The sequence below is a fragment of the Sorangium sp. So ce367 genome, assembly GCF_051520455.1.
Lineage (GTDB): Bacteria > Myxococcota_A > Polyangia > Polyangiales > Polyangiaceae > Sorangium > Sorangium cellulosum_B.
In genome coordinates, this window is the sequence record NZ_CP150334.1 from 6000858 (window position 1) to 6058528 (window position 57671).

Genomic DNA, 57671 nt, shown 5'->3' on the forward strand with positions numbered 1-57671 from the left:
CGGGGCCTGCTCGGTCGGCATCTGGGTGAGCTGCGAGACGATCCTGCTCGCCCGGTCGGACAAGGACAACAAGGCGTTCGTCACGAGCCTCTACGCCGTCTCGATGGCGCTCGGCTACGTCCTCGGGCCGCTCTGCGCGCCGCACATCGTCGCGCTCTCCTCGATGCCCGCGGCGTTCCTCCTCTCGTGCGTGATCTCGCTGATGTCGGCCGTCCTCGTGCTCGCGCGCCTCGATCGCGACCTGCCGGGCATGTCCGAGGCCCACGGGAAGGCCGGCGCGGCGAGCGGGGCGGAGCCCTCGGCGTCCTCCGCCTCGATCCTCTGGCGCATCAAGACCGCGTGCTTCGCGACCTTCGCCTACGGCTATTTCCAGGCGTCGGTCGTGCTGTTCCTCCCGCTCTACCTGATGGCTTCCAAGGGGGTCACGCGCGACCAGACGATCCAGATCCCCGCCTACTTCGCGGTCGGCATGCTCCTCTTCACCAACGTCTTTGGCCGGATCGGCGACCGCCGCGGCCACCTGCTGCTCATGCGCGCGCTCGGCACGATCGGCACGCTGATGATCCTCGGCTTCGTGTACCTCGATCGTTACGACGCGATGTGCGTGGCCGTGTTCGTCGCGGGGGCGACGCTCGCGTCGATATCGCCGCTCAGCCTGGCGCTCCAGGGCGTCGTCACCGCGCCGCGGGACTACAGCCGCGCGAACTCGCTCTACAACGTCTTCTATGCCGCCGGGATGCTCCTCGGCCCGCCAGCGTCGAGCGCCATTTACCAGGCCGCGGGCGGCATCGCGATGATCTACCACCTCGCGGCGCTGTGGGCCGCGTTCGTCGTGTTCACCGTCGTCTTCGCGGGCGACGACCCGGCCGCGCGGCGCAGCGCCGGAGAGCGCGTCAGCGTCCCGGTCTGGAATGAATGAGCGCTGTCTCCACGGCGGGGTTCATCGCGGCGCTCAACGTCGAAACCTGCCAAATCGCCTCATTATTGGCGTTTTAGCGAGAAAAAAAAATTGAACAGGGAGGCGGGGAGACGGGGAGATCAATCGGATTTTACTCTCCGTCTCTCCGTCTCCCCGCCTCCCTGTGAATTTCTCCGGAAATTCGAACGACCGATCGCGGATCCTCGGGTTCAGAGATCGCAGCCGCACGACCGCCGGACGATCAGCTCTGTCGGCAGCTCGATCCGCCGCTCGGCCTTGCCCGTCTGGATGAGGTCCACGAGCACCTGCACCGCGCGGTAGCCCACCCCGTCCGTGGGCGCGCGCACCGTCGTGAGCGCGGGCTCGAGGTGTCGCGCCGACGGCGCGTCGTCGAAGCCGACGACGGAGACCTCCACGGGCACGCGCTTGCCCGCGGCGCGCAGCGCCTCCATCGCGCCGGCCGCCGCGTGGTCGCACCACGCGAAGATGGCGTCGAGGTCGGCCCCCTCGCGCACCCACGCGAGCGTCGCGGCCCGCGCCTCCCGCGCGTCGAAGCCGCGGCGCATCAGGCGCGGATCGACGGCGATGCCGTGCTCGGCCAGCGCCTCCCGGTACCCCTCCGCGCGCGTCGTCGAGTCCTCGCTCTCGGGGACGCCGTGGAGGAAGGCGATCCGGCGCCGGGCGTGCGCCTCGATCAGGTGCCCCACGATGGCGCGCGCGCCGGAGGCGTTCTTGATGATCACGCTGGGCAGCGGGGCGTCCGCGGGCGACGACTGGTACATGAGCACCGCCGGGCACTTCTGGTGGATCAGCTGCCGGAGATCGGCCTCGTGGACGTAGTGGCCGAAGATCAGCACCCCGTCCGTGTTGTGCCGCCCGACGAGGCGCCGCGCCGGCGCCTCCGGCCTCACGGAGAGCAGCACGTCGTAGCCCGCCTCGGCCGCCGAGGCGGCGATGGCCCGCACGAGGCTGGAGATGAACTCGGTGCTGATGTTCGGCAGGAGCAGGCCGAGGACACCCGTCTTCCCCTGCGCGAGGCTCCTGGCGGCGGTGTTCGGCACGTAGCCGAGCTCGTCGATCACCGCCAGCACGCGCTCCCGGGTCTCCGCGCTGTACTTGCCCCTGCCGTTCACCACGCGGCTGACGGTCGCGGGCGAGACGCGAGCGCGCTTGGCGACCTCCTCGATCCGGATCTGCGGCCGCGGCCCCGGCTGGATCGTGAACGGTGGCGACAAGGCGGGGCACCTCCCGGGGCCGGGGACTCCGGCCGGGGCGCGGCGGCGCCCCGGCCCGACGCGGCGTCAGTACAGCACGCGGGTGCGGATGCTCGTCTCCAGCGCCCCGATGCGCCGGCTCACCTCGGCGGACACGTCCTGCGACAGGTCCATGATGAGGTAACCGATGTTGGCGTCGGTCGACAGGACCTGGCTGTCGATGTTGGCGTTCACGTCCGACACGATGCGGTTCACGTCGCGGAGCACGCCGGGCACGTTGCGGTGGACGTTGAGGATGCGGTGCGTGGCCTTGAGCGGCGGCAGCTCGACGTTCGGGAAGTTCACCGCGCTCGTCGTCGCCCCGGTGGTCACGAGCTGCGTCAGCGCGCGCGACACCTCGCGGCCGATCGCCTCCTGCGCCTCCTCGGTCGAGCCGCCGATGTGCGGCGTCAGGATCACGTTCGGGAGCTTCTGCAGCTCGGTCAGGAAGCCGTCAGAGTTCGACTCCGGCTCCTCCGGGTAGACGTCGATCGCCGCGCCCGCGAGGTGGCCGCTCTTCAGCGCCTCGGCCAGCGCCGGGATCACGACGACCGAGCCGCGGCTCGCGTTGAGCAGGTACGCGCCCTTGCGCATGTGCGCGAGCTCGGCGGCGCCGATCATGTTGTGCGTCTCCGGCGTGGCCGGCACGTGGAGCGAGACGAAATCCGACTCGGCGAGCAGCGCCTGCAGCGTCGGCAGCGCGCGGTTGTTGCCCATCGGGAGCTTCTGGGCGATGTCGTAGTAGACCACGCGCATCCCCATCGCCTCGGCGAGCACGCCGAGCTGCTGGCCGATGTGGCCGTAGCCGATGAGGCCGATGGTCTTGCCGCGGATCTCGTAGCAGGCCTTCGAGACCTTCTTCCATGTGCCCGCGTGCACCTCGCGCGACCTGTCCCCGAGCTGCCGGGCCAGCATGATGGACTCGCCGATGATCATCTCGGCGACGCTGCGCGTGTTGCTGAACGGCGCGTTGAACACCGGCACCCCGCGCCGGTTCGCCGCGTCGAGGTCGACCTGGTTCGTGCCGATGCAGAAGCACCCGATGGAGAGCAGCTTGTCCGCCTTCTCCAGCACGCGCGCGGTGACGTGCGTCTTGCTCCGGATGCCGAGCATGTCCACGCCCGCGAGCGCGGCGATGAGCTCGTCTTCCTTCAGCGCGGAGCTCCGCGTCTCGATCTCGAACGATCGCGACCGGAACAGCTCGTGCGCGCTCTGGTGGATGTTCTCGAGCAGGAGCACCTTGACGGGCTCCTTCGCGACAGGGGGGGTCGTCTGAAATTTCGTTGCTGAGGGCGTCATGGGCTTCATCCGTCAGGGCCACCTCTACCGCAACTTCGCCCTTTTGCATCCCAGGATCCGCTCCGGCGCCGACGCGCGCCGATGCCGGAGCGCGACCGTCCTGCGCATCGGTTCCGCGCGCGGTTCCGCGCATTCATTGCGCGCGGCAGACTGCCGCGCCGCCGCGCAGGCCGACGGCGCGCCGCAGGGGAGACGCCTTGCCGATCGCAAGCTAGATTGCGCCGCATGCGCCACCGCAGCCACGCTCGACTCCCTGCCGTCCTCGTCGTCGCCGCGCTCGCCGCCTCCGTCGGATGTAAGGGGAAGCCCGGCCCCAGCGGCCCGTCGCCCGACGCGACCAAGGTCCCCGACGCGCCGGCGACGTCGGCGACGATCGACACGACGCCGCCGCCCGTCCCGCCCTCGAAGGGCGCGCTCATCGAGGACGAGCGCAACTCGATCGCCGTGTTCCGCGACGTCGCGCCCTCGACGGTGTTCGTGACGCAGCAGCGGCTCGTGGTGGACCGCTTCTGGGGTACCGCCGTCGAGGTGCCCGCGGGCTCGGGCTCCGGCTTCGTCTGGGACGCCGACGGGCACATCGTCACGAACTACCACGTCGTGGCCGGCGCGCAGTCGCTCGTCGTGCGGCTCCAGGGGGAGAAGACGTTCCCGGCGAAGCTCGTCGGCGTCGAGCCGCGCAAGGACATCGCGGTCATCAAGATCGACGCCCCCAAGGACATGCTGAAGCCGATCCAGGTCGCGCCCCTGCGCGAGCCGCTCGAGGTCGGGCAGAAGGCGATCGCGATCGGCAACCCGTTCGGCCTCGATCACACGCTGACGACCGGCATCATCAGCGCGCTCGGGCGCCAGGTCCAGGGCGTGGGCGAGGTGACCATCCGCGACATGATCCAGACGGACGCCGCGATCAACCCCGGCAACTCCGGCGGCCCGCTGCTCGACTCGAGCGGGCACCTCATCGGGATGAACACGATGATCTTCTCGAAGAGCGGCAGCTCCGCCGGCATCGGCTTCGCCGTGCCGTCGACGACGATCGCGCGGATCGTCCCGCAGATCATCCGGACCGGGAAGGCCGAGCAGGTCGGCCTCGGTATCCAGCTCGATCAGTCCCGCCGCCTCGAGCGTCGCAACGGCATCCGCGGCCTCATCATCATGACCGTCGTCCCGGGCGGCCCCGCCGACAAGGCGGGCATGCGCGGCCTCTCCGAGGGCGACCGCGGGATCGTCCTGGGCGACGTGATCGTGGGGATCGACGGCACGCCCGTCACGGACTACGACGGGCTGTACCAGGCGCTCGACGGCAAGAAGCCGGGCGACAAGGTGAAGGTCGACGTGCTCCGCGGCCCCAACGGAGAGAAGGCCACCATCGAGGTCGCGGTCGAGCTCCTCGGCTGACCCGCCCCGTCTCCGCCCCGATAGTTCCAGGCGTCGGCGGAGCTCGCCCACTGCGAGCGAGCTCCTCTCTCAGGCGATGATCGTATCGACGAGCCCGCCTTCGAGGCTCTCGTCGCCGAAGTTATCGAGCGGGCCGCCCTGGCCGTTCGTGCAGCCGACGGCCGCGCCGATCGTGTTGAGCAGCTTGTTGTTGGTGACCCGCTGGTCGATGAACTGGCCGGTCTTCAGGTAACCCGCGGCGCCGCCGGCGAGGATGTACGGGACCCTCGAGTAGGAGTGGTACTTGTCGGCATTGTCGTTGAGCCACACGGCCACGCCGCGGTCGAGGAGCGTCCCCGAGCCGAGATCGTAGGACGAGAGCCTGTCGAGCAGGTGCTTGAAGATCCGCGCGTGGATCCGGTCGATCTGGTGGTGCAGCTCCTGCGCGCCCTCGATCGGCGGGCCGACTTCGCCGTCGCCGTCGATGCGGTGAGAGATCTTGTGGTAGCTCTTCTGCCGCACGCCGTGGATCGTGTACTCGGTCCCGTCGTTGCCGTCGCCGACCTGCAGGGTCGCCGCGCGCGTCGCGCCGCACGCCATCGCGAGCGCGATGATGTCCATCTGCATGCGGGCGACGGTCTCCACGTTCTCGGATCTGCCGACGTCCGGGGAGATCGCCTCCATCTCCGCGACCCGCTCCGGCGGGAGCGCGCAGGCGAGCCCGACCTCGAGGTCGCGGATGCTGTCGAAGTGGAGCTGCAGCCGCTCGCGGTCGCCCTGGCTGAGGTCCGTCCGGCGCATCAGCGCCTGCATCTGCTCCCGGACCAGGTCGTTCACGCTGGCGCGGCGCGCGGCCAGCGCCTTCGCGGCCGCTGCGTCCACCTCGGCGAGCCCGAAGAGCTTCTGGTACGCCTTGTACGGGTCGCGCTCGGCGGCGCGCAGCTGCTTCGGCCCGCGGTACGAGAGCACCTCGTTGATGTAACCGGACTTCCTGCCTGCGTAGAGCGTCAGCGGCTCGACGCCCGCCGGGTTGAGCTCGGTCGCGATGCGGTTGTCGATCGACTCGCCCATCGCCAGCGACTCGTTGCCCGCCGGGTCCTCCGACACCTGCGCGGCCGTCAGGCACTGGTTGCCGCCGCCGGAGTGGCCGCAGCCGTTGCCCGGGAACGCGAAGCGGACGCCGCGCACCAGGATCAGCTGGCTCGCGTAGTCCTTGAGCTCGCTGACCGCCCGATCGGCGTCCGCGGCCATCGACTCCGCGGTCAGCGGGCCCGGCGCGCTGGGCCAGAACATCTCCGGCTCATCGCCGACCTGCTGCGCGACGCCGTTGGCCTGGCGCATGAAGATCGCGAAGGGCGGCGCGTCCCCCTCGCCGGCCGCGGCGCGGCGCGGCGCGAACGTCTCCAGGAACGGGAGCGCCACCGTGACGCCGAACAGGCCTCGAAGCACACGTCGTCGGGTGATCATGGCGCCTCCGCGGGAACGCGAGCGAGGAAGGGAGTGGAGGAGACGATCCGGACGATGAGCTCCTTGGTCGAGGCGCCGCCGCGCGACGCCTCGCCGAGCTCCTCGACGAGCGCCCGGTCCTCCGCGCGCGCGCCGCGGCCGTGGGTGAACTCGAGCCAGCGCTCCGCGTAGCACCCGTGCGCCTCGCTGCTCTCGGCGAGGAGCTGGCTGAACTCGACCGCATCCGCGTAGCTCCTCGGCTGGCCGCCGAGCGTGTAGACGTCCGCGGAGTTGACGGGCGCGCCGTTGTCGGTCGCGCGGAACTTGCCGATCGCGTCGTAGTGCTCGAAGGCGAACCCGGCGGGGTTGATGAGCAGCCCGTGGCACGACGCGCCGCACGTCCCCTTGCCCGTGTGCGCCTCGACGCGCTCGCGGTTGGTCGCGAGCTCGCCCGGCGGCAGCGAGGTCGCGTCGTCGGGCGGCGGCGGCAGCGTGGCGCAGAGGATCCTGAGGTTCACGAAGACGCCGCGGTGGATCGAGTCCGGCTGCCGCGCCGTCGCCTTGGCCGCGAGGAAGCCGAGGCGCGTGAGCAGCCCCGAGCGCTCCCCCTCGTCGAGCTCCACGCGCTTGAACTCGTCCGAGAAGTCACCCTCGACGCCGTAGACCGCGGCGAGGTGATCGTTCACGAACGCGGTGCGCGCGGTGAGCAGGTCGGTGAGCCCGCCCTCCTCGTCGAAGACGACGTGATCCACGAAGAGCTCCGCCTCGCGCTGCATGTCGTCGCCCATCTCGGGCACGAACTCGGGGTAGAGCGCCTGATCCTTGTTGAGGTCGTGGTACTGCTCGTAGTCGTAGAGCTGCCGGTGGAACGCGCCGACAACCTCGCGGGCGCGCGGGTCGTCGAGCATCCCCCCGGCGTAGGCGCGGACGGCCTCGCGGGTCGAGAGCTCGCCCGCCTTCGCCGCCTCGAGGAGCGCGTCGGAGGGCATCGTGTTCCACAGGGTATAGGCGAGCCTGGTCGCGATCTCGTGTCCGCCGAGCGGGATGAGCCCGCCCTCCGCCGGCCCGGCGCCGATCTCGACGCGGTAGATGAAATGGGGGGACTGCAGAAACGCCTCGAGCGCCGCGCGGACGCCCGCGGCGAACGGGTCTTCGCCCTCGAAGAGCTCCTCGCCGCGGTGGAACAGCGCGACGTACGCGTCCCGCTCCTCGTCCGTGAGCGGGCGCCGGAACGCCCGCTCGCCGAACCGCTCGACGAACGCCTGCGCCCGCGCTTCCGGCCCGTCCGGCAGATCCGCCAGCGCGATCCGACCGAGCTTGCCCTGGTCGGCGGTCACCATCGCCGCGAGCTCCTCGGCGGCGCGCTGGTAATCGCCCCAGAGGCCCGGCGTCACAAGGAGCGCAGCCTCGTTGTTGTCGAACACGCCGCCGAGCGGGTCGCTCGTGAACGACGCCGAGAGGCCGGGCCGGTCGTCGAGGTGCAGGAGGTCGCGCACCGTGTTCTCCCACTGCGCGTGGGTCAGCCGCGGAAACATGCTGCGCTCGGCGACCTCGGGCCCAGTCGGCGCACCGGGGATGACGCCACCCCCGTCGCCCTCCCGCGGATCACCCACGGCGCCCGTACACCCCGAGATCAGGAGCGCGGCCACGCTCAGCTGCGCGCCGAGCAGCCGCCGCCACCGCGGGAAGGCGGTCAATCGACAAGCCAGTGAGATCATCGAGCTCTCCTGATGAGCAGATCGATTGTGTACGCAGGAGACTCACCTCGTCCGCCACCGCGACGAGGTGGTCAATCGACAAGCCAGTGAGGTCGCCGACCTCTCCTGAAGAAAGGCTCCGAACAAATCCGGACTGCACCAGGCAGCCGACGGCGGGCGCAGCGTCGGATGCCACGAGGCGCCCTGCTGAAGCAGGGCGACGCGGAGCAACGACGCGACGCGCCGACCATCGGCTGCCTGGCGACAAGAGGTTTCGTTCGCTCTAAGCCAAGCAGCGAGATCCAGTTATGTAGGAAATACACTTTACTAACAACCCAAAAAAAATTTGGTCCATGGGCAGGTGCGCGACGATCGCCCTGGAGCAGACAAATCCAACAGCACCCAAAACTCTCCTTGCTCGGTGTGTGTGATCTCCCATGCATGCCGGCCATGGCAGGAGATCTCGATGGCTGGCCAATCCTGCCGAGGCGGTGCGGTGTCGCCGCCGGGAAGTTCGCTGTTGCTGCCGAGCTGCGCCTTCAGCAAGCATCATCCTCGATGCGCCCCTCTCGCCTCCGCCGCTGCTACGCCTGGTCTGCGCTGGCGCTCGCGTCGCTCGTCTCGCTCGCCGCGTGCGAGCGACGGGCAGCCCCGCCCGGGGGCGGCGCTGCGGGCACCGGGCAGCAGGCGCCTCCCGCCGCGCCAGCCGCGAGCGCGGCGGTCCCCGCCGCCGCGGTCGAGTACCTCGAAGAGATCACGGGCGGCGCGGACCGGAGCGAGGCGCTCCCCCTCGTCGTCGCGATTCATGGGCTCGGCGACAGGCCCGAGTCGTTCACGGGCCTGCTGTCGGGCGCCGACGTCAAGGTGCGCCTCATCGTGCCGCGCGGGCTCACGCCGTACGGCGGCGGCTACTCGTGGTTTCCGCTCCAGCAGGCGCTCGCGAGCGATGAGGTGGGACAGGGCATCTTGCGCGCGGCCGCCGCGCTCGCGGCGACCATCGAGCGGGTCGCCGCCGAGCGACCGACGCGGGGAAAGGCCATCGTGACCGGCTTCTCCCAGGGCGGCGCGCTCACGTTTGCGCTCGCCCTTCACCACCCGCGCGTGGTCGGCGCCGCCTTCCCCATGGGCGGCTGGGTCCCGTCGGCGGTGCTGCCCGGCGCAGGCGCGGCGGCTCCAGCGCTCGTCGCGCTGCACGGCGACGACGACCGGCGCGTCCCGATCGGCCCGACGCGCGACGCGCTCGCGGCGCTCGAGGGGCGCGGCGTCAAGGCGAGGCTGGTGAGCTACCCAGGCGTCGGCCACACGGTGAGCGGCGAGATGCGGCGCGACCTCCTGCAGCTCATCCGCGACGCCGCCGCCGAGATGCGCTGACGGCCGTCCGGGCATAGCCACGGGCCTCGCCCTCACCCGCCCGGACGCGCTGTTGGACCAAGCCGCTTCGCGGCAGCTCCTGTGCCGGCCGCGAGCGAGCGCGATGCTGACGAGGTGCAGGAGCTCGGCGTGAGGCTCAAGAAGATGCTGCGGGCCCTGCGCCGTTAAGCATTCCGGATACCGAGCCGCGGTTTCCTGCCGCGGCTCGGATCCTTGTCTTCGCTGCGGTTGTCACGGCAGTCATTGCTGCCGCAGCGCGGCTTTTGCCAGTATTTATTGCGAAAAAAGAGCCCGGCGCCGCGCAGGACTGGCCGCCCGCCGCCTCATTCCCTGCCCACCCTGCCGTTCGCGACGCCCCTGCCCGGGCGCCGCGTCCACCAGGAGGGCAGCGATGGGACAGCTCCGCGATCGAATGGCCGAAGACCTGAAGCTGCGGCGATACAAGCCGTCGACGTGCGACAATTACCTCCGCTGCGCACGGGCCTTCGTAGCCTATCACCGCAAGCCGCCGCAGCAGATGGGTCTCGACGAGGTGCGCGCGTTTTTGCTCTATCTCGCCGAGCAGCGAAAGATCGCGGAGGCGACGCAGCACCAGTACGTGGCGGCGATCAAGTTCCTCTACGCCACCACGCTCGGGCGTCCGGAGGTCGCTGTCGCGATCCCCTGGCCGAAGGTACCCCAGAAGCTGCCGCCGGTCCTCAGCGGCACCGAGGTCGAGGCGCTGCTCAACGCGATCGGCTCGGTCAAGCAGCGCACGATCGTACTGACGGCGTACGGCGCCGGTCTGCGGATCGATGAGGTCTGCTCGCTGCGGGTCGAGGACATCGACAGCAAGCGCAACCTCATCCACGTCCGCAATGGAAAGCATGGGCGTGATCGGTACGTGATGCTCAGCGCCCCCGTGCTGACCGCGCTGCGCATCTACTGGCGGGCGGAGAGACCCGCTGGACCGGAGCTGTTCCCGGGTCGCAAGCAGGGCTCGGTCATCTCGCACGAGGCGGTGCGCAACGCGCTGCGCGAGGCGGCGAGGCGCTGCAAGCTGCACAAGCGCGTCACCCCGCACGTGCTGCGGCACAGCTTCGCTACCCACCTGCTCGAGCTCGGCACCGACATCCGCGTCATCCAGGCCCTGCTCGGCCATCGCTCCATCCGCACCACCGTCCGCTACGTCCGCGTCAGCCAGGCTCACGTCGGTCGCACCCGCAGCCCGGTCGAGGTGCTCGGCACCCAGGAGGCCAAGAAGAAGCTCGGCTGAGGTCGCGTGCACCCGCATCCCCCGGCGCCGCGGCCCACGGCGACGGGTAGGCCTCGGCTCGAGGTCGCGGATATCGTCCGCGCCCACGGCGAGGCCTACCTGCGCGCCCACGCCGTCTCCACCGCCCAGCGCAAGGTCCTGCGCGACATCGCTGCGTGCAGGACCGCGGTGCTGGGCGGCCATGTCGACGTGTGCACGAGCTGCGGCCACGAGCAGCCCTCGTACAACTCCTGCCGCAACCGCCACTGTCCCAAGTGCCAGAGCCTCAGCCAGGCCAGGTGGATCGCCGAGCGGCAGCAGCGCATCCTGCCGACGCACTACTTCCACGTCGTCTTCACGCTCCCGGCCGAGCTGCGCCCGCTGGCGCTCGTCAACCAGCAGAGGGTCTTCGATCTGCTCTTCCAGTGCGGCTCGCGGACCCTGCTCACGCTCGGCCGCGATCCCAAACGGCTCGGCGCCGACCTCGGTGTCACCGCCGTGCTGCACACCTGGAGCCGCAATCTCAGCTTCCATCCGCACCTGCACTGCATCGTCACCGGCGGCGGCCTCTCGCCCGACGGCTCGCGCTGGATCGAGGGGCGGCGCGGCTACCTCTTCCCTGTGCAGGTCCTCGGCAAGCTCTTCCGCGGCAAGTTGCTCGCCGCGCTTCGGCAGGCCTATGACGCCGGAGAGCTCGACCTGACCGGCGGGGCCGCCGCGCTGGCCAACCCCGCTGCCTTCGCTGCGCTGCTCGACGCGCTCTACCGCAAGCCCTGGGTGGTCTACGCCAAGCCGCCCTTCGCTGGGCCCGAGCAGGTCTTTGCCTACCTCGGTCGCTATACCCACCGTGTCGGGCTGTCCAATCACCGGCTGCGGTGGATGGATGAGCGCGGCGTGTGCTTCCGGACCCGCGGAGACAAGACCGTGACGCTCTCCGCAGACGAGTTTCTGCGTCGCTTCCTGATGCACGTGCTGCCACATCGCTTCGTGAAGATCCGACACTTCGGCCTGATGGCCGCGTGTCACGCCACCACCACGCTCGAGGTGGCACGCACGAGGATCCTGGCGGCGCGAGACGCAGGGCAGTGCGCTGTCGGGGGAGATGAGCACCGGGAAGGCAGCTCTTACGAGAACGAGCCCTCTGCGCGCCACGTCGTCAAGGTCGACTGGTGCACGCTGCTCGCCGAGCTCACGGGGATCGACCTGTCCATCTGTCCTCGCTGCGGTCAGGCTGCGATGGCTCGCCGCCCGCTGCCGTCGTGCGTCGTCGGCTCTTCCGCCGCCCCTCCGGACACGTCATGAGCATCGCTGGCCTGGGCAGAAGCGACAGCACCACCTCCGTTGCGCGGCGGTCAGGCATCGATCCGCCTTCTGCGCCGTCCACCTCGGCGGCGTGCGTGCTGCTGGGCCTCCATCGGCGCCGCGCTCTGCCTCGGCACGTCTGCGCCCAACGTCGTGGCGGCGGGATGCACCACGCGTGCGAGCCCCGCCGCGCCCGCCTTCTGCGGCCTTCTCGGGCAGGATCTCCATAGGCCTCGCGACCGCCTCGCCCGGCCGCGAACCGGCCCGGTCCAACCCGACGTTTGCGGGACTGCGCCGGGACCTCGCCGCCGCTGCTGCTCAGGCGCAGTCCCGCAAACGCCTATTCATTTCCAGGGGCTCTACACGGCGCGCGCGACCTACCCTACGTTGTGGGCCCGAATGAAACCGGATCCTTCCGATCGCTTCGCGCGGTGGCTCAGCCACCCTCGCTTCTTCACGGCTGTCTTGCTCCTCGCGCTCGCCCTGGCGCTGCCCACGGTGGCGATCGCCTTCTATGCCGATGACTACATCCTGTTCTGCTACCTCGCGAAGCTGATCCCTGGCTCGCCTCCCTGGTACGATCTCTACAACTTCTTCCCCGGCGTCCCGGAGGAGACACGGGCTGCCGTCTCCATCTCCGGGCTGCCGTGGTGGACCGATCCGGAGCTCAGGATCCACCTTGTCCGCCCCCTGGCGAGCGCGCTGTTCACGCTGGAGCGCGCGGTCTTCGGCGACACCCCGCTCGGGTACCACCTTGTCTCGATCGGGCTCTACGTCGCCCTGGTCGCCGCCGTCGGCAGGCTGTTCCTGCGGGTGCTCCCGGGCGCGACCGCGGCGCTCGCCACGCTGATCTTCGCGATCAGCGGGAACCACGTTCACCCGGTCGGGTGGATCGCGTGCCAGCACATGCTGCTCGCGGCGCTCCCGGTGGTGCTGGGGCTCCTGGCGTACCTCCGTTACCGCGAGGAAGGGTGGCGGCCCGGGCTGTACCTCGGCCCGCTCGGGCTCGGGATCGGGCTCCTGGGCGGCGAGGCGGCGCTCGGCGGGGCGGCGTACTGGATCGCCTATCAGCTCGCCGGTCCCGTACCGCCGGGCCGCGCAGATGGCCTTCGCGCCCGGGTGTCCAGCGTGCTCCCGGTGCTCGGCCTCCTCGGGTACTTCGCCGCGTACAAGGCGCTCCGCGGCGGCGCCGCGCACACCGGCGGGTATATCGACCCGCTCAACAGCCCCCTCGCCTTCGTGGCCGCCGCGGCGGAGCGGCTGCCCATCCTGATCGGCGGCGCCCTCGTGGCCGTGCCCGCGGATCTCTCCGTCCCGCTCCCCAAGCTCCCCTTCATCGCGGTCGGGCTCGCGGCGGCCGCGGGCGTCGCCCTCCTTTACCGCGCTTGCCTCCCTGCGGTCCCCGAGCGCGAGCGGGCCGCCTTGCGCTGGCTCGTCCCCGGGGCGCTCCTCGCGTTCTTCACGAGCCTCGGGGGCTTCCCCGGGTCGCGCCTGCTGCTGATGCCGGGCCTCGGGATCGCGCCGCTCCTCGCCGTCGTCGTCCTGCGCGGGCTGCGTCGCGCTCCCTCGCCCGGGGCCGCGTCCTGGCCCCGCCGCGCCGGCGCCGGGTTCCTCGCCGCCGTGCACCTCGGGATCGCGCCGCTCCTGTTCCTCGCCGCCACGTCGTCGAGCATCGATATCGCGCGCAAGCTCGAGGACATCGCCCGCACCGCGGAGATCGAGGCGCCGCCCCGCAAGCGGGTCTTCATCGCGGCCGCCTCGGATCCGATGGCGTCCTTGTACCCTCAGGCGATCCGCGCCCTGGAGTCGCCCGATTCGTTCTCCTGCTGGTCGATCCTCTCGATGAACAAGGGCACGCACCGCCTCACGCGCACAGGCCCGTCCTCGTTCTCCCTGGGGCGCATCGACGGGACGATGCTGACCGGCGCGTTCGAGACCCTCTACCGCGCGCCGTCCTCCCCGATCGCCGCGGGCTACGAGGTCGGCCAGTGCGGCGCCACGATCCGGGTCGCCGAGGTCGCGGACGGGAGGCCCGTGCGGCTCGAGGTCGACCTGGGTGCGCCGCTCGAGGATCCGGGGCTCGTCATCCTGGCGTGGCGCGACGGGAGGCTCCGCCGCGTCCCGCCGCCCGCTGTCGGCGAGGCGGTGGAGTTCCCCTGGTCGCCGGGCCCGATCGGGTTCTTCTGATCTCTTCCGGGAAAACAGCGGTTTCCGCCCCCCCTCTCCACCAAGCAGAGCCGCAGCAGAGCGGCGGTCACCCGCACAGGAGACGGGCCCAGATCGGCGTTTTCGGCGCGCAAGCGCACTCCGGTGCGCTGAGCACCGAAAACGCCGAGGTGGGCCCGTATCCGAAGCGGGTGACCGTCGCTCTAGAGGGATATTGGGAGGGGCGCGCCTTCGCGACCGACGTAGGCCACGGTCACGAGCTCGCCTTCCCGTGGGTCGTTGACAGGCAGGGTGAAGAATCCACCTCTCCAGAGCGCCTCCTGCGGGTTCATGAAGGTGCTCCGGACGAACTGCTCGTATTGCTCGAAGTCCTGGTGCACCGTCTCGACACGGCACATCGAGCTCCGGCACTCGATCGAGCGGAGCGACGAGGTGTCCGGGAGCGCCGCGCTCAGCTTCTCCCGGGCCGCCTCGCGCGCCTCGGCGCTCCACCGAGCGTCGGTCCCCTGCTGCGTGAACGTGTCCTCCAGGCGCTCGCGCACCGCGGCGAGCGCGGCCGCGCGCCGCTCGACCGTCGGGGCGCTCTCGTTCTCCTCGCCCGGGGGCTCCGGCGCGGGTGCCGCGGGCGCTTCCGCCGGCGGAGCCGCGGGGGCCGGCGCGGCGGCCTCGATCCGCCGCTCAGGGCGGGGCGCGGCGCCGGCGAGGGCCGGGCCGCTCTTCGTCGCCTCGATGGCGCGCGAGAGCGCGCCCATGTCCTCGCGCATGCGCGCCAGCTCCGCCTCGTCCCGCCGCCTGTCGACGGCGAGCGCCGCGACGCCGCCGGCCGCCGCGAGCGCGATAAGAACCTGCCAGATCCTCTTCATGACTCCCTCCGTCGAATGGCGAGCCGGGCCGGAGCCGTGAGAGCGCGCGCAGCGCTCCCACGGCGGCCGCGGACCCTCTCAGTAAACGAGCTGGACCACCTGCGCGCCCGGACCGACCGCGCAGGCGGCGAACGGCGAGGTGTCGGGATAATAAGGGGTGTCCGGCAGCTTGATATTCTCGTACCACCCGGTCGTCGTGAGGTCGACCCCGCCGCCGGACCAGCCGCCCCCCGTGGCCTTGTCGAAGACGAACGTGGCGCAGTTCATCGTGGTGGTCCAAGTCGGCTTCTTCGCGGTCACGGTGACCCTCGCCCAGTTGTTGAAGGGGCCGGGATCCATCACGAGGGGGAGGATGATGACCGAGTTGCCGCAGCGCTGCCCGCCGACGAAGCCGTCGTTGATGAGGCTCCCGTAGCTCTCGTTGAAGCAGCTGGCCTCGGCGGCGTCCCTGGCGCGGCCGATGAATGCGGCGGTGTTCCTGGCCGAGGCGTCCGGCGCCACGCCGACCGTGGCGAGAGCGGAGGCGACGGCGAGCATCGAGAGCTTGACGATGGGCTTCATGGGATTCTCCATTCGGGCGCTTGTTGGTGGACGCGCTGCCGGCGATGCGCCCCATCACCGCGCGTTCGAGGTGTTGTCGTCCATGGCCCGTTGACCGTGGACCGTTGTCTACGGACCGCTGGTCCGCTGACATGTCACCGTTGAGCATCGAGCATGCCAGCCGCGTCCCGCGCGGATCGCCCGGTCGCGGAGCGCGGTTGTCGCGCGCCAGTCGCACTCCCCTGCGCCGGCGTGGCCTGGGCGGCGACAGCGCCGCCGCGCGGGGGGCGACGGCGCCGTGGTATCGTCGCGCCATGGCGAGCGGACCCCCGAAGAGAGCAGCCCAGAGCGGCGGCGATACGCTGACCCACCCGGGCGCCCGCCCGGACGACAGCGCGGGCATGGTCCGCCGGTTCCGCGTCGAGCTCGTGGAGGGCCCGGCCAAGGGTGCTGTCTGGGACTCCTCCGCCGATCGGTGCTCGATCGGGTCGAGCGAGGGCAACGACCTCGTGGTCGTCGACGCCACCGTCTCCCGGTTTCACTGCGAGATCCGCATCGACGACGCCGGGGCGCGCGTCCGCGATCTCCGCAGCCACAACGGCACGGTCGTGGACGGGGTGCACGTGATCGAGGCCTTGCTGCGCACCGGCAGCCTCATCCGGCTCGGGAAGACGGTCGCCCGCTTCGAGTTCGGCACGGAGCACAACCGCCTGCCGCTCTGGGAGGAGGCGCGGTTCGGCACGCTCTCGGGCGCGTCGGCGGCGATGCGGGCGGTGTTCGCGCTCCTCTCGCGGTCCGCCGAGCGCGACGTCACCGTGCTGCTCGAGGGCGAGACCGGCACCGGCAAGAGCCAGGCGGCCCGCTCGATCCACGAGCGGAGCGCGCGGCGGGACAGGCCGTTCGTGGTCGTCGACTGCGGCGCGATCCATGGGAACCTCATCGAGAGCGAGCTCTTCGGCCACGTGAAGGGCGCGTTCACCGGCGCGGGCGAGCAGCGGATCGGCGCCTTCGAGGAGGCGTCGGGCGGGACCATCTTCCTCGACGAGATCGGCGAGCTGCCGCTCGACCTCCAGCCGAAGCTCCTGCGGGCGCTCGAGGCGCGCGAGATCCGCCGCCTCGGGACGAACACGCCGAGGTCGGTCGACGTGCGCGTCATCGCGGCCACGCACCGGGACCTGCGCGCCGAGGTGAACGCGGGCCGCTTCCGCGCCGATCTCTATTTCCGGATCGCGGTCGTGCGGATCCCGATGCCGCCCCTCCGGCAGCGCCCGGAGGACATCCCGGCGCTGCTCGACGATCTCCTCGCCTCGCTCCACGCGACGCCGGACGAGGCGGCGACGCTGCGGGACCCGAGGGTGATCGCCCGCATGACGCGCGCCGCGTGGCCGGGCAACGTGCGCGAGCTCAGGAACTACGTGGAGCAGTACCTCGTGTTCCGCGCGCCGCCGCCCGTGAGCGAGCTCGCGCCGGTGAGCGCGCCGCCGCCGGTCGACGCGAGCGTGCCGTACGCCGAGGCGCGCGACCGGGTCCTCTCGGACTTCGAGCGCCGCTATTTCGAGGCGCTGCTCCGCGCCCACGACGGCAAGGTCTCGCGGGCCGCGGCCGCCGCGGGGCTGGATCGGCGGTACCTGTACCGCCTGCTCCACCGGCACGGGCTGGGGCCGGAGCGCGAGCCGGAGGCGTAGCGCCGCGGCGTCAGAAACTTGGACAGGGGCGGCGGGGTCCGGATACGAGGGACCATGCTCGATCCCACGCCGTGGGCGAACCACTCCTACCGATGGCGGATACGCTCCTGAAGACTCCGTCCCTCACCGTCCGCTCCCCCGCTCTCGTCGCCGACGCGACGGCGGTGATCGAGATCGCGGCGCGCACCTTTGGCAATTACGCGAGCTTCCGCGCCGACTGCGCCGCCTGGTACGTGAACCACAGCCACTATGACTGGGACGCCTCGGTCATCGGGTTCCTCGGTGACGCGATGGTCACCCACTGGGGCGTGTGGGGTTACCGGATGCGGATCGGTCGGGCGGAGGTGCGCTGCGGCGGCATCGGCGCGGTGGCCACCGAGGCGGCCCACCGCGGGAAAGGGCTCATGGCCCGCACGGCTCCGCACAGCCTCGACCGCATGCGCGCCGGCGGCTATCACCTCTCGATCCTGTTCGGGATCGACGACTTCTACCACCGGTTCGGCTATGTGCCGGCCTGGCCCGAGTCGCGGTGGCGCCTGAAGCTCGCCGACCTCCCGGCCACGCTGCCTCGGCTGCGCGGGCTGCGCCGGATCCCCGCGGCGCCCACGCCGGGGCTGGTGCGGCTGCACAACCGGTGGAACGCCGGCCTCACCGGCACGGCGGTGCGGCCGACCTTTCTGCGCTCGTGGAGCGGCATGCGCAAGGACGTCGAGGCCTGGTGCTGGGGCGCGGATCGAGAGCGCCCCGAAGGGCATGTCGTCGTCCAGGCGGGCAGGAGCCGGCTCGTGTGCGCCGAGGCGACCGGCGCGCCGGACGCGGCGCTCTCGGCGCTCGGGGCCCTCTGCCGGCGGAAGGCGCTCCCCGAGATCCGCTTCGACACGCTCCCCTACCGCTCGGCGCTCGCCGCGCGGCTCCGGACGCTGAACAGCCGCCACGAGCAGCGGTATGCGGCCAACGGCGCCGCGATGGTCCGGGTGGTCGACCTCCCGGGATGCCTCGCGGCGATGGCGCCGGAGCTCTCGGCCCGGCTCGCCGCGTCCGAGCTCGCGGGCTACCGCGGCGCGCTCACCCTCGCCAGCCCCGAGGAGACGGCGACGCTCCGCCTCGACCGCGGCCGCGTCGAGGTCGCCCGCGGGCGGAGCGCCGCGGGGACGCGCAGCGCGGTCGGCGGCGGCTGGGAGGTGGCGCGGCTCCTCCTCGGCTCGGACGCGCCGCTGGAGGTGTGCGACGCGGGGAAGCTCCGGCTCACCGGAGACGCCGCCCGGCTCGTCCCGGTGCTCTTCCCGGCGCAGCACCCGCAGCTCACGCTGGCAGATCGGTTCTGAGGCCGCCGGCCCGTTCGTCTTCACCCCACCTGACAAAAGGCCGGTGTACCGACATCGCCTGTCGCAGCAGAGGGGGTTACCACCCGCGCCCGGGCAGGGTCACGACGGCGCGGCGTCGACCTCGATGGGTCGGCTGGCCAGGAGGTCGTCGAGCAAGGTGCGCAGCGCCACCGATTGGCTGGCGGTGCGGGTGTACAGCGCGGTCGCTTGAATCACCGGCAGCTCGACGTCGGGGAGCAGGCGTACCAGCGTTCCTCGTTCCAGGTCACGCAATACGAGGAACTCGGGGACGAAAGCGATGCCCAGCCCGGCCCTCGCGGCGTCCCGCGTGACGATCATGTTGCCGGTGCTCATGCGCCAGGGGACGCGCACGGTCTCCCCGCCGACTTTCCACTGCACGATATCCGGCCGCGTGACGACGGCGGCGTGCTGGGCGAGGTCGGCGGGCCTCCGGGGCATGCCGTGCTGCTCCAGCCAGTTCGGCGAGGCGACGATGACCATGGTGACGTCGGCCAGCTTGTGGCTGATCAGCTCGCTGTCCTCGATCGCCCCCATCCGGATGGCGAGGTCGTAGCCGCCGTTGACCAGGTTGACGCGCCCGTCATGGAGATGCAGGTCGATGCGGACCGCCGGATAACGCCTCATGAACGAGAGCAGGCGGGGCGCGATCGCCGCCTGGCCATAGGCGACGGGCGCGGTGACGCGCAGCAGCCCGGAGGGAGCCGCATGGAGACTCTTGACCTCGGCGGTCGCCTGCTGCGCCTCTTGAACGATGGGCTGGACCTTGTCGAAGAAGCGCCTGCCCGTATCCGTCAGGCTGAGCGCGCGCGTGGAGCGGATCAGCAGCGGCGCGCCGAGCCGCTTCTCCAGCAGCGCGAGGTTGCGGCTGAGGGTCGCCTTGGGCAGCCCGAGCGCCCGGCCGGCCGCGCTGAGCGAGCCTTCCTCGACGATGCGCACGAACATCGACAGACCGGACAGATCATCGGGCTCCCTCAACGTTCCACTCCTCGAACGCGGCCGTTCCAGGGCGCCATCTGGCGCCGTCGCGGGCATCTTCGCATACTCTGGACGTGATCCTAAGCGTGGCGGCGCCGGCGCGGCGTCCCGCCTCGCGGCGATCCGCGCCGATGCGCGGCGCCGCCGTCGGCGATGCCAGTTCCCCCGAGGCCCCGGAGGGCGCAGCGCGCGCCCCTGGCCGCGCCGATCGGGTCGCGCCAGCCGGCCAATCTTCGCCCCGCGAGGCATAACCTATGAATCTCGAACACGCCTCGATCAGAACCGCGGGCATGAAGGCCCCCGGTCGGATCAGCCCCGCCGCAGACGCGCCGTCGCTCGAGAGCCTGGTCTCCACTGCGCGCGAGCTCGTCCCTCGCCTCCGCGAGCGGGCCCAGCAGACGGAGATCGAGCGCCGCGTCTCGGAGGAAACGAACCAGCTCTTCCATCACGCCGGCTTCTTCCGGCTGATGCAGCCGGCTCGCTACGGCGGCTATGAGTACGGCTTCACCGCGCTGCTCGACGTGATCAGCGAGATCGGGCGGGGCTGCACCTCGTCCGCCTGGGCGTGCTCGCTCGGGGCCATCCACCAGTGGCTGCTCGGATTGTTCCCGGCGCAGGCGCAGGACGACGTGTGGAGGGAAAGTCCCCGGGCCATCCTGTGCGGCTCCTACTCGCCCGTCACCTCAGCGCAGGCGGTGGATGGCGGGTACCTGATCCAGGGCAAGTGGCGCTTCGCCTCGAACATCGACAACTCACAATGGGCCATGCTGGGCGTCCAGCTCCCGAAGGAGAGCGACGCCGCCCCCAGCGCCGGCTTCTTGCTCGCGCCCCGCTCCGACTGGTCGATCGAGGACGACTGGTACGTCGCGGCTCAAGCTGGCACCGGGTCCAAGACCGTGGTCATCGACAAGCCGACCTTCGTCCCGGGTCATCGGAAGCTCACCTTCGCGGAGGCCGCGTCCGGTGCGCCTCCCGGGGCCGCGGTGAACCCCAACCGCATCTACAGCATCTCCTTCCTCTCGGCGATCCCCGTCTGCCTCGTGGCCCCGCTCCTGGGTACCGCCCAAGGCGCCATCGACGCCTTCATCGATCTCTGTGAGAACCGCCTCACGCGCGGCGGCATCGGCGGCGCGGGGGCGCTCCTGAGCCAGTTCGCTCATGTCCAGTCGCGTCTGGCCGACGCCGCCGCCGCCGTGGACGCGGCGAGGCTCGTCCTCGACCGCGACATCACCGAGGTGGAGCTGACAGCGGCCCAGGGGAGGTCCGTGAGCGTCGAGAAGCGCATCCGCAACCGGCGAGGCCACGCCTACGCGGCGAAGCTGTCGCACGCCGCCATTCAATCGTTGTTCTCGTGCGTCGGTGGCAGCAGCCTGGCGCTCGGTCAACCCATCCAGCGGATGTGGCGAGACGGCAACGCGATCGCGCAGCACATCACGCTCAACTGGGACGCCGTGTCCACGATGGTAGGCCAGCACATGCTGGGCCTCGAGCCGAAGGGGGCCTACTGAAGTACGTGGCGATACCCGGAGCGGTACCAGACGGCGTTCTGAATCACCTCTTCGTGAGCCGCATGAACCTCTTCATCGGCTTTCCCTCGTTCTCCTCTGTCAGCTTCTCCGTACCGAGCGTGAACGAGGACCCCTCCACGCAGAACGCCCTATCTTTGAACCCCCACTCCTCGCCGTCCTCCTTGGTCACCAAGGTCGTGCCCAAGACTCCCCAGACGCCCGTCTCGGTCCTGGGGTCCTCGCGCACGAACAGATCGCACACGCAGTCCTCGCCTATCATCCCGCATCTCCCCGATTGAAAGAGCGGCTCTTCCGCGAGCGGGACATCTCTCATCTCCTCGTCGAGCTCCGCGCATGTCTTCGAGACGCCATCCGCGTCGACGCACGGCATCCCGATCACCATCTTCATCGGCCCTCTCGGCGTGTAGGTGAGGGCATAGGTAGCGTCCACGTTGAATTCGGCATGTCCGTCGTACTCGACGTCATCGAACGAGATCGAGACGTCGCAGCGCGCGTTGTTCACGGAGAATCCAGATGGTTCCGTGCAGACGCTCTCGATGGTCCACGATCCGGTCGGATCACCACCACACGCCGCGACCTCTCCGCACGCAGCGGCTCCGCCGTCGACAGGGGGGTCGGCCTCCACGCACGCGAACAGAGTCAACAGGGGTACCACAAAGGCAAGCTGGCGTTTACGAGAGATTGGTTTCACGACATCTCCTTCACTGATTCACTGATTCACTGACATCGAGGATGCGGACGCTTGCAGCGCCGAACGGCCACGGCACCGCGGCGCGTCCCCGTGAGCCGCGAGCAACAAGGCCATGGCCTGACAACTCCAGCGCGGACCGCAGGTCCAGTGAGGACCGCGGTTGCTGGAGCAATGGGTTCATGTCAGGCGATCGTCTCTGGCTCTCCCCATCGATTACCCATTGCAAGACCTGGGCCATTGGAGCTTCATGCTTCCATGGGCCATCGCCATCCATCGTAGGCCGTCAGGAGGCGCAGGCGCGCCAGCCGCATCGCCTGCGGCGCGCTCCCGATGTGAATCTCTCACCACAAGGCGGCAGGGAGGTTGTTGCGATCCGGCGACACCGCGGCCCTGGGCGCGCCCGCGGCTCACGCCGCAGGGCGCAGCACGGCCACGATCACCGGCCACGACCGGTCAGTCGATCTCCAGGAGATCACCGGGCGCCGGGATCACGACCTCGCCGTGCCCGCGCGCGCGGAGCATCTTCGCGAGGACCTCCTGCGCCCGCGGCTCGCCGTGGATGAGCGCGATCTTGCCGAGCGGGCCCCGCTCGCGGCAGCGGTCCGCGTAGCGGAGCAGGTCGCCCTGATCGGCGTGCGCGCTGAAGCCGTTCAGGACCACGACCTCGGCCCGACGGTCCCGCTCCACGCCGAAGATCCTCACCCGCGATCGTCCCTCCACGAGCCGCCGGCCGAGCGTGTGCTGCGCCTGATAACCGACGATGAGGATCGTGTTCTTCGGGTCCTCGATCCCGGCCTTCAGGTGGTAGAGGATCCTCCCCGCCTCGCACATGCCGCTGGCCGCGATGACGATCGAGGGCTCGGGCTCGGCGTCGATCGCCTTCGAGCCCGCGACGTCCTCGACGTAGCGAAGATCCTCGAAATCGAAGGGCGATCCTGAGCCGCGGAGGAGCGCGCGCGTCTCGACGTCGAAGCACTCGGGGTGGAGCCGGAAGACGTCGGTGAGCTTCACCGTGAGCGGCGAGTCGACGTAGACCGGCAGCGGCGGGATGCGGCCGTGCCGGCGGAGCTTCTTGAGCGCGAAGATCACCTCCTGCGCGCGCTCGAGCGCGAACGTGGGAATGTAGAGCTTGCCGCCCCGCTCGGAGGTCCGCGGGACGACGCGCGCGAGATCCTCGTCGAGCTCGTCGGTCCCCTCGTGCAGGCGATGGCCGTAGGTGCTCTCGCAGACGAGCACGTCCGCGCGCTCGGCGACCTCGGGATCGCGCAGGATCGGGCGCTCGTAGCGGCCGAGATCGCCCGTGTAGGCGACGCGCCTGTGGGTATCGCCCTCCACGACGTCGAGCAGCGAGACGGCGCTGCCGAGCACGTGGCCCGCGTCGAGGAAGGTGAGCCGCACGCCCGGCGCGATCTCGATCGGGTGGTGGTAGGGCGCGGCGACCAAGCGGGAGATCGCCTCGACAGCGTCGTCGTCTTCGTAGCGCGGCTCGTCGCTCCCCTGCTTCTCGGCGCGGCGGTTGAGGTAGCGCGCGTCGGAGACCTGGATCGCGGCGGCATCGCAGATTTGCGGAGCCGCTGAGCCCGCTGGCCGGGAGGCCGTCTCTCCAAATGGATGGAAAACTGCCAACTCATTGGCAAGGCGTGACGCGCGCCCACCGAGGTTGCTATGCTGCCGCCGGACCCGGCGACGTGGAGCGGCCGTCTGGCCGCGAAGCGCGGACGTTCGATCCCTGGCTGGAGCGCCACCCGAAGGTCTTCGCCGAGCTACTCACAACGGGCTGCGACGAGCGCGTAGCCGCCGACACGCAACACGAGGAACTGAACCATGACCTTCACTCTTCCCGAGCTCCCCTACTCCAAAGACGCGCTGGTCCCCCACATCTCGGCCGAGACGCTCGACTTCCACCACGGCAAGCACCACAACGCCTACGTCACGAAGCTGAACGAGCTCGTGGCGGCGGACCCGGCGCTCGCGGGCAAGAGCCTCGAGGATCTCGTCCGCACGACGTCCGGCGCGGTCTTCAACCAGGCAGCTCAGGTGTGGAATCACACGTTCTACTGGCACAGCATGAAGCCGCAGGGCGGCGGTGAGCCTGCCGCCGCGCTCCGTGCGGCGATCGACGAGGGGTTCGGAAGCGTGTCGTCGTTCAAGGAGAAGTTCACCGCCGCGGCCATCGGTCAGTTCGGCTCGGGCTGGGCCTGGCTGGTGAAGAATGGCTCAGGCAAGCTCGAGATCGTGCAGACGGGCAACGCCGGGTGCCCGCTCACGGAGGGCAAGACGCCGCTGCTCACGTGCGACGTGTGGGAGCACGCGTATTACATCGACTACCGCAATGCCCGGGCGAAGTACGTCGAGGCATGGTGGAACCTGGTGAACTGGGACCACGCCGCCTCGAAGCTGTGACCGGCGCGCTCCCGCGAGAGCGGCGTCGAGGCCGCTCTGCATCCAGGCATGAGAGCGACCAGCCTGAGCTGATGCAGAGCGGGGCCGCGCGGGCGTCGGCCTCGTCAGGCTGAGATCACTCGCCCGTCTGCGTGCGTGGGCCTGGCGCCTGGAGCGCCGCACTCTCCTCCAAAGACGATGATTCCAGCGGCGGTGGGACGGCCATGAACCGCCGGAGAGCGAGCGCCGAGCTTGACGACTCCGCTCGATCCACCAAGCTCGGCCCGAGCCATGAGCCACGCCCGCCCCACCAGCGCCGAGATGGATGAGCTTGCCCGCGCAGCGCAGCGCGATGGGTTCTGCCTGATAAAGAACCTCATTCCGAAGAGCCTGCTGCGCTCGTGGCGTGAGGCCTTCGCGCCGCTCCTAGACGCCCACATCGCGCGTGAGGGGCACCTCAAGAACCGGGGGCCGGGTCGTTATTACGTGACGCTCCCGTTCAAGGCCCCCTTCGCGGAGCCGCGCATCTACGAGGACGAGACGATCCTTGGCGTGGTGGAGCGCCTCGTCGGGGCCGACATGACCATGGTCCAGCTCGCGACCGACACCCCGCTCCTCGGGTCCGATTACCAGGACGTCCACCGCGACACGCCGCCGCTCTTCCCCGAGACCGGGAGAGAGACACCCGCGTTCCAGCTCGCCGTCAACTTCCCCCTGGTCGACGTCACCGCCGAGAACGGCCCGATCGAGATCGCCCGCGGCACGCACATGCTCTCCAAGGCCGAGGGGATGCGGCGCCTCGAGCAGGGCGAGGTCGCGCTCGAGCCGATCGCCATGGAGCTCGGCGACGTCATGGTCCGCGACGTTCGCGGCCTCCACCGCGGGACCCCGAACCGCTCGCGCGAGCCGCGGCCGATGGTCGTCATCGGCTACAGCCGCCGCTGGCTCTTCCGCCCGGAGGTCTCGATCCGGGTGCCCCGCGAGAGCCTTACCCACCTGTCGGAGCGGGCGAAGCGCATGCTCCGCTTCAATCCCATCGTCGAATCGCTCGACGCGCCCGAGGAGACCGAGGAGACCGAGGTCTACCAGGCCTTCGCCTACTGACGCGCGACGCCGCTCGCCGAGGCGCGGCAGCTCCTCACGCCGCCCCGAACCTCTCGTCCAGCTTGCTGAGCTGGCTGGTGAAGCCTTCCTTCTGCATCTCGGTGAACTCGGGGCTATGCATGGTGTCGAGCAGCACCACCATCTTCACGCGGTCGCCGAGCTCCGTGAGCTCGACCTCGATGTCGGCCTCGTAGGGCGGTACGCCGGGCAAGAAGTCGATCACATTGCGGAGCACGAGCCGTGTCATGGGCGTGAGCTCGGCGAAGGTGGACGTGACGGCGTGCGAGGGTGGCTGGCCGATCTCCGCCATGGCGCGGACCATCTCGGGCGTCGCCGCGATCATCTCGTAGCGCAGGGTGCCGCCCGGCCTCGCGTCGAGCTCCGCCACGGCGGCCCGAAAGTTTCGCGGCCCCCACCAGGACTCGAAGCCCTCTCGCGTGGTCCAGAGGTCCCAGACCTCCTGCAACGTGGCGCGATAGGTGCGCTCGACTCTGACCTTGGATCGGGCCTGGACTTTGACTGCGCTGTTCATGGTCGCTTCCTCGTGGTTGGGCCGCCTTGAACGGCCGGGTTGTTCTGAACTTCCGCGCGCTTCTTCTCGAGCGCGGCACCGAAACGATCGAGGCGCTCCTCCCAGAGCTGCCGGTAGCGGCCGAGCCAGTCGTCGAGCTCGCGGAAAGGCTCGGGACGAAGGGAGTAGAGGCGCCGCTGCCCATCGGGTCGCATCGAGACGAAACCTGACTCCGAGAGGATGCGCAGGTGCCGCGACACGCCCGACTGGTGGATGCCGGCCTTCTCCACGACCTCGGCCACCTGTTGCTCGCCAGAAAGGAGAGCCTCGACGATGCGGCGGCGCGTGGGATCGGCCAGGGCCTGGAAGACATCCAGTTGCATTAATATGTATATACACCACGGTGCATACGTTGGTCAAGCGCCACGGCTCGCGGAGCTGCACGGCGGGCCGGACCTTGGCGGCCCGCGTGGAGCGCGGCTGAGCACGGCGCAGCTCCGCGGCGGCTCACGTGTGTGTCAGGCGCGAGGGCTCGCGCAGGGCGCCCCGCTCAGGGCACGGGGCCTCCCTCGGCCCGCGCTTCGCGCGGCGCCCGCAGCATGCGCTTCAGGCGCGCCCGCGCGGTCCGCTCGGCGCGGCGCCGCAGGGGCTTCTGCTCGTCGACGGGCACCGCTCCGTGGCGCGCCGCCGGCACGATCGGCAGCCCCAGGACATCCGTGAGCGGGGCGGCGGGCGCTTCGAGCTCCGGCGCCGCCAGCGCAGCGCCGAGCGCGGCGCGGACGCGCGCGGGGTCGAGCGTCAGGCACCACGCGACGATGTTCCAGGCGAGCGCGGCATGCCGCGCTTCGTCCGCCGCGATGCGCGCGAGCGCCCGCGCGACGGCCGGATCGATCGCGTGGCGCTGCGCTCGCCGCGCGAGCGCAGCGGCGAAGGTCTCACCGATGCAGCCGTCCGTGAAGCTCAGGTACGCGACGGCGGCGGCGTCGCCCGAGAGCGCGGTGGCCGGCAACGGCAGCTTGCCCGGCCCGAGCGGTAGCCCCGCGTACGTGCTCGCGAGACCGAACGAGAGGCACGCGTGTTCGAGCTCGTCCTGCGCCGCCTGCTGGCAAGCCGCGAGCAAGTCTGCGGGTGCTCCGAGCGCCAGGAGCTCCAGCGCGAGCGCGGCGAACGTCGCGATCGAGGCGTGCTCGGCGAGCGCGGCCTCGACCCACAGGGCGGCGAGCTCTCCCCGCTCCCGGGGCGAAAGGTGAGCGACCAGCGCGGGGTCGCTGACGTCCGCCCAGCCGCTCGCTTCCCGCGCCGCGGCCGTGATGGGGCCCTGTTCGTCTCGCAGCGGCCGGCCGAACGAGTTGAAGACCCTGCCGCTGTAGATCGGAACCTTGAGGGTCAAGACCCACGACACTTCGACGCCGTGGGCCGGGAGCCCGTGATCGGAGCCGCTCATCGGGATCGTCACGCGCAGACCCGTCCCCAGCACCGCGGCCGAGGCGAAGACGCCCGTGTGCAGAGCGAACGTCGACGTGTGGAGATCGCTGCGGGTCAGACCCGCGAAGCCGAGCTCTCCACCGACGACGTTCCCGAGCTGAAACCCGAACGCCAGGCGCGCATAGTCGCCGGCATAGGTCTGCGCCTGGAAGAAACCACCGTAACCGATCGAGCCCGGATCGCCCTTCGGGAACACCATGCCGCTGATCTCCGTGCCGACCCCCACCGGGCATTCGCCGCTGCCGACCGACAGCAAGAAGCCGGGGTTGAACGACCCCTCGGACGACGCCAGCGCCTGCGCCGGCACCAGGAACGCGACCGCACCGACGGCCTCGATCGCGACGAGCTTGAGCCTGCGTCTCATGTGCGTTGAACCTCCAGATCGCCGTTCGCTCGCCTCGTCAGTACGCGTTCGCCTCGTCAGTATTGCCACGCCACGGTGCCAGAACACGCTGTGTTATTGACGCATCCCGCATGAATCACGTAGACGCCAGGTGTCGCGGCCGCGATCGACAGAGATCCATAGCGGCAGAGAGAGCCCTCGTCGTTGCTGCCCACGTCGACCCCGTCACGCTTGATCCGGATCCACGTACTGCCGGACGCGACCGCCCCGCCCGCGAGCCCACAGGTGCCGACGGACAGGATCTGACCTGCCGATAGCGTGACAGCCAAGGTCTCGGTGTTGGTGTGCGCGTTGTCCGTGCTGGCGCGACTGAACCAGAAAGTACCCTTGCTGCTACTCGCCGGGGCGTCCCGCTCACAGATGAAGGAAGCTGGCCGGTCACAAGGCCGCGCGCCCCAGGTGCCAGCGCCGTCCCGCATATCGACCGCGCAGTGGCCGAACGTGCTCGGCTGCGCCGGCGCCCAGTTCGTGTACGTCGAGCTCCCGTTCGCCCACGTCCACGCGCCCGGCGTGGCCTCATCGCTGTAGCCAATCCACCACGGGCTCCGCTGGGCGTAGATCTCGAACCTGTTGAGAAATTGCTCCTCGACAGGGTCATTGACAGTAACCAGGTGATAACCCCCCCCACCCGCAAGGTCGTAGTTTGCGCAGAACGCTTGCGCCGCGTGCCAGGTCGCCAGGCTACGCACGAACACGTAGTCATGGCCGCCTTGGGCGACCTGCGGCGCCACGACGACCGGCAACACAGGGTGCACCACATCCGCGTCGTCCTCGACACATGCGCTGAGCAGCGCCGGCAACAGCAGGACTGCGATCATCCGAAAGCTACATACAGACTCGCTGCAGGCATTCACGTGCGGCATAAACACTCTCCTCGTCCAGGGATGCAGTGCCGGGCAGAGTCCGGCGCATCATGGCGACCCTCAGCCTGGCGATCGGTGACCATCCTACATTTCGGGGCGCATGGGAGAAGCACTCGAGCGCCACGAGAAGCGGCTCCAGCGGCGGTCCGCCCGCCCGGAACCTCCTAAACCGTTGAATTGACAGCACTTTCATGTGACGATCGGCCAGAGAGAGAAAAAAATTCGCCGGCGTGTCGATCCGGCCCCGGCTCGTTCGTCGCCACTTCGGACGAACGGTCGTCAGAAGGGTCGCAGGCGACGCCTGCGCCGGAAGGAGTTGCGCGCATGTCGAGGCTTCGGGTAAACGCGTTTTCGATCTCGATCGACGGTCATGGCGCCGGTCCCGGCCAGGATCTGGCCAATCCGATGGGCGTCGGAGGGATGGCGCTGCACAAGTGGGTCCTCGGCACGAAGACGTTCCAGAGGATGTCCGCCGACTACGCTGGCTCGCTGATCGGCGACACGGTCGGCCGGACAGGCGTCGACGACGACTTCGCCGCGCGCGGCTTCGAGAACCTCGGCGCCTGGATCATGGGCCGCAACATGTTCGGGCCGCAGCGGGGCCCCTGGCCCGACGACGGTTGGCAGGGATGGTGGGGCAAGAACCCGCCCTACCACGTGCCCGTCTTCGTGCTCACGCACCACGCTCGTGAGTCCTTCACCATGGAGGGCGGAACGACCTTCCACTTCGTGACCGAGGGTATCCACGCCGCGCTGGAGCGCGCGAAGGAGGCGGCCCAGGGCAAGGATATCCGGCTCGGCGGCGGCGTCGCCACCGTTCGGCAGTACCTCACCGCGGGGCTCATCGACGAGCTCCACCTCGTGATCTCCCCCGTGCTCCTCGGCCGGGGCGAGCACCTCCTCGCCGGCATCGATACGGTGAGCCTCGGCTACCGATGCACGGAGCACGCCTCCTCGGAGCACGCCACCCACGTCGTCCTGACGAAGTAGCTTGAGTCCAGGGAGGAGAGCGCCGTGAAAGTCATCGTGTTCGTCAAGGCAACGAAGGAGTCCGAGGCGGGGATGATGCCCGACGAGAAGGTCATCGCCGCGCAGGTGGGCGGAGATGCGGCGCCGCCGCACAGGAGGGCAGCGCGCGACCTGCGGAGGCGCGCGCCGGCCCGCCGCGCGGCGCGCATTCGCGTTGACGCCATATCCGTGGGACGCTATCGCACCGCCCCATGAATGGAACCATGTCAAAGGCATTGACAGCGATCCTGCTCCTCTCGTGCGCGGCGCCGCTCGGCTGCGGCGCGTTCATCCCGTCGCTCGCCCCCGAGGAGAAGGCTCAGCTCGACGAGTTCGCGAAGAGGTACAACGACACGGCCGCCGCGTCGAAGAAGAGCCTCGACACGAACGAGGCGTATTTCAACGCGATCGTCGTGGCCGCGAGCTGTGCGGACAAGACCAAGCTGGCGCTGGCCGACCAGTGGATGGCCGAGACCGTGGATGGGAAGATGTCCGTGGAGCAGGCGCGTGAGAAATGCGCCGAGATGCTGACGGCGCTCCGCAAGAAGGACTCGGGAGAGCAGGGCTGCGGCTTTGCCTCGCTCCGCGTGCAAGGCGGACAGCAGCGCCCCGGCATGGACTGGACCACCACCGTGAGCGGCGCCCTGAACTTCGATACGGTCGAGCGGGTGAACCTCCGCGCCCAGGACGACGGCTCGCGCGAGCTCACGGCGTGCGACAAGGTGCCGGAGAAGGGCACGACGCCTGCTCCCATCTGGAAGCCGGAGCTCGTCAAGGAGGCCGAAAGGATGTGCGGGGAGGGCGCGATCATCCTCTACACGGGCACGGACTGGAAGACGAACGAGGCATCGTCGACCGACGGGGACCACTACCTGATACGCTACCTCGACGCGGAGTGCTGGTACCCGAAGGGGACGATCGGCAAGGACTACAAGGTGCCGGCGGAGTGTGAATCTGGCGACACGCCGCCCGAGCCCAACAAATCGTGCATCACGCCGGCCGGGAAGCTCGTCTTGAAGTGAAGTCGCCCTGGCGGGCTCGGGTGGTGTCCGAGGCCGGCTGTCCCGGCCCAGGGAGCTAGCCCTCGTCGATCCCCGCGCGCGCCGCGGGCGTGATCACGAGGCCGCCCCGGGAATGCCCCGTCGTCCACTCGTCGAGGCGCAGGAGCGCGCCGCCCGCGAACCGCTGCTGGCCCGGCGCGCCCTCGACTTTCGCGGGCGCGGCGTGCAGCACCAGCACGACCTGGACCGCGGGGCTCGGCCCCGGCCTCGCCGCGATCGTCGTCTCCAGCGCGCGCACGACGTCGACAAGCCGGGCCCGGGCGGCGCGGCTGCCCTCCGGATCGACCGGGAGCGCCGTCGCCCCGACCAGCACCCCGCCACCGTCGACGATCGTGACGAGCCCCGCGTCCGCCGCGGCGCGCCGGACCGTCGCGAGGACCTCCTCGGCGTCGTCGAACGCCGCCTCGTCGATCTCGCCCTCCCCCTCGATCTGCACGCTGGCGTGCAGCGCCGCCGCCGGGCGGACGCGCGCCTCGTCCCTCGCCGCGGGCGGCGCCGCGCGGAGATCCGCGAGCAGCTCGGCGACGCTCGGGTAGCGCGCGTCCGGCGACTTCTCGAGGCAGCGCGCGATCGCGGCGTCGAAGGCCGGCGGCACCGCCACGAGATCGCCCGCCCGCGGCGGCGGCGCGAAGAGCTGGAGCTCCTCGAGCTCGACGAGGTTGTCGGCGTGGAACGCCGGCTGCCCCGTGAGCAGCTCGTACAGGAGGAGGCCGAGCGCATACACGTCGGTCCGCGCGTCGACCGGGCGGCCGGCGATCTGCTCGGGGGCCATGCTGCCCGGCGTCCCGAGCACGCTGCTCTGCGTGAAGATCGGCCCGCGGCCGAGCCGCTCGGGCTCGAGGAGCTTGGCGATCCCGAAGTCGACGAGGCGCGTCGTGAACCAGCCGCCCCGCGGGATCGCCATGATGTTCTGCGCCTTGACGTCGCGGTGGACGATCCCGAGCGCGTGCGCGGCGGAGAGCGCCGCGCCGACCTCCTCGATCACGGCGAGCGCCTCCGCGGCGGAGAGCGCGCCGCGGGCGCGGAGCTCCTGCCGGAGCGTCCGGCCCTCGATCCACTCCATGGCGATGTACGGCCGGCCGTCGGGCAGGTCCCCGGCGCCGAGGATCTCGACGATGTGCGGGTGGGCGAGGCGCCGGAGGGCCGCGGCTTCTTGCTGGAATCTCTGGAGGATCCGAGTACTTGCAGCCAGCCGGCGCCGGAGGACCTTGAGCGCCGCCGCGCGGCCCGTCCCGAGCTGCGTGGCCAGGTAGACCACGGCGAAGCCGCCGTGGCTGCGCGCCTCCTCGACCAGGAAGTCGCCGGCGAGGGTGCCGGGGGCGAGGTCGTCGGAGGCGCTCGGGTCCCCGTCGGCGAGGGTGCCGGAGCCACCGGCGAGGCGGGTCGTCGCGGTCATGCAGCGATGGAGTTCGCCGCAGATGAAGGCGGGGCGCAAGCCTCCTCGCGCGGCGCCCGGAGAGCGGCTCACCGTCTGGCAGGCGGCGGCGGCGCGGGTGCCGTGCGCTGGCGCTGCGGCTCGGGCGGCCGGGGCACGGTCGAGCCCGGCTGCTGCGGGAGACCGCGCCGGGCGATCTCGCTCTTGATCTGCGCGAGCGCGGCGTCGCTGAACGTCACGACGGAGTCCTTCCCTCGCAGGAACACGGTGAGGGGGTGGGACCAGGTCCTGGGACCGCCCTGGCAGCGCTGGTACGCCCCGTTCGTCGAGGCGCAGCTCGCGCTCGCGTGCAGCGGTATCGAGAAGGGCCCGAGGGGCAGCGTCGCGCTGCTCGGGACGAGCGCCGACGTCGTGCTGGTCGTGGAGCCGGCGCGGCCCCCCACGGTCGTCTCGGGCGCAGGCTCGCACGTGCCCACGTAACGGGCGATGCACCCCGGGTTCGGGCTGCGGTTCGCCCTCGGCAGCACGCCGAGCGAGTTGGTCCCGCAGACGCGCGTCTGCAAGTAGATGTCCGGCGGGACGCTGGCCGCGAGCTGGATGGCCGGCTTCGAGCCGCTGCAGGCGAAGGCGTTCTTGTAGACGACCGTATCTTCCTTCAGCGCCGGCCTGTCGACGACGGTGCGCCCTGAATCGGACTTTAGCTTCACCTCCGCAGACAGCTCCAGCTCGCCCGGAAGAAAGATGTTCCCGAAGAAGGCGCCCTCCTGCCACGTGAAGCGCCCCGCCGCCTCTTCGCCGCCGAGCGTGAGCGACGGATCGCCGCGCAGCGAGATGTCGAGGGAGACCCCCTCAGCGTTGTTCCTGGCGAGCAGGCAGGCAGAGACGACTTCCTGGCACGCCTCGCTGGGCGCCTGCGTGGCCCAGTCGCGGCAGAGCCCGACGCTGCCCGACCACGAGTCGGGGTCGGCGACGATGCTCGCATCGGCGTCCTTCTGAGCCCTGGCAAGGTCGCCGGCAAGGTCGCCCGGGCGAGCCATCGATCTACGAGCCGCCCTGTCTTGCGCTGCCTTGGCGCTCAGGTCTTCCTTCGTCGGTGTCCAGTTGACCGGCGGCTGATCGCTGCCAAGCGCGCACTGCACCAGGGCCGCCATCACCTCGCGGGCGCGCGGATCGAGCAGCGCCTGATGGAGAGGCCCCTTCGCGAACGAAGCGTCGTTGAGCGGCGAGGTCGTGAGCGCCATCAGGCTCGCCTGGTTCGCCGTGAGCATGTTGGCGCCCAGCACCTGGCGCTGGACGCGGTTGGCGATCACCATGAGCGGCGCCGGGATCGCGCTGGAGGCGCTGGCCGCGAGCGCGAGGCCCGCCGTCAGCGAGAGGGTGGAGAGTCCGAGACAGGCGGTTCGTCGATTCATCATCGCCCCTTTCTGGAGCGCGAGCCCAAAGCACGTCTCGCGCCACGCTGGTCGTACCCGGAAAGATGCGTGTTCCTCCCCGCGGGCGGGCGCGCTGTGGCGCGCGCCGCGACAGCAGGCGGAGACTTGTCGCCTGGGCGACGACAGACGGCCTGCGGAGGCCTCTCACGGGAGCTCGTGCGCGTCGAGCTGCGCCGACAGCCGCGAGAGCCGCCCCTTCCAGAACCGCGAGCCCCAGGTCTTCTGCGCCGCCTCCCCGAGAAAGCGGCGGGCGTCCTCGCGCCTCCCGCCCTCCAGCGCGGCGGCCGCGGCGAAGCAGAGGACCTCGATGTGCTCGCTGAGGAGCGCGGCCTCGCGTACCTCGGCGACGAGCGCCTCCCACGCCTCTGCCGGCGCGCCCGCGCCCTCGCAGACCTGCGCGCAGAGGCGGACCAGCACCCGCGTGACCGGCGGCGCGGCGTCGAGATCGCAGCGGGTCCGCACCCAGTCGAGGTGGCGCCTCGCCTCGCCGAGCTCGCCGCGCGCGCAGTGGATCCGCGCCACGAGCAGCGCGTAGTCCGGCGCCGCGCTCGCCTCGAAGAACCGCTGCTGCAGCTCCCAGGCGCGGAGCGCGAGGGGCAGCGCCTCGTCGAGCTCGCCGCCCCAGTAGAGCAGCTCCGCGAGGTTGTGGGCCGGGCCGCGCTCGAGGTACGCGTTGCCGAGCTCGCGGGCCAGCGCGACGGCGGTCCGCAGGTCGCTCACGGCGCCCTCCGGGTCCTCGCGCATGAGCCGGATCGTCAGCCGGTTCTGGTAGGCGCCGCCCAGGTGCAGGCGGTCGCCGACGCGCTCGCAGCGAGCGATGACCTCGTCGAACCGGACCTCGGCCTCATCGAGGCGGCCGGCGTAGACGAGCGCCGGCGCGATCAGCAGCTGGGCGATCACGCAGCTCTCGTGGTCGCCGAGCGCCTCGGCGCGCTGTGCAGCGGGCGCGAGGCGCGCGATGGCGTCATCGAGCTCCTGCCGGCGGAAGTGCCCGCGCCCCACGGCCACCTCGCAGCGCACCTCCATCCCGGCATCCCCGAGCCGCTCCACGAGCGGCCGCGCCTGGTCCACGAGCGCCTCGGAGCCGGCGAAGTCGTCGCACCAGTCGAGGATGGTCGCCTCCTCGAGCAGCAGATCGGCGACCATCGGGTCGTCCGCGGCCGCCTCCGCGAGCGCCCGCGCGGCGCGGAGGTCGCCGGTCGCGTCGTCGAAGCGCTGGATGCGGTAGCGGACCTTCCCCCGGCCGGCCAGCACGGCGGCCCGGCTCACCGCGCGCTCGGGCGCTGCCCCGGCCTCCGCGGGCGCCGCCTCGGCCCGCGCGGTCGTCGCCTCGGCCTCGGCGAGCGCCGCGGTGTAGTGCCGCTCCGCGTCCACATAGAGGTGGCGCCGGCGGGCGTCCTCGGCGAGCTCGAAGCACGCCGCCGCTGCCTCGGCGTGCGCGCCGGCCGCCGCCGCGTGCCGCGCGATCTGCGCGAGCCGGGCGCGCCGCTCCGCGGGCGCCGTGAGCAGGCGGCGGAGGGCGATCGCGTGCAGCCGCCGCCGCAGGGCCGCGGGCACCTCCGCCTCGATCGCCTCGCGGAGGAGCGGGTGCGCGAACGCGAGCCGCTCGCCGTCCGCGGCGCGCAGCAGGCCGCGGCGCGCGAGCCGCGACAGGCCGACGCCCGGATCGAGGTCCCGGCAAGCGGCGACAGCGCCCCCGGCCGCCGCCGCGTCGACGAGGCCTCCGAGCTCGTCGATCGCGAGCGCGTCGCCCGCGACCGCGCACACCTGCGCGAGCTCCGCGAGCGGCGGCGGAAGGCCCGCGAGCGTGCGCCGCGCGAGGCGGCTCATGATCGGCGCGGCCTCGCCGCGCGCGATTGCGTCGCCGGCGAGGTACCACCCCGGGCCGCCGCGGACCTTCCGGATGGCGCCCGCCTGCCGGAGCGCGGACGCGAGCTCGACAAGGAAGAGCGGGACCCCCTGCGCCGCCTCGAGCAGGCCCGCGACGACCGGCTCCGGCACGAACTCGACCGGGCGCAGCCGGTCGAGGAGCACCGCGCGTGCGGCGCCCGGGTCGAGCGGCGGGAGACGCCGCTGGACGGAGCGCGCCGCCCGCTCGCCGTGGAGCGGGCGCATCGTGGACAGCGCCGGGGTCGCCGCCACGAGGACGGCGAGCGGGGCGCGCGCGCCCGAGAGGGTCGCGATCTCGAGGGCGTCGAGGCCGGCCTGATCGCCCTGCTGCGCGTCGTCGACGATCAGGGCGAGCGGGCGCTCCCGCGCGAGCCGCTGGAGCGCCTCGCCGGCGGCCCGGGCCAGCGTCTGGCGGAGCGCGCCCGGCGCGGCGAGCACCGCGGCGACGGCGGGCTCGGCCTCGGGCAGGGCGTCGAGCGCGAAGGCGACCGCCGGCCACGACGCGAGGCCGAGCTCGGGGCCGAGCCGCGCGACGCACGCCGCGCGGATCGCCTCGGCGCGCGCGCCGCCGCCGAGGGAGAGGGCGGCGCGGAGCAGCGCGCGGACGAGCCCTGCCGGCTCCGCGACGGCGGGCGGCCTCGCCGCGACGGCGATCGCCTGCGCGCCAGGCTCGGACGAGAGCGCCGCGGCGACCGCTTCCCAGAGGCGCGTCTTGCCGTGGCCGACGTCGCCGATCAGCGTGAGCAGGAGCGGCGCGCTGTCGCGCCACGCGGCGCGCGCGTCCGCGGCGATCTCGGCGACGAGCTCGTCTCGCCCGCGGAGCGGAAGCTCGGCGGCCGGGGGTGCCGGCGGGGCGACGCCTGCGCTCGCGCTGTCGTCGCTGCCTGCTTCGGCGCGTTCGTCGAGCGGGGCGGCCTCCGGGAGGAGGGCGGCGGCCTCGGGGGTGATCGCGACCGGATCCGGCGCGCCGGGGGGCCAGAAGCTCCTGGGCTGCGAGAGCGCGGGCCCCGCGAAGACCATCCCGGCGGCGCCCTCGCGCACCTGGAGCTCGGCGACGTGCACCACCGCCGACGTCGCCTGGTCCAGCGCGGCGGCGAGCCGGCGGGCCGCCTGGAGGGCGGCGCGGGCGCCCGGGCGCGGTGCCCCGGGAAAAGCGATGACGTAGAGCCCGTCTTGCACCCGGGCGAGCCGCCCGCCGAAGGAGGCGGCGACGCCGACGACCTGGTCCACCGGCGCGCCGCTGCGGACGGCGAGGAGCGCCACGGGGCCCCGCCGCGGCGGGGCGGGCCTGCCGGGAGCGGCGCGGCGGGGGGGGTGACCGGGCCTCTGGGGCGGTTGGCCGGCCTCCTGGGGCGGCAGCGGGGCCATGACGCCCTCGAGCGCTGCCCTGAGCGCCTCGGAGAAGGCGCGGGCCGACCCGAAGCGCTCCTCGCGCGCCTTGGCCAGGGCGCGCAGCAGGACGTCGTCGGCGCCCCGGGGGAGAGGCGCGATCTCCGACGGCCGCGGTGGGCGCCGGGAGACGTGCGCGTGAACGACGGCCGACGCATCTCCCACGAACGGCGGCCGCCCGGTGAGCAGCTCGAACGCGAGGACCCCGAGCGAGTAGAGGTCCGCGCGCGCGTCGATGTCGCGCGCGTCGAGGCACTGCTCCGGGGCCATGTACACCACGCTGCCGAGCCGGAGCCCCGTGTGCGTGGGCTCGCGCCCCTCCTCCATCGCGCCGTTCCCCTCCCCCAGCCGCGCGAGCCCGAAGTCGAGGAGCGCGACCTCCGGCGCCGGCCCCTGCTTCCGCCGCACCATCACGTTCTCCGGCTTCAGATCCCGGTGCACGACGCCGGCCGCGTGGCCCCTGTCCACGGCGGCGCCGAGCGCGTCCAGGAGCCGCGCGGCCTCGACCGGCGCCGCGGCGCCCGCCCCGGGGAGCGCCTCCATCCATCGCGCCAGCGTCTCTCCCTCGAGGAGCTCGAGGACCAGATACGGAAAGCCTCCGTCGCTCTCGCCCTCGCCGAGCAGCCGCGGCACCGCCGGCGGACCGACCCTGCGGAGCGCCGCCGCCTCGCGCGAGAACCGCGGATCGCCTCGGTGGCGCGCGATCTTGAGCGCCACCGCGAGGCCGTCCTCGCGCCGCGAGGCCGCGAACACGCGGGCGAAGCCGCCCTCGTCGAGGAGGCGAAGCCCATCGAACCCTCGGATCCGGGGCGCGACCTCCCCCGCCCCGGCCTCTTCCTTCGCGGCGCTCGGGGCCGCGCCGCCGTGCAGCGGACAACCCGTGACGACACCGATCCTGCGGTGACAGAGGGTGCAGCGCATCTGCGGGGGTTGGCTCCGGGGCGATGCTACTGCGCGCGTCGAGCCACCGGAAGCCTGGATGCCTTCCATCGGCCTGACGAGGTCGCCATCCCGGGGTTTCGTTCGGTAGAGCTCATCCTGGTCCGCGTTATAGTGGCGCCCTTCGACGAGGGGGCGTGACGATCCGTCGACGCGAACGAGCTGCCGACGCCCTGATGGAGGTGAACGGATGCGGACCTATGTGCTTGCTCTCCAGGAGGTCGATCGAACGAAGGCCAGCGTGGTCGGGGGGAAGGGCGCGAACCTGGGGGAGCTCTCCAGGATCGAGGGCATCCGCGTGCCCGCTGGCTTCTGCGTCACGACCGAGGCCTTCCAGCGGATCATGGGAGAAGCGCCGTCGATCGGCGGGTTGCTCGATCGGCTGTCGTCGCTCGCGGCGGAGGACCGGGACGGGATCCGGGAGCCCAGCGCCGAGCTGCGCCGGATCATCGAAGGGACGGCCATCCCCGAGGACGTACGAGAGGCGCTCACCCAGGCTCTTTCCACGCTTGGCGCGGGCGACGCCTACGCCGTACGGTCCAGCGCGACGGCGGAGGATCTGCCGGGGGCTTCCTTCGCGGGCCAGCAGGATACGTACCTGAACGTCCTCGGGACGCAGGCGATCCTGCAGCACGTCCGCCGGTGCTGGGCGTCGCTCTTCACCGAGCGGGCGGTGACCTACCGGATCCAGCACGGCTTCGATCACCGCAAGGTCCACATGGCCGTGGTGGTGCAGAAGATGGTCTTCCCGCAGGCCGCCGGGATCGTCTTCACGGCCGATCCCGTCACGTCGAACCGGAAGGTGTCGTCGATCGAGGCTGGCTTCGGCCTGGGGGAGGCCCTTGTCGCCGGCCTGGCGAGCGCCGATCGCTACAAGGTGCGGAACGGCCAGGTCATCGAGAAGGTGATCGCCAGAAAGACGCTGGCCACGCGTGCCCTGGAGGAGGGCGGCACCGAAGAGCGGGCGATCGAGCCCGATCTGCAGGACGGGCAGGTGCTGACCGACGCGCAGATCCTGCGGCTCGAGCGCCTGGGCCGGCAGATCGAAGGGCATTTCGGCCACCCCCAGGACATCGAGTGGTGCCTTGTCGAGGAGGAGCTCCACGTCGTCCAGAGCCGGCCGATCACGACCCTGTACCCAATCCCCGAAGCCGGTGATCGAGGCAACCACGTCTACATCTCCGTCGGCCATCAACAGATGATGACCGACGCGATGAGGCCCCTGGGGCTGTCCTTGTTCCAGCTGACCTCGGGTGGCCGCATGCTGGCGGCGGGCGGCAGGTTGTTCGTCGATCCCACGAAGCAGCTGGCCTCACCGGCCAGCCGGGACGCCCTCCTGGAACTCCTCGGGCGCTCCCATCCGCTCCTCAGGGACGCCCTCTTGACGATCCTCGAGCGAGGAGACTTCATCGAACCGTTGCCCGACGATCCGGCGGCCCCGCGCCCCGGCCAGGGCAAGCAGGCGCCGGGGCGCTTCGACGCACAGGTCGAGGACGACCCGGCGATCGTCGCCGAGCTGATCGAGCGCACCCAGGCCGGGCTCGCGGAGCTGAAGCGCGACATCCGGACAAGGACCGGAACGGCGCTGTTCGACTTCATCCGGGAGGACATCCAGGCGCTGAGCAAGTCCATGTTCGGTCCGCGGAGCATGGGCGCGATCATGGCGGGCATGAACGCTTCCTCGTGGATCAACGAGAAGATGCTGGCGTGGCTCGGCGAGAAGAGCGTCGCGGATACGCTCTCCCAGTCCGTGTCGAACAACATCACGTCGGAGATGGGCCTGGCGTTGCTGGACGTCGCCGACGTGATCCGTCCTTATCCGGACGTGGTCGCTTATCTGCAGAACGTGAAGCACGATGGCTTCCTGGAGGAGCTGGCCGCGCTCGATGGTGGCAAGGAAGCCCGGGACGCCATCCAAGCTTACCTCGACAGATACGGGATGCGATGCGTGGGGGAGATCGACATCACGAGGGCCCGCTGGAGCGAGGAGCCGGCGACCCTGGTCCCCTTGATCCTGAGCAACATCAAGAACTTCGAACCTCGCGCCGGCGAGCGGAGGTTCGAGCAGGGGCGTCAGGAGGCCTTGCGGCGGGCGCGAGCGCTGCTCGACCGGTTGAGGCAGCTGCCGGACGGGGAGCAGAAGGCCAGCGAGGCCCAGCGGATGATCGACCGGCTCCGGAGCTTCATCGGCTATCGCGAGTATCCGAAGTACGGCCTCGTCAATCGCTACTTCATTTACAAGCAGGCCTTGCTGCGAGAAGCCGAGCGGCTCGTGCAGGCCGGCGTGATCCACGACGCCAAGGACATCTACTACCTCACGTTCGACGAGCTCCGCGAGGTCGTGCGCACGCATCAGGTGGACGACCGGATCGTCAGCCAGCGGAGGGCGGAACACGAGCTCCACAAGAAGCTGTCGCCGCCGCTCGTCATCACGTCCGATGGGGAGATCGTGGCAGGTGCGCACAAACGAGCCGATCTCCCCGCCGGAGCCCTCGTCGGCCTGGCGGTCTCCTCCGGCGTCGTCGAGGGGCGAGCCCGCGTCCTCCTGGACATGGCCGACGCGGCGCTGGAGGCGGGGGACATCCTGGTCACCACCTTCACCGATCCCAGCTGGACGCCCCTGTTCGTGTCCATCAAGGGTCTTGTGACCGAGGTGGGGGGCCTGATGACCCATGGCGCGGTGATCGCCAGGGAATACGGCTTGCCGGCGGTCGTCGGCGTGGACAACGCGACAAGGCGGATCCGGGATGGGCAACGCATCCGCGTGCATGGAACGGACGGGTATGTCGAGATCCTGACCTGAGATCCGCGGCGCTCGCGCTCCTCGACGGGGCCGCGCTGGGCACCGCTTCGTGGTGCCGCGGTTCGGGGCCGTCGGGCTCGGGATCGCGGCGCCGACCGTGCGAAACGTCCATTTTTACAACGACGCGGCAGCGGCACGGCACGATACCTTCCAGGGGTCGCCGGTATCGGCGATCCTGGACCTCGGCCTCGAGCTGCCGTGACCGGGCCGCGTCGATTCTCTCAAAACGCGTCCGCCGCGCGTCCACTCACCCCAGCGCATGTCCCTGCTCGCCGCCGCGCGCGAAGGCCTACCCACCGAAGCCACGTCCGCCGTACGGCCCGGAGCGCCGCTGCATCTCACGAGGCCGGCCGCCGCTGCGCACCCATCGGATCATCGAGGATCGCCGCGCGGCGGTTTTTGATTGACGCCGGCAATGTGAACGTTCACATTGGCTTTCTGGATATTCTTCCGCTTAACCCTGGATAGACCGTCATGCGCATCGAGCCCTTCTTCTTCATGCGCGTTGACCCTGACGGTCGGCTCTCGCTCCAGATGAGCAGCATGCAGGGGAGCGTTGCAACGGTTCCAAGGCGGAACGCCTGGCAACCACCTGTCTGCCGACTTCGTCATCGTCGGCCTGAAGCAGGCGCTTGACGCTGGCGTGACGTAACCAGAGAGGCCTCATGTACAACAAAAAGAAAGCCGTCAGGCGCTTCAATGTCTTCTGCTTGCTCTCGAGCGTCGCGCTGCTGGCGTGCGGCGAAGACAACGGCGGCGCGGCACAAGCTGCCGGTGCGGGCAGTTCCAGCGTGTCAGCCACCACCAGCGGGGCGTCGACCGGCGGAACCGCTGGGTCGGGTGGCGCGGCCAGTAGCGGTGCCGACACCAGCGCCAGTGGAATGGGCGGAGCAGGCGCGGGCGGAGCAGGCGCGGGCGGAGCAGGCGCGGGCGGAGCAGGCGCGGGCGGAGCAGGTGACGGCGGCGCTGGAGCCGGCGGAGCCGGTGGTTCGGCGCTCCCGCCCATCACGGATTACTCTGTCAAGGGTCCGTTCGCGACGACCGTGGAGCGGAACGTCGGGCCGAACGGAGCCTATACGGTGTTCAGGCCCGAACCCTTGGGTGCGGACGGCTTCTTGCACGCTCCGATCGTTTTCGGCCCCGGCATCGGCCAGCAGGTGTCGGTGCACACGAACATGCTGACGAACTTTGCTTCTCACGGTTTCGTGGTCGTCGGGTGCCCCGTCCTCAGTGGCGGCCCCGGCGACGCAGGCAATCTCAAGAAGATGGAGGATGGTCTCAATTGGATCCTGGAGCAGAACGACGCGCCAGGCAAATACCAGGGCAAGCTCTACGTCGATCACGCGGTCTCGATGGGCTTCTCGGTCGGCGGCACCTCGGCCGTGCAACTCGGCGGTCACGAGGCGGTGGCCACTGTCGTCTCGATCCACGGCCACAGGGCCTCGGCCGACCTCCACGGCACGATGCTGCAGACGACTGGCACCCGGGATACTGTCGGCATGCCCCTCCAGCAGGCCACCTACGACATGTCCGAAGTGCCCACATTCCTGGCAACGCTGACGGGCGCGCCTCATGCATACATCGAGAGCGACGGCGGCGGCGAAGAGCGGCCCGCGATCGTCGCATGGATGCGCTACTGGATCTACAACGACATGGGCGCGCGGGACCATTTCTTCGGAGATAATTGCGTGTTGTGCAAGGCGCCTTGGGAGAATCCCCAGCGCAAGAACTGGAAATAACCCGAGGAACGTCAGGCGGCGCGCCACGGCTGGGACGAGGATGCCTTGAGCAAACCGAAGGATCCGCCGCGGCTCCTCAATGCGTCCTTGGACACGACCGACGCCGTGCGCGCCGTCCTGCGCGCGGGTCAGCGCGAGCTCCCGTAACGAACCTCGAGGGCCTCGAGAACGTCAAGATCGACGAGGAGCTCTCCGTCTCCGACAACGCCGATCTCCTGAGCCCTACCGGTCTCAACCCCGACAATCACGTCCTCAAGGCCCTGTGGGTCACGGGAAACCGGAGGCTGAGCGACCTCACCGGGCTCGAGATGCTCGAAGCCGCGACCAGTGAGCCAGCGGGCGCACGCCTCGCGGGGGCATCTCTGGAGCGACAAACGGGTTGAAACTGCCTGAAAAGCGCAGAAGTTCGAACCGAAAGGACGCCACAAGACGCCATGAGGCGCCACAAGACGCCAGGATATTTATAATATTTTCATGGCGTCTTGTGGCGCCTTATGGCGTCCTCGCGGTTCCGACAAGCTCGGTCCCCAGGGGCATCGAGGCGGGGCGCAGCCGGCCTGTGGTCGCGCAGGCCACACCCGCGCGGCGCGGTGTGACGGGCGCGCGACAAACTCGCCGACAGCAACGCGGATTCCGCGGTTCGTGGACGGCATATCGGTTGCTTGGCCGGGCGTCGAACGCACAGCGATCCAGGCGCGTCGCTGCGTGTCCGCCAGCCAGCGCCGCGGCGCCGCGCGAGAGCGCAGGAGCCCACGGAGACGACCATGTCGAAGCACTTCTTCCGCACCGCACCGCTCCTCGGAATCCTTGTCACCACCGGCTGCGCCGCGACAGCCGGCGTCGATGAGCTCGACGACGAGCCGGTCGGAGAGGCCGAGAGCGCGCTCGCCACCGAGATGACGCTCGGCCCGAACCAGCGGATCGTCAACGCCGCCAGCCTCTACACTACGAACCCGGATGTCGCGGTGAGCCAGTTCGCCGAGGCGTCGCTGGGCGGCTACTGCAACGGCGTGATGATCGGCCCGAACGTCTTCTTCAGCGCGGCCCACTGCGGGGGCGGGCCGACGAGCATCACCTTCCGCACGTACCGGAACGGCAGCACGGCCGCGTCGGACACGGAGGCCTTCACGTGCGACGCGATGGAGCAGACGTTCAACGACACGGACGGCGTGCTCTTCTTCTGCTGGCCGAACGCCGCCGGCGAGAACCCGGGCGACAAGTACGGCTACGTCGATTTCGACGTGTCGCCGCCCGCCGTCGGACAGCAGATCTACAGCATCTCGGCGAACAACCAGCAGAACGGCAGCCTCCCCTTCGACACGCGCATGTACGCCAATGGCCAGGTCATGAGCATCACCGGCGCTGGGCACTGGTTCACCCCGGCCTCGGCGCCGAACACCGGCGTCGAGATGAACGTCTGGGGAGAAGGAGGCATGAGCGGCTCGCCCCACTTCAACGCGGCGAACGGCAAGATGATCATCGCCCCGCTCTCCACGGCGTGCTCCGGCGGGTGCTGGGGACGCAACGCCCTCTCGATGCGCGATCTGCTCTACTGGGGTTACGTCAACCCGAGCTTCGACCCCGCGGCCCAGGGCCCCACGGTCAATGTCTCGCTCGTCACGAGCCTCGGCCTCACCCCGGCCAACTACTACGGCTGGGCGGACAAGGAGCTCGACTGGGAGTTCGACATCCAGCGCGACCTCGAGCGGCTGCGCGGCGAGGCGCGGCGCGACTGGTACAACCTCGGCTTCGACAGCCAGCGCCGCAACGCGCTCTGGGACCTCACCGCGCTCGCGACCCTCGACGTGACGAACCGGTGGGCGCGCATCAACCGCACGACAGGCGCGGGCTACGCCGACGCGCTCTCGCACGGCAAGCTGAACCTCGCCGCGGGCAGCTACCGGATCACGCTCATGACCTACACGCAGGCGAGCCAGTACGCGAGCTCGCTGTGGGTGGGGCTGAAGAGCGGCACGACGTCGCTCGGGGGCGAGTACGTGGCGAACACCGTGGGATCGGGCTGGCAGACGCACACGTTCGAGGTGAACGCCCCGTCCGACGGGCTCACGCTCGGGCTCGGCGTGTTCGGGACCGCCGACATCCTCGTGTCCGCGCCGAGCGTGGTGAAGAGCACCGCCGTCATGAACTTCGACACCTTCGACAAGCGCACCAACTGGCGCAACGACGTCGATGGGAGCCGGGCGCAGGTGGTCCCCGACGGACGGGTGATGGGCACGCCCAACTGGGCGGTCCGCGTGACGCAGAGCGCGACGGGCTACCCGGTGCGCAACCGCCAGCTCGCGCTGGCCGCCGGGCGGCCGTACCAGATCTGCTTCGACGCGCGCAGGACCACCGCGAGCGGGTCTTCCCAGGCCGAGCTCCGCGTCGTGAGCGGCGGCGCCCAGGTGATGTGGACGAGCTTCTCGCCCTCGAGCGCGTGGAGCACCACCTGCTCGGCGACGTTCACCCCGCCGTCGGACGACAACAACCTGCAGATCCGCGTCTCGACCGGCGATCCGGTCCTCGTCGACAACATCGCGATCACCGCGATGTGAGCCGGCGCCGTCGCGCCGCCCGCCTGCACCTCCTCGGCTTCAGGCACCACTGCGCCATCTCGATGGCTCGATATCGTGACATGTCATGTGACATGTCGCGTGACATGTCACGGATCCGGCAGGCGCGCTCGATGCGCACGGACGCCAGAGCGCGAACGAGCGGACGACGCGCCCGCGGCCCGCCCGGTGGCGCCCTTCGTGCTTGGATGTCGAGAGAGGTTCGCTTTATTGGCATGCAGTTTGCCAATACCTGTGTCGAATGCCCCATGTCGACGGGGCGGCGCTCCGTCTGGCTTTCTGACACGGTGATGCAATCGGAGGTTGACGGGTCATGCTCAGAGGAATTCGGTTCACGATGGCGGCGGCCGTCTTGCTGGTGGGCTCCGAGGCGATGGCGTGGTCCACGGGGCCGATCCCCGGCACCAGCGCGGTCGGACACACGGCGCAGGGCTATGCGTGGAAGGACTGGGGAGGGGGCGCCTGGAGCAAGTGGCACAGCGTCGCGTACAGCGATACCACCGGCGACGTCGTCATGGTCGCCCGCCGGGAGGCCAACGTCGGCTTCCCCTCCGGATGGCTGCCCTGGGTGATAGAGACGGTCGATGAATCCGTGAACTTCCTCAACGGCCTCTCGATGACCATCGGCAAGGAGGACGGCACCGAGTTCATCGCGTACGTCGACGTCGACACGCATCGTCTGAAGGTCGCCCGGCGGGTCGGCGGAAACGCCGGCAACTGCGGCGTCCTCAGCCAGTGGGACTGCGAGACGGTCGACTCCGTCGATGTGGTCCGTACCCCCTCGATCGAGGTCAGGTACGACGCGGGGCTCCAGGATTACATCGTCCACGTCGTCTACACCACGGAGACGAGCGCTGGCGTCCGGAGCCTGAAATACGCAGGGAAGACCGGCGGAAATCCGTGGTTCACCGGGACGATCAAGGCGAACACGAACCCGATCAGGCTGGCCTCCGACGCGATCGCCCTCGATGGCGCGACGCCGCTCGTCGCCTTCGCCGAGAGCTCGGTCGGGGTGCAGGTAAGCCGGTTCGTCGGGCCCTCTCTCGGCACCTGGACGACCACCCTGATCGACGCGAACGGCGGGGGCTACGTGTCGATGGACGCCAGGTCGCTCCGTCGCGAGATCGTGTACACGAGCAACAATGATTTGAAGTCCGCCTCGTGGAGCTTCTTGACCGGGAACTGGACGGTGAGCACCGTCGACACGGCGGTTCAGGGTTCCTATCTATCCCTGGTGATCGATGACGCCTTCAAACCGCAGATCGCCTACAGAAAGGGCAGCGCGCCCTGGCTGGCCAAGCGGGGGACGAGCGGGTGGAGCACCACCGGCACGGTCACGCCCACCGCCGCGGGCTATAACCCGTCCCTTCAACTGGACACCCATCCCGCGACGGACACGGCCATCCTCGTCCACACCAACAGCAACCACGTCCTGCACGTCACCTACGAATAGGCAGCCGCCTGCTCGAGGGCAGCGGGGTTCACCAGGCTCGTTCGCTCGGGCTCGGACCAGGCCCCCACCATGGCTCACGAACGTTGTCGTGACCGAGGGTGGGGGCGGGCGTTCGTCACGGGACGAACGCGATGTCGTCCACGAGCATGTCGAACACGGTCGACTTCGCCGTGTGGAACTCGATCGAGTAAGCGTGCGCAGCGTCGAACGCCGGGGGCGCAGGCACGCCCCAGCCGTCCGTGCTGAGGATATCGAACATGACCGTGTACTGCGCCCACTCGGTCGTGATGTCGATCCCCTCGCCGAAGTGGTCGCCGCAGCCGGTGCCTTCACACACGCCGCCCTCGCGATCGGTGTTGCGGTCGGGGAAGTTCACGTAGATGTGCGTCGGCGCCGCCGCCTTGGCCCAGAAGGTAAGGCCCGAGTAGCCAGAAGCGTCGTAGGTGAGCTTCGCGCCCCCCGGGGCGAAGTTCAGGTCGAACCCCATGCCGGCCCCCCTCGAGACGAAGCCGCTCCCCGCGACGTGAGCGGCGTACTCGCTCGGGTCGTGCCCGGGCGAGACCGGTACGAACGGGCGGCCGGGCAGAGGGGTCTGCGCGCCGCCCCGGGTGCCGTCGTTGTACGTGTACCAGCTGCCGACACGGTCCTTGCACCGGAGGATCGCGCCGTCGCCGTCCTCCAGGTCGTCGAGGAGCGCGGTGCAGGCAGGGAGCTCGGGCTCCGCGTCCGAGCCGCCCGAGCCGCCGGCGCCGCCCGCCCCCTCGTCCTGGCCGCCGGCTCCCCCGGCGCCGTCATCGAGGCCAAACGGATCCGGGTCGTATTCGCCGGGCGAGATGCCGAGGACGAGGCCGCATCCGCTCAGCGACACCGACGCGCAGAGGGCGATTGTGAGCACCTGGAAGCGCATCAGAAGCTGCCTTGCACGAGCGCGCCGCCAACCGCGGGCGAGATCGCCAGCGACGCGCCCTGGGTCGAGCTCTTCGCGGTGAGCCACAGAACGCCGCCGCCGGCGATGGCCGCGAGGCCGACGCCGAAGACCACGGTCGCGACGTTCGCGCGCGCCACGGCGCTGCCGCGGATGTCCATGCCGCGCCGATCGCAGCGATCGCCGTTGCAGAACGGGCGCGACTCGTCGAACCTCGACTTCGCCGCGAAGCCGAGCCCCGCCCCGACGCCCACGGCGACGACCCCCGCGCCTGCCGTGACGAGCGCGATCATGCGGCGGCCACCCCCCGCGCCGCCCGCGTCGCCCGCGTCGCTCGACGCGGGGTCGTCCTCCAGCGCGCGCACGACGAGGGTCGAGGTCACGCCGCCCGGCTTCACCTCGACCTGCGCCGTCCACGCCCGCTTGCCCGGCGCGCTCGCCTGGATCACGTGGGCCCCCGCGTCGACCGGCATGGGCACGCCCCACTGGCCGGGGCCGACCGGCGTGCCGTCGCGCTTCACCTCGAGGCCCGGCGTGCTCGCGGCCTCGACGACCACCGAGAGGCGCGAGACCTTCGGCTGGACGGCCGCCGCGCGCTCGCGCGCCTTCGCCTCCTTCACCCGGTCGCCGCTCGCGTGCACCCGCGCGGCGACCTCGAGGAAGTGCGCCCACGCGGAGGCCATCTTGCCGATGCGCTCGTAGCAATCGGCGAGGAAATAGCGGGTGTTGACGCTGTCGTAGAGGCGCAGGCTCTCCTCGTACTTGGGGCAGGCGCGCGACGCCTGGCCAGCGTCGACGAGCGCCCCCGCCTCCCGGAACAGCGCCACGGCGCCCGCCTTGTCCTCGGCCCTCGCGGCGCGCCCGCCCGCGATCGCCGCGGCCAGGCCGATGCCGATCGCGCAGAGACGTGCGGCGCGCCCGCGCTTCGGTCGGCTCTTCGTCTGCGGCGGCGTCATCGTGTCGGCGAAGGTATCAAAGGTATCAGAAGACATCGCGCGAGAACGGGTCGGCGCTGGAGGGCCGCTTCCCCTGCGGCGCGCCGCGCTTCGCAGGCTGCGCCGAGCCGCCCGGCCTCGCGGGCTTCTGCGCGGCGGGGGCGCCCGTGGCGGGGGCGCGCGCGTCGGGCGGCGGCCCCTCGGCCGACGCGCCGGGAGCGGCGCCGGACGGCGGCACGGCGCTGGCGGCCGGCTCGACGGCCGCGTCCAGCGCAGCGCTCGGCTGTTCGGGGCGCGGCTCCGGCCCGGCGCTCGGCTGTTCGGGGCGCGGCTCCGGGACCGCGCCCTGAGGGCCCGCCGACGACGCCGTCTCGCGCTCGATGCCGGGCGGGGCCCGGTCCGACAGGCGCCAGAGGAGCAGGCCGCCGCCCACGAGCGCAAGGCCGAGCCCGATCGCGGCGGCGCGCTTCTCGCGCGACGCTGGCTTGCGGTTCGTCGTACCGAGCGGCGCCATGGTGAGCGCTCCCCCGCCGAGGGGCACGGTCGACGCGGGGAGCGTCGCCCCGGCCGCAGTGACCGCCGTGGCGGTGCGAGCGGCGCCGGGCGGCAGGGCCCCGGCCGGGAGCGCGCCGCGCAGCGCGCCGAAGAGGCGCTCGGCCGCCGCGCGCGCGTGCGGCGGAGCGAACGGCACCAGCGCGAGCGCGAGATCCGCGACGGTCGGGAACCGGCGATCGCGATCGCGCGCGATCGCCGCGAGGATCACCTGCTCCAGCGGCTCCGGGAGGTCCGGGCGGAGGGCGCGCGGCCGCTGCGGCTCCCCCTGCGTGACCAGGTAGACGAGCTGCGCGAGCTCGTGCGCGAAGAACGGCGTTCTCCCCGTGAGCAGCTCGAAGAGGACGACGCCCAGCGAATAGATGTCCGCGCGGCCGTCGACGTCGCTCGAGGAGCGGAGCTGCTCGGGGGACATGTAGAGGGGCGAGCCGAGCACTCCCCCCACCCGCGTCAACGCGTGGTCCTCCGCGTGCGTCATCTTGGAGATCCCGAAGTCGAGCACCTTGACGCACGGCGAGCCGTCCGCGTTCCGCGTGACGAACAGGTTGCTCGGCTTCACGTCCCGGTGGACGATGCCTTGCGCGTGCGCCTCCGCGAGCGCCTCGCAGACCTGGAGCACCAGCTCGACGGCCACGGGCACCGCGAGGCGCCCGCTCTCCGCGAGCACGGCGGCGAGGTCCCTCCCCTCGAGGTGATCCATCACCATGTACGGCGCGCCGCTCTCGAGCGTGCCGACGTCGGCGACGCGCACGACGTGCTGGCTGCGGACGCGCACGGCGGCGCGCCCCTCCCTCAGAAAGCGCTGGAGGATCTCCGGATCCCGCACGTACTTCGGCAACAGCACCTTGATCGCGACGCGCTCGTCGAGGGCGAGGTGGCGCGCGGCGACGACGAGCCCCATGGCGCCCCGTCCGAGGACGCTCTCCACGCGATACTTGCCGAGGAGGACATCCCCGGGGGCAATCGTGGTCTCGTCAGGGCTCGACATGGCAGGCCAGGGCGGAAGAAGGGCATCCACTATGCCACGCCACGGTCAGAGGCTCATGCAAATTTCCGCTGCGCCGGCCTCAGCCGGGCAGCGCTGCCATGGACTGGCCTATCCTGTCCTGCCGTGACCGCCCCTGCCTGACGGGTCGCGATCCGCTGGGAGCAGCGCGACGACGACCGAAGTCGCCGTGATGCCCGCGGCGCTGCCGCGCCCCTCCGAAGCGCCATCCCTCTTCGCCCGGCGATCGGGCTTGTTCTGACAAGCCGCCCCTGCCTGCGGGCAAAAATATAACGCGAATGCTCCCGCGCACGGGAGCCGCATCGCGGCAACGCACATCAGGATTGGAATCGACAGATCGCAGGTCGATCAGCCGCAATTTCCGCTCTACAGGTCGAGTGTTATTGACACAGAGTCAGCGAGGAAGATCGAACCAATGACCACCCAGCTCGACACATGCGTCAAGTTTGTCGCTCTAGACCTGGTTTGCTTGGAGTGAAGAGACGCGAGAAAGCCGCGAGCGCCAGCGGCACGCCGCCCGGTGCGCCGCTGACGCAGCAGCTCGCGCTCAGAGCGCGAGCGGGAGCCAGAGTCGGCCGTCGCTGGACTTCCCCCAGCAGTGCACCCGGCCGTCGGTCTTCATCCCGCAGGTGTGGTGGTAACCGGCGCTCAGGCTGACGAAGGTGCCTTCGGGATCCTCGGTCTGCCCGTCCGAATTGTATCCCCAGCAGTGCACCGTGCCGTTCGTCCGCACGCCGCAGGTGTGAAGGTGGCCCGCGGCGATCTGGGTGTAGGTGTCGGAGGACGGGGGATCCGTCGCCTGGCCCTGATCGTTGAGCCCCCAGCAGTCGACCGTACCGCCCGTCCTCACACCGCAGCTGTGAAGGCCGCCGGCGCTGACCTGGACGAAGTCGCCCGTGGGGTGTGCGGACTGCCCATATCCATTGTGTCCCCAGCAGTGCAGCTTGTGGTCCGTCTTCACGCCGCAGTTGTGTGCGCCGCCCGTGCTGACCTGGAGGAAGTGGAGGGAGCTCCCCGGATCCGTGGCTTTATCAGCGGTGTTGTCCCCCCAGCAATTCACCGTGCCGTCCGTCTTCACACCGCAGTTGTGAAACAACCCCGAATCGATCTGGATGTAATTTCCGGCGGGCTTGGTAACCTGCCCGTAGCCGTTGTCCCCGAAGCAATCCACCGCTCCGGTCGACCTCAGCCAGCAGGTGTGGTCCTGTCCCGCGCTGGCCTGAGTGAAGGTGCCGGCAGGCTCCGGGGCCCGTCCCTCCGAGCGGTCCCCCCAGCACCTCGCCGAGCCGCTCGCGTTCACGCCGCAACCATGCTCGGCGCCCGCGCTGATCTGAGAGAATATCTCCGACGGCGGCGCGGTTTTCTCCGCATCCTTGTCGCCCCAGCAGGCCACGAGGCCGTTCTCCGTCACGCCGCAGGTGTGATTCCTTCTCGTGTCGATCTGGACGAAGGTGCCCTCGGGAGCCGAGGTCTCGCCGAGGTTGTTGCTCCCCCAGCACTCGACCCTGCCATCGGTCCTCAGCCCGCAGCTGTGGCTCGAACCCGCGGTGACGTGAGTGAAGGGGCCGTCGGGGCTGTCGGACTTGTCCTCTGTGTCGCTCCCCCAGCAGTGCGCGGTGCCAGCGGTCGTCAGCCCGCAGGTGTGCATGTAGCCCGCGCTGACCTGGGTGAAGCGGACCAGGAACGTGGGGTCGGTGGCCTGGCCTTCGTCGTTGCGCCCCCAGCAGTGCACCCTGCCGTCGGTCCTCACGCCGCACGTGTGAAAGTCACCCGCGCTGACCTGGGTATAGGTATCGCTGGTCGGGGGATCGTCCGCCTTGCCCGAGCCGTTGTCGCCCCAGCAGTGGACCGTGCCGTCCGTCTTGACACCGCAGGTGTGAATGCTGCCCGCGCTGATCTGGTTGTAGGTGCCCGTGGGATCCGAGCTCTGGCCGTGGCTGTTGTTGCCCCAGCAGTTCACCGTGCCGTTGTACCGAAGTCCGCACGTATGGCTGTTGCCTGCGCTGAGCTGCTTGTAGGTACCGGACGGCTCCGTGGACTGGAGAAAGTTGTCGCTCCCCCAGCAGATCACCGCGCCGGACGGGGTCAGCGCGCAGGAATGGTGGAGGCCCACCGTGACGGTGCGTCGCCCGAAGATCGAGCCGACGGCAGGGTCAGCCTCATCGTCCCCCCAGCAGTCCACTGCGCCGCTCAATTTCAGACCGCAGGTGATTCTGCCGTTCGTGCTGATCTGGGAGAAGCTCCCCGTCGGATCCGTCCCGCCGCCGTCGTCGTTGCTCCCCCAGCAGTTCACCGAGCCGTCGCTCCTCGTCCCGCAGGTGTGGACTTCGCCCGCGCTGACCTGGATATAGGTCTCGCTCTGTGGAGGATCTGCCGCCTGGAGCTCCACGTTGCGCCCCCAGCAGTGGATCGTGCCGTCCGTTCTCACACCACAGGTGTGCGCGCTGCCCGCGCTGACCTGGGTGTAGGTGTCGCTGACCGGGGGATCCGCCGACTGGCCCTGGGCGTTGCTCCCCCAGCAGTGGACCGTGCCGGACACCGTTACCCCGCACGTGTGCCATCCGCCGGCGCTGACCTGCACGTAGCGGCCTGTCGCTGGAGGCGTGGCCCTACCGTTCGCGTTGCTCCCCCAGCAGTGGACCGTGCCGTTCGTCCTCACGCCGCAGGTATGAAAGCGGCCAGCGCTGACCTGCGTGTAGGTATCCTCGGGAGACAGCGGCTCCCAGAGGTGCTCGGGCCAGGTGACAGGCGGATCCGTGGCCTGCCCATCGGCGTTGTAACCCCAGCAGTGGACCGTGCCGTTCGTCCTCACCCCACACGTGTGCCATGCGCCCGCGCTGACCTGGAGATAGGTGTCGTCCATCCCGGGGTCGGTGGCCTGGCCGTGGGTGTTGTCCCCCCAGCAATCGACCGCGCCGTTCGGCTTCAGGGCGCAGGCGTGCCCGTCGCCCGTGCTCACGATGGGCTCCTCGGACGCCGCATGGATCCGCGTGTCGTCGGCGCGGAGGCCCTGCGCGGCCTCGTCGAGCTCGCTGCCGTCCACGTCGGGCTCTCGCGGCAATTCGCCGATGCACCCGAGAAGAGAGATTGTGATGACCTTCAGCGCGACCAGGGCTCCAAGCCGCTGGCCGCCCCGCTCGCGCGCTCGCGCAGTCAGGCGTCTTCCAGGCACATAGGTCGACATAGGTCCTCGATGGCTCTTTGTTCGAGTTTCAAGAAAGCAAACGCTTCAAGAGCAGGCTCCGCACACCGATCGAGGCTGCTTTTCCGCGCTGCGGCGTTCTGCTGAGCGCTCCCGCGCTTCCCGCCAGAGCTCTCCGCGATGCCTCGCCGGTGGCGGCGAGGCACCCGGGCGATCGAATAGCAACCCTCGGGCCAGGACCTGCAAAAGGGCATTCAGGCCCGTTCACGCGACGGCGCCGGTCGAGGGGCTTGCCGCCGGGCGTGACATGTCACGCTCGCTCCGTGACATGTCACGCTCGCTCCGTGACATGTCACGCTCGCTCCGTGACACGTCACGCCCTCACCGTGACATCTCTTGCCGCGCTCCCCCGCGGTCGGCAGGAGCAGCAGGCTCTGGAATCAACGCGACCCCTTCGATGCAGGAACGAGTCGTCGATACAGCATCATTTCTCAGGAGGAAGGCGGCTCGCGTAAAAATGTTCAGTCAATCCGGGGCAGGTCCCGCAATTGGCGCTTGACGTTTCCGAGACGTTTGGATTTCCTTCCATCATGAAGACGGCTTTCCCTCGCTTTCGACTCGCCGCATCGACGGTGCTCCTCGTCGCGGCCGCCGCGTCCTGCAGCAGCGAAGATGCCGATCCTGGCACGTCAGGTTCGTCGGGCGGCTCACCGCCAGCCGCCGGGTCGGGCGAGACGGGTGGCACGACCGCGAGCAGCGGTGGCGCGGGTTCAGGCTCGGACGCCTCGAGCGCCGGGGGAACCGGCGGCAGTTCCACGGGAGGTTCGTCCGCGGTCGGCACAGGAGCAGGCGGCGGCTCGGCAGGCACGGCATCGGGGGGTTCGGGAGGGTCGACACCCGAGACGGGCGATCGCTCGCCGGAAGGCACCTGCGCGCGCTTCAACGCCGACACCGCCGACATGAGCGAGGGCACGTGGAGCGGCTCGCTGGACCCCGGGTGCGACCCTGGAGACATCTCTGCCGAGGGTCGAGCGAACGCGCTCCGGCTCTTCAACCTGTACCGCTGGCTTGCGGACCTGCCCCCGGTCGTGACCGAGCCCAGCCGCGACGCGCAGGCCCAGGCCTGCGCGCTCATGATGGACGCGAACAATTCGCTCTCGCACGAGCCGCCGGAGAGCTGGAAGTGCTACTCGAAAACAGGCGCGGACGGCGCGAGGACGAGCAACATCTCGAGTGGCCCCGGCGTCGCGAGCGTTCAGGGCTATCTGATCGACCCCGGGAACGAGACGACCTTTGGCCACCGGCGCATCATCCTCGCGAACGATCTCGGCCCGATCGGCCTCGGCTCTACCGGCAAGAACGGCGCCTCCTGCATGCAGAACATCGGAGGGACGGGGCGCGCCGGCAAGGAGTGGACGGCCTGGCCTCCGCCCGGGGTGTTCCCGATTCAGGCCTACAGCGACCGCTGGAGCTCACTCAGCGACACCGGCTGGTCGATCCAGAGCGAGGACATCAAGCTCGACAACGCCGAGGTCACGATCACGAGCGGCGGAGCCCCGCTGGCCGTCGACGTGGAGCCGCTCCAGGGGCGCTACGGCTCCACGAACGCCATCCGCATCGTGCCGAACGGCTGGGACCCTGAAGCCGGCAACACCTACTCGGTGAGCGTCTCCGGAATCTCGGCGACCATCGCGTACGACGTCGTGTTCGTCGACTGCGAATAGAGGAATCTCGTTCCCCTTCAGCTCCGGCAAGAGCATCATTTCGGGATCTTGACGTCGAGCTTGCCGAGGCGCGCGAGCAGCGGGCCCCGATCCTCCATCGCCACGTCGACGAGCCTCCGCGCAGACGCGTCGTCGAGCTTCGGGACGGAGCGCGCCGCGAATCGCGCCTCTTCCGCGGCGGGGACCTGGAAGATCAGGTGGTAAACGCCGCTGTTCGAGGCCGCGAGCACGCGCTGCGTCTCGCCCAGGCCGAGCAATCGACAGAGCGCCGCGGCGAGGAATCCCGCGGCGGCGCGAGCGAGAGCGCCGCCGCGAAGTGAGAGCGAGACGTGGTGCTCTCGTCCGGCCTCGCTGGCCTCGGCGACGGTATATACCACGGCGATATCGGCGGACGTGATGAACGCATTGCCCTCGGCGAACGGGTCCGCGGGCGGGCCCCCCCCGGGGCGCTTGAGCGCGGTGTCCTTGGCGCGGCCGAGCCCGCGCGAGAGCTCGATCAGGTGATCCGGCGAGAACAGCCGAGCGTAACGCGGCCGCTTCATCGCGAACCGGTAGATCAGGAACACCACGAGCCCGACGAGCAGCCATTTCAGCATCGGACCTTGCACCTCCGCGCCCAACCACCGAGACAGACCATCACGCCCGCGGCGAGCGGCTCATCGCCGCAGCATGCGCCTTCTTTCGTCCCATGGCGAGGCATCGTGCCGGTCCTTCCGCGATTCGTCCATGAGGTTTCACCTCTGCCGTCACCGCTCACGCATCGGCGCCTCACGCCCTTGTGGCTCTGCTTGCCTGATGGCGCGCGTTGCTGCGACGTGGGCAGGCGCGCCGCCCGGAGCAGGATCTGTGGCGCGACGCCGGCCCGATGGTGGATACTGGCGCTGGCCTCCAGCCTCTTCGCCGCGATGACCCAAGCCGCCACCTACGTCTACGTCTCCAACGCCGAGAGCGCCGAGATCTCGGTGCTGCGCCTGGACCCCGCCGACGGGTCGCTGGCGCCCGTACAGACCGTCGGCATCGACGGCCAGGCCGGGCCGCTGGCGGTGTCGCCGGACCGGCGCTTCCTCTACGTCGCGCTGCGCACCGAGCCCCACGCGGTGCAGAGCTTCGCGCTCGACGCGGCGAGCGGGCGGCTGAGGCCGCTGTCGGCGGCGCCGCTGCCCGACAGGATGTCGCACCTCATCACCGATCGCAGCGGGCGCCATCTCTTCGGCGCCTCCTACGGCGGTCACATGACCAGCATCAGCCCGCTCGGGAGCGACGGCACGGTGGGCGCGCCTGCCGCGGTGTTGCTCACCGGCCGCCACGCGCACGCCACGCTGGTGGATCCATCGAACCGCTACGTCTTCGTCAGCGCCCTCGGCTCGGATGTGGTGGTGCAGTGGCGCTTCGACGCGGCCACTGGCCAGCTCACACCGAACGATCCGCCGGCGCTGCCCGTGCGTCCGCAGGCCGGCCCGCGCCACCTCGCGTTCGCTCCCGACGGGCGCTTCGTCTACCTGCTCAACGAGCTGGACGCGCGCGTCGACGTCCTGGCCTTCGACGCCGAGCGCGGGACGCTGGCGCCGGTGCAGAGCCTCTCCACGCTGCCCGAGGGCTTCTCTGGCAAGCCCTGGGCGGCGGACCTGCACCTCACGCCCGACGGCCGCTTCCTCTACACGTCGGAGCGCACCTCCAGCACGCTGGCCGGGTTCAGCGTCGATGCGCAGACCGGCCGCCTGCGCCTGGTCTCGCACGCGCCCACGGAACAGCAGCCGCGCGGCTTCCAGATCGACCCCGGCGGCCGCTGGCTCGTCGCCGCCGGGCAGCTCTCGCATGCGGTGCGTGTGCACGCGATCGACCGCGAGAGCGGCCGGCTCACCTCGTCGACGTCGACCCCGGTGGGCCGCGGTCCCCACTGGGTGGAGATCCTGACCTTCCCCTGATCCGAGCGCCGCGCGCGACGGCCCCGAGCTGGCGAAACTGGCGGCGCGGGTGGCGGCCGCCAGGTCCCGGAGCGCGGAGAGGGCCCAAAGATCCCGCAAAAAGGCCGCGGCACACCGTTCGCAATAAGTGCCCACCGAAACGCCGCGAGGTCCGACCTCGCGCTGGTCCCCGCCGTTGCGGGGCAGCGCGAAGCCCGGAAGCGGCGTGCTAGCCCGAGCCGGCGCCACGCGCCGCGCTCGGATGGAGGCACCCATGTCGGTTCGTCATGCCATGTCCATGAGTCTCCCTGTCCTCGCGCTCGCCTGCTCCACCGCGCAAAACGCCGCCCCGGAGCCACCGGAGAGCACCCCGCCGCAGCACGACGGCGCAGCGGCGCCGGCCGGCTCGACGAGCGCGAGGAGCTTCGTCGACGCCGCGTCGTACTTCACGAGCTCGGAGGAGATCGACGCCTGGTACGGGCTGCTCCGCGAGCTGAACGACGACTTCGACGTCGTGTGCGGCGACACCTTCTGCGAAGGCGATTTCAGCAACTACGAGCCGCTTCGATTCCGTTGCTCCGTCGAGGAGCACGCCGGGACGATAGGCCGCTGTGTGTGGATCCTCGCCGCGAGCATGGAGGAGATCGTGCCTTCCACGGGGGATGTGGAGGTAGACGCGAGGATCTTCCTCTGCGAGATGCCCATCGCCCCGGGGACCGCCGTGACCGACCTCGTCGAGGCGCTCGCGGCGCCGGCAGGTCGGGCGATCGACGCTCCGCTCCCCGGAACGGACAGATCGCTCTACGACGGCCTCGTCGAGTGCCTCTGACAGCCCGCCGGCGTCGATAAGCTTGTTCGCTGGGCGAGGAGGCATGGCGCTCAGGAACGGCCCGTCGGGCGAGCGCTTCCGGCGCCGCTCTCGCCCGTCGCCGGCTCGCCTTCGGCGAGCAGCCGCTTGAGCGTCCCGAGATCGACGGGCTTCACGAGGTGCTCGTCGAACCCGGCTGCGCGCGCCCTCTCTCGGTCGCCCTGCTGCCCGTAGCCGGTGAGCGCGATCAGATAGACGTCCTTGTGCTGGGGTTTCTCCCGGACGCGGCGCGCGAACTCGAGGCCGTCGATCCCCGGCAGCCCGATGTCCACGATGGCCACGTGCGGGAGCACCTCGTCCATGAGCTCGATCCCCGAGATCCCGTGAGACGCGGAATGACACTCGAACCCGGCGCGCGCCAGGAGCGCGCAGAGCGCCTCGCGGCCGTCGTCGTTGTCCTCCACGACGACGACCCGCGATCTCCTGGGGAAGTTCGCGAGGAGCGGGCCGCGCGCCGCCTCGTTCTCGGATGACGGCTCCGAGATCGGCAGCCGCACCTCGAACTCGCACCCCTTGC

General features: G+C 70.5%; 46 protein-coding genes (2 of these 46 cut by a window edge). 22 read left to right on the top strand and 24 right to left on the bottom strand.

The window, feature by feature from the left end; genetic code table 11:
- Positions 1 to 919: the 3' portion of an MFS transporter gene (locus WME97_RS22835; protein WP_437554860.1), read on the top strand. It extends 317 nt beyond the left edge of the window; the window shows 919 of its 1236 coding nt (coding positions 318–1236); its start codon lies beyond the left edge, outside the window; its stop codon occupies positions 917 to 919.
- Between the two features lie 209 nt (positions 920 to 1128).
- Here WME97_RS22835 and WME97_RS22840 read toward each other — a convergent pair whose 3' ends face one another.
- Together WME97_RS22840 and serA are read right to left on the bottom strand one after the other, a co-directional pair.
- Complete coding sequence (locus WME97_RS22840; RefSeq protein ID WP_437554861.1) at positions 1129 to 2154, bottom strand: LacI family DNA-binding transcriptional regulator; 1026 nt, start codon at positions 2152 to 2154, stop codon at positions 1129 to 1131.
- Positions 2155 to 2220: 66 nt separating this feature from the next.
- Positions 2221 to 3480, bottom strand: coding sequence for a phosphoglycerate dehydrogenase (gene serA, locus WME97_RS22845; RefSeq protein ID WP_437554862.1), 1260 nt, complete (start codon positions 3478 to 3480; stop codon positions 2221 to 2223).
- A 216-nt stretch (positions 3481 to 3696) separates the two neighbouring features.
- Between serA and WME97_RS22850 the strand changes: the two genes are divergently transcribed.
- The gene (locus WME97_RS22850; protein ID WP_437554863.1) at positions 3697 to 4863 is read left to right on the top strand and encodes a S1C family serine protease; all 1167 of its coding nucleotides are present in this window, start codon (positions 3697 to 3699) and stop codon (positions 4861 to 4863) included.
- Between the two features lie 69 nt (positions 4864 to 4932).
- On the opposite strand, the gene WME97_RS22855 is transcribed toward WME97_RS22850, so the two are convergent.
- Positions 4933 to 6309 carry a DUF1552 domain-containing protein gene (locus WME97_RS22855; RefSeq protein WP_437554864.1) on the bottom strand — a complete coding sequence of 459 codons (1377 nt, stop codon included), beginning with the start codon at positions 6307 to 6309 and terminating at the stop codon, positions 4933 to 4935.
- Entirely contained in the window at positions 6306 to 8006 is a 1701-nt protein-coding gene (locus tag WME97_RS22860) for a DUF1592 domain-containing protein (protein WP_437554865.1), read from the bottom strand. The genes WME97_RS22855 and WME97_RS22860 overlap by 4 nt, the downstream gene beginning before the upstream one ends.
- A gap of 537 nt (positions 8007 to 8543) precedes the next feature.
- Here WME97_RS22860 and WME97_RS22865 point away from each other — a divergent pair.
- The 4 genes from WME97_RS22865 (at position 8544) to WME97_RS22880 (ending at position 14079) form a co-directional block, all read left to right on the top strand.
- Complete coding sequence (locus WME97_RS22865) at positions 8544 to 9356, top strand: alpha/beta hydrolase (RefSeq protein ID WP_437554866.1); 813 nt, start codon at positions 8544 to 8546, stop codon at positions 9354 to 9356.
- 391 nt (positions 9357 to 9747) lie between these two features.
- Entirely contained in the window at positions 9748 to 10611 is an 864-nt protein-coding gene (locus WME97_RS22870; RefSeq protein ID WP_437544987.1) for a tyrosine-type recombinase/integrase, read from the top strand.
- 6 nt (positions 10612 to 10617) lie between these two features.
- Complete coding sequence (locus tag WME97_RS22875; protein ID WP_437544988.1) at positions 10618 to 11892, top strand: IS91 family transposase; 1275 nt, start codon at positions 10618 to 10620, stop codon at positions 11890 to 11892.
- 399 nt (positions 11893 to 12291) lie between these two features.
- On the top strand, positions 12292 to 14079 hold the full coding sequence (locus WME97_RS22880; RefSeq protein ID WP_437554867.1) for a hypothetical protein: 1788 nt from the start codon (positions 12292 to 12294) through the stop codon (positions 14077 to 14079).
- Between the two features lie 182 nt (positions 14080 to 14261).
- On the opposite strand, the gene WME97_RS22885 is transcribed toward WME97_RS22880, so the two are convergent.
- Entirely contained in the window at positions 14262 to 14921 is a 660-nt protein-coding gene (locus WME97_RS22885; protein ID WP_437554868.1) for a hypothetical protein, read from the bottom strand.
- Positions 14922 to 14999: 78 nt separating this feature from the next.
- Positions 15000 to 15482: a hypothetical protein gene (locus WME97_RS22890; protein ID WP_437554869.1), complete on the bottom strand. Its 483-nt coding sequence runs from the start codon at positions 15480 to 15482 to the stop codon at positions 15000 to 15002.
- Positions 15483 to 15775: 293 nt separating this feature from the next.
- Here WME97_RS22890 and WME97_RS22895 point away from each other — a divergent pair, with 293 nt between their 5' ends.
- Positions 15776 to 17146, top strand: a complete 1371-nt coding sequence (locus WME97_RS22895; RefSeq protein ID WP_437554870.1) for a sigma 54-interacting transcriptional regulator — start codon at positions 15776 to 15778, stop codon at positions 17144 to 17146.
- A gap of 92 nt (positions 17147 to 17238) precedes the next feature.
- Positions 17239 to 18471, top strand: coding sequence for a GNAT family N-acetyltransferase (locus tag WME97_RS22900; protein ID WP_437554871.1), 1233 nt, complete (start codon positions 17239 to 17241; stop codon positions 18469 to 18471).
- 99 nt (positions 18472 to 18570) lie between these two features.
- Here WME97_RS22900 and WME97_RS22905 read toward each other — a convergent pair whose 3' ends face one another.
- Positions 18571 to 19467 carry a LysR family transcriptional regulator gene (locus WME97_RS22905; RefSeq protein WP_437554872.1) on the bottom strand — a complete coding sequence of 299 codons (897 nt, stop codon included), beginning with the start codon at positions 19465 to 19467 and terminating at the stop codon, positions 18571 to 18573.
- A 254-nt stretch (positions 19468 to 19721) separates the two neighbouring features.
- Between WME97_RS22905 and WME97_RS22910 the strand changes: the two genes are divergently transcribed.
- Positions 19722 to 20975 (top strand): acyl-CoA dehydrogenase family protein, encoded by a 1254-nt coding sequence (locus WME97_RS22910; protein ID WP_437554873.1) that lies wholly within the window; start codon positions 19722 to 19724, stop codon positions 20973 to 20975.
- Positions 20976 to 21018: 43 nt separating this feature from the next.
- On the opposite strand, the gene WME97_RS22915 is transcribed toward WME97_RS22910, so the two are convergent.
- Positions 21019 to 21687, bottom strand: coding sequence for a hypothetical protein (locus WME97_RS22915; RefSeq protein ID WP_437554874.1), 669 nt, complete (start codon positions 21685 to 21687; stop codon positions 21019 to 21021).
- Between the two features lie 453 nt (positions 21688 to 22140).
- Positions 22141 to 23313, bottom strand: coding sequence for an MBL fold metallo-hydrolase RNA specificity domain-containing protein (locus tag WME97_RS22920; RefSeq protein ID WP_437554875.1), 1173 nt, complete (start codon positions 23311 to 23313; stop codon positions 22141 to 22143).
- 198 nt (positions 23314 to 23511) lie between these two features.
- Between WME97_RS22920 and WME97_RS22925 the strand changes: the two genes are divergently transcribed.
- Entirely contained in the window at positions 23512 to 24090 is a 579-nt protein-coding gene (locus WME97_RS22925; protein WP_437554876.1) for a superoxide dismutase, read from the top strand.
- A 270-nt stretch (positions 24091 to 24360) separates the two neighbouring features.
- Complete coding sequence (locus tag WME97_RS22930) at positions 24361 to 25173, top strand: phytanoyl-CoA dioxygenase family protein (RefSeq protein ID WP_437554877.1); 813 nt, start codon at positions 24361 to 24363, stop codon at positions 25171 to 25173.
- Between the two features lie 34 nt (positions 25174 to 25207).
- On the opposite strand, the gene WME97_RS22935 is transcribed toward WME97_RS22930, so the two are convergent.
- From WME97_RS22935 to WME97_RS22950, 4 genes are all read right to left on the bottom strand, one after another.
- Complete coding sequence (locus tag WME97_RS22935) at positions 25208 to 25705, bottom strand: SRPBCC family protein (protein WP_437554878.1); 498 nt, start codon at positions 25703 to 25705, stop codon at positions 25208 to 25210.
- On the bottom strand, positions 25702 to 26067 hold the full coding sequence (locus WME97_RS22940; RefSeq protein ID WP_437554879.1) for an ArsR/SmtB family transcription factor: 366 nt from the start codon (positions 26065 to 26067) through the stop codon (positions 25702 to 25704). Before WME97_RS22940 ends, WME97_RS22935 begins: the two co-directional genes overlap by 4 nt.
- A 167-nt stretch (positions 26068 to 26234) precedes the next feature.
- A complete protein-coding gene (locus WME97_RS22945; RefSeq protein WP_437554880.1) occupies positions 26235 to 27533 on the bottom strand; it encodes a hypothetical protein in 1299 nt (432 codons plus the stop codon).
- Positions 27534 to 27589: 56 nt separating this feature from the next.
- Positions 27590 to 28390: a C-type lectin domain-containing protein gene (locus WME97_RS22950; protein ID WP_437554881.1), complete on the bottom strand. Its 801-nt coding sequence runs from the start codon at positions 28388 to 28390 to the stop codon at positions 27590 to 27592.
- A gap of 369 nt (positions 28391 to 28759) precedes the next feature.
- Between WME97_RS22950 and WME97_RS22955 the strand changes: the two genes are divergently transcribed.
- The 3 genes from WME97_RS22955 to WME97_RS22965 are packed head-to-tail and all read left to right on the top strand — an operon-like array spanning position 28760 to position 30465.
- Positions 28760 to 29425 (top strand): dihydrofolate reductase family protein, encoded by a 666-nt coding sequence (locus WME97_RS22955; RefSeq protein ID WP_437554882.1) that lies wholly within the window; start codon positions 28760 to 28762, stop codon positions 29423 to 29425.
- Between the two features lie 24 nt (positions 29426 to 29449).
- The gene (locus tag WME97_RS22960) at positions 29450 to 29659 is read left to right on the top strand and encodes a hypothetical protein (protein ID WP_437554883.1); all 210 of its coding nucleotides are present in this window, start codon (positions 29450 to 29452) and stop codon (positions 29657 to 29659) included.
- A gap of 8 nt (positions 29660 to 29667) precedes the next feature.
- Positions 29668 to 30465, top strand: coding sequence for a hypothetical protein (locus tag WME97_RS22965; protein WP_437554884.1), 798 nt, complete (start codon positions 29668 to 29670; stop codon positions 30463 to 30465).
- 55 nt (positions 30466 to 30520) lie between these two features.
- On the opposite strand, the gene WME97_RS22970 is transcribed toward WME97_RS22965, so the two are convergent.
- The 3 genes from WME97_RS22970 to WME97_RS22980 all read right to left on the bottom strand — a co-directional run bounded on the left by WME97_RS22970 (position 30521) and on the right by WME97_RS22980 (position 37512).
- The gene (locus WME97_RS22970) at positions 30521 to 31900 is read right to left on the bottom strand and encodes a serine/threonine-protein kinase (protein ID WP_437554885.1); all 1380 of its coding nucleotides are present in this window, start codon (positions 31898 to 31900) and stop codon (positions 30521 to 30523) included.
- 68 nt (positions 31901 to 31968) lie between these two features.
- Positions 31969 to 33294: a hypothetical protein gene (locus WME97_RS22975; protein ID WP_437554886.1), complete on the bottom strand. Its 1326-nt coding sequence runs from the start codon at positions 33292 to 33294 to the stop codon at positions 31969 to 31971.
- Between the two features lie 162 nt (positions 33295 to 33456).
- A complete protein-coding gene (locus WME97_RS22980; protein WP_437554887.1) occupies positions 33457 to 37512 on the bottom strand; it encodes a serine/threonine-protein kinase in 4056 nt (1351 codons plus the stop codon).
- 208 nt (positions 37513 to 37720) lie between these two features.
- Here WME97_RS22980 and rph point away from each other — a divergent pair, with 208 nt between their 5' ends.
- Together rph and WME97_RS22990 are read left to right on the top strand one after the other, a co-directional pair.
- Positions 37721 to 40333 carry a rifamycin-inactivating phosphotransferase gene (rph, locus tag WME97_RS22985; protein WP_437554888.1) on the top strand — a complete coding sequence of 871 codons (2613 nt, stop codon included), beginning with the start codon at positions 37721 to 37723 and terminating at the stop codon, positions 40331 to 40333.
- Between the two features lie 49 nt (positions 40334 to 40382).
- The gene (locus WME97_RS22990) at positions 40383 to 40535 is read left to right on the top strand and encodes a hypothetical protein (protein ID WP_437554889.1); all 153 of its coding nucleotides are present in this window, start codon (positions 40383 to 40385) and stop codon (positions 40533 to 40535) included.
- 170 nt (positions 40536 to 40705) lie between these two features.
- Here the strand turns inward: WME97_RS22990 and WME97_RS22995 are convergent, their stop codons facing one another.
- A complete protein-coding gene (locus WME97_RS22995) occupies positions 40706 to 40945 on the bottom strand; it encodes a hypothetical protein (protein ID WP_437554890.1) in 240 nt (79 codons plus the stop codon).
- Positions 40946 to 40998: 53 nt separating this feature from the next.
- Between WME97_RS22995 and WME97_RS23000 the strand changes: the two genes are divergently transcribed.
- The 3 genes from WME97_RS23000 (at position 40999) to WME97_RS23010 (ending at position 46098) form a co-directional block, all read left to right on the top strand.
- Entirely contained in the window at positions 40999 to 42072 is a 1074-nt protein-coding gene (locus WME97_RS23000; protein WP_437554891.1) for an alpha/beta hydrolase, read from the top strand.
- A gap of 764 nt (positions 42073 to 42836) precedes the next feature.
- The gene (locus WME97_RS23005) at positions 42837 to 44627 is read left to right on the top strand and encodes a trypsin-like serine peptidase (protein ID WP_437554892.1); all 1791 of its coding nucleotides are present in this window, start codon (positions 42837 to 42839) and stop codon (positions 44625 to 44627) included.
- Positions 44628 to 44958: 331 nt separating this feature from the next.
- Positions 44959 to 46098, top strand: a complete 1140-nt coding sequence (locus WME97_RS23010; protein WP_437554893.1) for a hypothetical protein — start codon at positions 44959 to 44961, stop codon at positions 46096 to 46098.
- Positions 46099 to 46213: 115 nt separating this feature from the next.
- On the opposite strand, the gene WME97_RS23015 is transcribed toward WME97_RS23010, so the two are convergent.
- The 5 genes from WME97_RS23015 to WME97_RS23035 all read right to left on the bottom strand — a co-directional run bounded on the left by WME97_RS23015 (position 46214) and on the right by WME97_RS23035 (position 53475).
- Positions 46214 to 47005 carry a hypothetical protein gene (locus WME97_RS23015; protein ID WP_437554894.1) on the bottom strand — a complete coding sequence of 264 codons (792 nt, stop codon included), beginning with the start codon at positions 47003 to 47005 and terminating at the stop codon, positions 46214 to 46216.
- Positions 47005 to 48015, bottom strand: coding sequence for a hypothetical protein (locus WME97_RS23020; RefSeq protein ID WP_437554895.1), 1011 nt, complete (start codon positions 48013 to 48015; stop codon positions 47005 to 47007). Before WME97_RS23020 ends, WME97_RS23015 begins: the two co-directional genes overlap by 1 nt.
- A complete protein-coding gene (locus tag WME97_RS23025; RefSeq protein WP_437554896.1) occupies positions 48005 to 49498 on the bottom strand; it encodes a protein kinase domain-containing protein in 1494 nt (497 codons plus the stop codon). The genes WME97_RS23020 and WME97_RS23025 overlap by 11 nt, the downstream gene beginning before the upstream one ends.
- Positions 49499 to 50063: 565 nt before the next feature.
- Positions 50064 to 52559, bottom strand: a complete 2496-nt coding sequence (locus WME97_RS23030; RefSeq protein ID WP_437554897.1) for an RTX toxin — start codon at positions 52557 to 52559, stop codon at positions 50064 to 50066.
- A gap of 583 nt (positions 52560 to 53142) precedes the next feature.
- Entirely contained in the window at positions 53143 to 53475 is a 333-nt protein-coding gene (locus WME97_RS23035; RefSeq protein ID WP_437554898.1) for a hypothetical protein, read from the bottom strand.
- A 142-nt stretch (positions 53476 to 53617) separates the two neighbouring features.
- Between WME97_RS23035 and WME97_RS23040 the strand changes: the two genes are divergently transcribed.
- A complete protein-coding gene (locus WME97_RS23040) occupies positions 53618 to 54382 on the top strand; it encodes a CAP domain-containing protein (protein WP_437554899.1) in 765 nt (254 codons plus the stop codon).
- Positions 54383 to 54417: 35 nt separating this feature from the next.
- Here WME97_RS23040 and WME97_RS23045 read toward each other — a convergent pair whose 3' ends face one another.
- On the bottom strand, positions 54418 to 54978 hold the full coding sequence (locus WME97_RS23045; protein ID WP_437554900.1) for a hypothetical protein: 561 nt from the start codon (positions 54976 to 54978) through the stop codon (positions 54418 to 54420).
- Positions 54979 to 55287: 309 nt separating this feature from the next.
- Between WME97_RS23045 and WME97_RS23050 the strand changes: the two genes are divergently transcribed.
- Complete coding sequence (locus WME97_RS23050; protein ID WP_437554901.1) at positions 55288 to 56307, top strand: lactonase family protein; 1020 nt, start codon at positions 55288 to 55290, stop codon at positions 56305 to 56307.
- A gap of 277 nt (positions 56308 to 56584) precedes the next feature.
- On the top strand, positions 56585 to 57115 hold the full coding sequence (locus WME97_RS23055) for a hypothetical protein (RefSeq protein ID WP_437554902.1): 531 nt from the start codon (positions 56585 to 56587) through the stop codon (positions 57113 to 57115).
- A 50-nt stretch (positions 57116 to 57165) separates the two neighbouring features.
- Here WME97_RS23055 and WME97_RS23060 read toward each other — a convergent pair whose 3' ends face one another.
- Positions 57166 to 57671: the 3' end of a chemotaxis protein CheB gene (locus WME97_RS23060; RefSeq protein WP_437554903.1), read on the bottom strand. The gene runs 3502 nt beyond the window's last position; 506 of the gene's 4008 nt are visible here — the last part of the coding sequence; the start codon falls outside the window, past its right edge; the stop codon is at positions 57166 to 57168.

Bases quoted from the DNA above. Each gene is read 5' to 3' on its own strand.
- WME97_RS23025 (WP_437554896.1), bottom strand. From the start codon at position 49,498: ATGTCGAGCCCTGACGAGACCACGATTGCCCCCGGGGATGTCCTCCTC.
- WME97_RS22880 (WP_437554867.1), top strand. From the start codon at position 12,292: ATGAAACCGGATCCTTCCGATCGCTTCGCGCGGTGGCTCAGCCACCCT.
- WME97_RS22895 (WP_437554870.1), top strand. From the start codon at position 15,776: ATGGCGAGCGGACCCCCGAAGAGAGCAGCCCAGAGCGGCGGCGATACG.
- rph (WP_437554888.1), top strand. From the start codon at position 37,721: ATGCGGACCTATGTGCTTGCTCTCCAGGAGGTCGATCGAACGAAGGCC.
- WME97_RS22910 (WP_437554873.1), top strand. From the start codon at position 19,722: ATGAATCTCGAACACGCCTCGATCAGAACCGCGGGCATGAAGGCCCCC.
- WME97_RS22935 (WP_437554878.1), bottom strand. From the start codon at position 25,705: ATGAACAGCGCAGTCAAAGTCCAGGCCCGATCCAAGGTCAGAGTCGAG.
- WME97_RS22860 (WP_437554865.1), bottom strand. From the start codon at position 8,006: ATGATCTCACTGGCTTGTCGATTGACCGCCTTCCCGCGGTGGCGGCGG.
- WME97_RS22965 (WP_437554884.1), top strand. From the start codon at position 29,668: ATGTCAAAGGCATTGACAGCGATCCTGCTCCTCTCGTGCGCGGCGCCG.
- WME97_RS22995 (WP_437554890.1), bottom strand. From the start codon at position 40,945: ATGACGAAGTCGGCAGACAGGTGGTTGCCAGGCGTTCCGCCTTGGAAC.
- WME97_RS23000 (WP_437554891.1), top strand. From the start codon at position 40,999: ATGTACAACAAAAAGAAAGCCGTCAGGCGCTTCAATGTCTTCTGCTTG.
- WME97_RS22850 (WP_437554863.1), top strand. From the start codon at position 3,697: ATGCGCCACCGCAGCCACGCTCGACTCCCTGCCGTCCTCGTCGTCGCC.
- WME97_RS23005 (WP_437554892.1), top strand. From the start codon at position 42,837: ATGTCGAAGCACTTCTTCCGCACCGCACCGCTCCTCGGAATCCTTGTC.
- WME97_RS22930 (WP_437554877.1), top strand. From the start codon at position 24,361: ATGAGCCACGCCCGCCCCACCAGCGCCGAGATGGATGAGCTTGCCCGC.
- WME97_RS23050 (WP_437554901.1), top strand. From the start codon at position 55,288: ATGACCCAAGCCGCCACCTACGTCTACGTCTCCAACGCCGAGAGCGCC.
- WME97_RS22975 (WP_437554886.1), bottom strand. From the start codon at position 33,294: ATGATGAATCGACGAACCGCCTGTCTCGGACTCTCCACCCTCTCGCTG.
- WME97_RS22890 (WP_437554869.1), bottom strand. From the start codon at position 15,482: ATGAAGCCCATCGTCAAGCTCTCGATGCTCGCCGTCGCCTCCGCTCTC.
- WME97_RS22870 (WP_437544987.1), top strand. From the start codon at position 9,748: ATGGGACAGCTCCGCGATCGAATGGCCGAAGACCTGAAGCTGCGGCGA.
- WME97_RS22970 (WP_437554885.1), bottom strand. From the start codon at position 31,900: ATGACCGCGACGACCCGCCTCGCCGGTGGCTCCGGCACCCTCGCCGAC.
- WME97_RS23020 (WP_437554895.1), bottom strand. From the start codon at position 48,015: ATGTCTTCTGATACCTTTGATACCTTCGCCGACACGATGACGCCGCCG.
- WME97_RS23010 (WP_437554893.1), top strand. From the start codon at position 44,959: ATGCTCAGAGGAATTCGGTTCACGATGGCGGCGGCCGTCTTGCTGGTG.
- WME97_RS22945 (WP_437554880.1), bottom strand. From the start codon at position 27,533: ATGAGACGCAGGCTCAAGCTCGTCGCGATCGAGGCCGTCGGTGCGGTC.
- WME97_RS23040 (WP_437554899.1), top strand. From the start codon at position 53,618: ATGAGCGAGGGCACGTGGAGCGGCTCGCTGGACCCCGGGTGCGACCCT.
- WME97_RS23045 (WP_437554900.1), bottom strand. From the start codon at position 54,978: ATGCTGAAATGGCTGCTCGTCGGGCTCGTGGTGTTCCTGATCTACCGG.
- WME97_RS22980 (WP_437554887.1), bottom strand. From the start codon at position 37,512: ATGCGCTGCACCCTCTGTCACCGCAGGATCGGTGTCGTCACGGGTTGT.
- serA (WP_437554862.1), bottom strand. From the start codon at position 3,480: ATGAAGCCCATGACGCCCTCAGCAACGAAATTTCAGACGACCCCCCCT.
- WME97_RS23055 (WP_437554902.1), top strand. From the start codon at position 56,585: ATGAGTCTCCCTGTCCTCGCGCTCGCCTGCTCCACCGCGCAAAACGCC.
- WME97_RS22865 (WP_437554866.1), top strand. From the start codon at position 8,544: ATGCGCCCCTCTCGCCTCCGCCGCTGCTACGCCTGGTCTGCGCTGGCG.
- WME97_RS22925 (WP_437554876.1), top strand. From the start codon at position 23,512: ATGACCTTCACTCTTCCCGAGCTCCCCTACTCCAAAGACGCGCTGGTC.
- WME97_RS22885 (WP_437554868.1), bottom strand. From the start codon at position 14,921: ATGAAGAGGATCTGGCAGGTTCTTATCGCGCTCGCGGCGGCCGGCGGC.
- WME97_RS23015 (WP_437554894.1), bottom strand. From the start codon at position 47,005: ATGCGCTTCCAGGTGCTCACAATCGCCCTCTGCGCGTCGGTGTCGCTG.
- WME97_RS22955 (WP_437554882.1), top strand. From the start codon at position 28,760: ATGTCGAGGCTTCGGGTAAACGCGTTTTCGATCTCGATCGACGGTCAT.
- WME97_RS22855 (WP_437554864.1), bottom strand. From the start codon at position 6,309: ATGATCACCCGACGACGTGTGCTTCGAGGCCTGTTCGGCGTCACGGTG.
- WME97_RS22950 (WP_437554881.1), bottom strand. From the start codon at position 28,390: ATGATCGCAGTCCTGCTGTTGCCGGCGCTGCTCAGCGCATGTGTCGAG.
- WME97_RS22940 (WP_437554879.1), bottom strand. From the start codon at position 26,067: ATGCAACTGGATGTCTTCCAGGCCCTGGCCGATCCCACGCGCCGCCGC.
- WME97_RS22900 (WP_437554871.1), top strand. From the start codon at position 17,239: ATGGCGGATACGCTCCTGAAGACTCCGTCCCTCACCGTCCGCTCCCCC.